This window comes from Kurthia sp. FSL E2-0154 (assembly GCF_038003625.1).
Lineage (GTDB): Bacteria > Bacillota > Bacilli > Bacillales_A > Planococcaceae > Kurthia > Kurthia gibsonii.
In genome coordinates, this window is sequence record NZ_JBBOPO010000001.1 from 1,905,515 (window position 1) to 1,963,185 (window position 57,671).

49 protein-coding genes and 1 tRNA gene (2 of these 50 running past the window's edge) are annotated in these 57,671 nt (G+C 37.5%); 4 read left to right on the forward strand and 46 right to left on the reverse strand.

Translation table 11 applies throughout. The annotated features are described in order from the left end of the window. The 10 genes from MHB75_RS09395 to MHB75_RS09440 all read right to left on the reverse strand — a co-directional run. Positions 1-522, reverse strand: partial view of an alpha/beta hydrolase gene (locus MHB75_RS09395; protein WP_340997330.1) — the 5' portion only. It extends 225 nt beyond the left edge of the window; the window shows 522 of its 747 coding nt (coding positions 1-522); it begins with the start codon at positions 520-522; its stop codon lies off the left edge, out of view. Between the two features lie 69 nt (positions 523-591). Continuing rightward, complete coding sequence (gene secG / locus MHB75_RS09400) at positions 592-819, reverse strand: preprotein translocase subunit SecG (RefSeq protein ID WP_068451255.1); 228 nt, start codon at positions 817-819, stop codon at positions 592-594. Positions 820-952: 133 nt separating this feature from the next. After that, complete coding sequence (gene glsA / locus MHB75_RS09405; RefSeq protein WP_340997333.1) at positions 953-1,888, reverse strand: glutaminase A; 936 nt, start codon at positions 1,886-1,888, stop codon at positions 953-955. Positions 1,889-2,333: 445 nt separating this feature from the next. Then, positions 2,334-3,629, reverse strand: a complete 1,296-nt coding sequence (gene eno, locus MHB75_RS09410) for a phosphopyruvate hydratase (RefSeq protein WP_068451249.1) — start codon at positions 3,627-3,629, stop codon at positions 2,334-2,336. A 22-nt stretch (positions 3,630-3,651) separates the two neighbouring features. Beyond that, positions 3,652-5,178: a 2,3-bisphosphoglycerate-independent phosphoglycerate mutase gene (gene gpmI, locus MHB75_RS09415; RefSeq protein WP_141275046.1), complete on the reverse strand. Its 1,527-nt coding sequence runs from the start codon at positions 5,176-5,178 to the stop codon at positions 3,652-3,654. Continuing rightward, complete coding sequence (tpiA, locus tag MHB75_RS09420) at positions 5,171-5,932, reverse strand: triose-phosphate isomerase (protein WP_340997337.1); 762 nt, start codon at positions 5,930-5,932, stop codon at positions 5,171-5,173. Before tpiA ends, gpmI begins: the two co-directional genes overlap by 8 nt. Positions 5,933-6,010: 78 nt before the next feature. After that, positions 6,011-7,195 (reverse strand): phosphoglycerate kinase, encoded by a 1,185-nt coding sequence (locus tag MHB75_RS09425; RefSeq protein WP_141275044.1) that lies wholly within the window; start codon positions 7,193-7,195, stop codon positions 6,011-6,013. Between the two features lie 128 nt (positions 7,196-7,323). Next, positions 7,324-8,328: a type I glyceraldehyde-3-phosphate dehydrogenase gene (gene gap, locus MHB75_RS09430; protein WP_141275043.1), complete on the reverse strand. Its 1,005-nt coding sequence runs from the start codon at positions 8,326-8,328 to the stop codon at positions 7,324-7,326. Positions 8,329-8,354: 26 nt separating this feature from the next. Beyond that, positions 8,355-9,386: a sugar-binding transcriptional regulator gene (locus MHB75_RS09435; protein ID WP_068451235.1), complete on the reverse strand. Its 1,032-nt coding sequence runs from the start codon at positions 9,384-9,386 to the stop codon at positions 8,355-8,357. 1,480 nt (positions 9,387-10,866) lie between these two features. Next, complete coding sequence (locus MHB75_RS09440; protein ID WP_340997346.1) at positions 10,867-12,522, reverse strand: DHA2 family efflux MFS transporter permease subunit; 1,656 nt, start codon at positions 12,520-12,522, stop codon at positions 10,867-10,869. A 170-nt stretch (positions 12,523-12,692) separates the two neighbouring features. Between MHB75_RS09440 and MHB75_RS09445 the strand changes: the two genes are divergently transcribed. Further along, complete coding sequence (locus MHB75_RS09445; protein WP_141272955.1) at positions 12,693-13,595, forward strand: TetR/AcrR family transcriptional regulator; 903 nt, start codon at positions 12,693-12,695, stop codon at positions 13,593-13,595. Between the two features lie 31 nt (positions 13,596-13,626). On the opposite strand, the gene MHB75_RS09450 is transcribed toward MHB75_RS09445, so the two are convergent. Together MHB75_RS09450 and MHB75_RS09455 are read right to left on the reverse strand one after the other, a co-directional pair. Further along, positions 13,627-15,006: a polysaccharide pyruvyl transferase family protein gene (locus tag MHB75_RS09450; protein ID WP_340997349.1), complete on the reverse strand. Its 1,380-nt coding sequence runs from the start codon at positions 15,004-15,006 to the stop codon at positions 13,627-13,629. A 228-nt stretch (positions 15,007-15,234) separates the two neighbouring features. Continuing rightward, positions 15,235-15,306: transfer RNA gene (locus MHB75_RS09455), tRNA-Arg, on the reverse strand. Between the two features lie 157 nt (positions 15,307-15,463). On the opposite strand from MHB75_RS09455, the gene clpP reads away from it, so the two are divergent. Further along, positions 15,464-16,054 carry an ATP-dependent Clp endopeptidase proteolytic subunit ClpP gene (gene clpP, locus MHB75_RS09460; RefSeq protein ID WP_141272951.1) on the forward strand — a complete coding sequence of 197 codons (591 nt, stop codon included), beginning with the start codon at positions 15,464-15,466 and terminating at the stop codon, positions 16,052-16,054. 55 nt (positions 16,055-16,109) lie between these two features. Here clpP and MHB75_RS09465 read toward each other — a convergent pair whose 3' ends face one another. From MHB75_RS09465 to MHB75_RS09590, 26 genes are all read right to left on the reverse strand, one after another. Beyond that, positions 16,110-16,433 carry a hypothetical protein gene (locus MHB75_RS09465; protein ID WP_340997350.1) on the reverse strand — a complete coding sequence of 108 codons (324 nt, stop codon included), beginning with the start codon at positions 16,431-16,433 and terminating at the stop codon, positions 16,110-16,112. Between the two features lie 207 nt (positions 16,434-16,640). Continuing rightward, a complete protein-coding gene (locus MHB75_RS09470) occupies positions 16,641-24,776 on the reverse strand; it encodes a collagen binding domain-containing protein (protein ID WP_340997351.1) in 8,136 nt (2,711 codons plus the stop codon). 492 nt (positions 24,777-25,268) lie between these two features. Then, positions 25,269-25,526 carry an HPr family phosphocarrier protein gene (locus MHB75_RS09475; protein WP_068451217.1) on the reverse strand — a complete coding sequence of 86 codons (258 nt, stop codon included), beginning with the start codon at positions 25,524-25,526 and terminating at the stop codon, positions 25,269-25,271. 64 nt (positions 25,527-25,590) lie between these two features. Further along, positions 25,591-26,538: a DNA-binding protein WhiA gene (gene whiA / locus MHB75_RS09480; protein WP_141272947.1), complete on the reverse strand. Its 948-nt coding sequence runs from the start codon at positions 26,536-26,538 to the stop codon at positions 25,591-25,593. Between the two features lie 20 nt (positions 26,539-26,558). Then, a complete protein-coding gene (locus MHB75_RS09485; RefSeq protein ID WP_340997354.1) occupies positions 26,559-27,518 on the reverse strand; it encodes a gluconeogenesis factor YvcK family protein in 960 nt (319 codons plus the stop codon). 4 nt (positions 27,519-27,522) lie between these two features. After that, positions 27,523-28,404 (reverse strand): RNase adapter RapZ, encoded by an 882-nt coding sequence (rapZ, locus tag MHB75_RS09490; protein ID WP_340997356.1) that lies wholly within the window; start codon positions 28,402-28,404, stop codon positions 27,523-27,525. A gap of 3 nt (positions 28,405-28,407) precedes the next feature. Next, a complete protein-coding gene (locus MHB75_RS09495; RefSeq protein WP_068451207.1) occupies positions 28,408-28,878 on the reverse strand; it encodes an NUDIX hydrolase in 471 nt (156 codons plus the stop codon). Positions 28,879-29,175: 297 nt separating this feature from the next. Further along, on the reverse strand, positions 29,176-30,117 hold the full coding sequence (trxB, locus tag MHB75_RS09500) for a thioredoxin-disulfide reductase (RefSeq protein WP_340997360.1): 942 nt from the start codon (positions 30,115-30,117) through the stop codon (positions 29,176-29,178). A gap of 80 nt (positions 30,118-30,197) precedes the next feature. Further along, a complete protein-coding gene (locus MHB75_RS09505; protein WP_340997361.1) occupies positions 30,198-31,718 on the reverse strand; it encodes a tetratricopeptide repeat protein in 1,521 nt (506 codons plus the stop codon). Between the two features lie 181 nt (positions 31,719-31,899). Next, a complete protein-coding gene (gene hisIE / locus MHB75_RS09510; protein WP_340997362.1) occupies positions 31,900-32,514 on the reverse strand; it encodes a bifunctional phosphoribosyl-AMP cyclohydrolase/phosphoribosyl-ATP diphosphatase HisIE in 615 nt (204 codons plus the stop codon). Continuing rightward, on the reverse strand, positions 32,511-33,269 hold the full coding sequence (hisF, locus tag MHB75_RS09515; RefSeq protein ID WP_340997364.1) for an imidazole glycerol phosphate synthase subunit HisF: 759 nt from the start codon (positions 33,267-33,269) through the stop codon (positions 32,511-32,513). The genes hisIE and hisF overlap by 4 nt, the downstream gene beginning before the upstream one ends. Further along, positions 33,269-34,006 (reverse strand): 1-(5-phosphoribosyl)-5-[(5-phosphoribosylamino)methylideneamino]imidazole-4-carboxamide isomerase, encoded by a 738-nt coding sequence (gene hisA / locus MHB75_RS09520; protein ID WP_141272935.1) that lies wholly within the window; start codon positions 34,004-34,006, stop codon positions 33,269-33,271. Before hisA ends, hisF begins: the two co-directional genes overlap by 1 nt. Further along, positions 34,003-34,629: an imidazole glycerol phosphate synthase subunit HisH gene (hisH, locus tag MHB75_RS09525; RefSeq protein ID WP_340997367.1), complete on the reverse strand. Its 627-nt coding sequence runs from the start codon at positions 34,627-34,629 to the stop codon at positions 34,003-34,005. Before hisH ends, hisA begins: the two co-directional genes overlap by 4 nt. Further along, positions 34,626-35,219, reverse strand: coding sequence for an imidazoleglycerol-phosphate dehydratase HisB (gene hisB, locus MHB75_RS09530; RefSeq protein WP_340997368.1), 594 nt, complete (start codon positions 35,217-35,219; stop codon positions 34,626-34,628). Before hisB ends, hisH begins: the two co-directional genes overlap by 4 nt. Before the next feature lie 6 nt (positions 35,220-35,225). Then, positions 35,226-36,500 carry a histidinol dehydrogenase gene (hisD, locus tag MHB75_RS09535; RefSeq protein ID WP_340997370.1) on the reverse strand — a complete coding sequence of 425 codons (1,275 nt, stop codon included), beginning with the start codon at positions 36,498-36,500 and terminating at the stop codon, positions 35,226-35,228. A 10-nt stretch (positions 36,501-36,510) separates the two neighbouring features. After that, entirely contained in the window at positions 36,511-37,137 is a 627-nt protein-coding gene (gene hisG / locus MHB75_RS09540; protein WP_141272927.1) for an ATP phosphoribosyltransferase, read from the reverse strand. After that, complete coding sequence (locus MHB75_RS09545; protein WP_141272924.1) at positions 37,130-38,299, reverse strand: ATP phosphoribosyltransferase regulatory subunit; 1,170 nt, start codon at positions 38,297-38,299, stop codon at positions 37,130-37,132. Before MHB75_RS09545 ends, hisG begins: the two co-directional genes overlap by 8 nt. Before the next feature lie 182 nt (positions 38,300-38,481). Continuing rightward, complete coding sequence (locus MHB75_RS09550) at positions 38,482-38,997, reverse strand: acyltransferase (protein ID WP_340997374.1); 516 nt, start codon at positions 38,995-38,997, stop codon at positions 38,482-38,484. Continuing rightward, positions 38,975-39,640, reverse strand: coding sequence for a pyrophosphatase PpaX (gene ppaX, locus MHB75_RS09555; protein WP_340997376.1), 666 nt, complete (start codon positions 39,638-39,640; stop codon positions 38,975-38,977). The genes MHB75_RS09550 and ppaX overlap by 23 nt, the downstream gene beginning before the upstream one ends. Positions 39,641-39,700: 60 nt before the next feature. Continuing rightward, positions 39,701-40,510: a prolipoprotein diacylglyceryl transferase gene (lgt, locus tag MHB75_RS09560; protein WP_121177061.1), complete on the reverse strand. Its 810-nt coding sequence runs from the start codon at positions 40,508-40,510 to the stop codon at positions 39,701-39,703. A 25-nt stretch (positions 40,511-40,535) separates the two neighbouring features. After that, positions 40,536-41,459 (reverse strand): HPr(Ser) kinase/phosphatase, encoded by a 924-nt coding sequence (gene hprK / locus MHB75_RS09565; RefSeq protein WP_068451166.1) that lies wholly within the window; start codon positions 41,457-41,459, stop codon positions 40,536-40,538. Between the two features lie 119 nt (positions 41,460-41,578). After that, complete coding sequence (gene cccB, locus MHB75_RS09570; protein WP_068451163.1) at positions 41,579-41,887, reverse strand: cytochrome c551; 309 nt, start codon at positions 41,885-41,887, stop codon at positions 41,579-41,581. 97 nt (positions 41,888-41,984) lie between these two features. Beyond that, entirely contained in the window at positions 41,985-43,223 is a 1,239-nt protein-coding gene (locus MHB75_RS09575) for an EAL and HDOD domain-containing protein (RefSeq protein WP_340997381.1), read from the reverse strand. A gap of 266 nt (positions 43,224-43,489) precedes the next feature. Next, a complete protein-coding gene (locus MHB75_RS09580; RefSeq protein ID WP_141272912.1) occupies positions 43,490-43,963 on the reverse strand; it encodes an S-ribosylhomocysteine lyase in 474 nt (157 codons plus the stop codon). Between the two features lie 97 nt (positions 43,964-44,060). Next, a complete protein-coding gene (locus tag MHB75_RS09585; RefSeq protein WP_285216432.1) occupies positions 44,061-44,708 on the reverse strand; it encodes a VTT domain-containing protein in 648 nt (215 codons plus the stop codon). Between the two features lie 120 nt (positions 44,709-44,828). Continuing rightward, entirely contained in the window at positions 44,829-46,787 is a 1,959-nt protein-coding gene (locus tag MHB75_RS09590) for a S9 family peptidase (RefSeq protein WP_340997383.1), read from the reverse strand. Between the two features lie 292 nt (positions 46,788-47,079). Here MHB75_RS09590 and MHB75_RS09595 point away from each other — a divergent pair, with 292 nt between their 5' ends. Continuing rightward, positions 47,080-48,456, forward strand: coding sequence for an amino acid permease (locus MHB75_RS09595; RefSeq protein ID WP_141272906.1), 1,377 nt, complete (start codon positions 47,080-47,082; stop codon positions 48,454-48,456). A gap of 46 nt (positions 48,457-48,502) precedes the next feature. On the opposite strand, the gene MHB75_RS09600 is transcribed toward MHB75_RS09595, so the two are convergent. From MHB75_RS09600 to MHB75_RS09630, 7 genes are all read right to left on the reverse strand, one after another. Next, entirely contained in the window at positions 48,503-48,748 is a 246-nt protein-coding gene (locus tag MHB75_RS09600) for a hypothetical protein (RefSeq protein WP_141272904.1), read from the reverse strand. Next, entirely contained in the window at positions 48,745-50,193 is a 1,449-nt protein-coding gene (locus tag MHB75_RS09605) for an AMP-binding protein (protein WP_340997387.1), read from the reverse strand. The genes MHB75_RS09600 and MHB75_RS09605 overlap by 4 nt, the downstream gene beginning before the upstream one ends. Positions 50,194-50,398: 205 nt before the next feature. Continuing rightward, on the reverse strand, positions 50,399-52,339 hold the full coding sequence (locus tag MHB75_RS09610; RefSeq protein WP_340997389.1) for an ABC transporter permease: 1,941 nt from the start codon (positions 52,337-52,339) through the stop codon (positions 50,399-50,401). Further along, positions 52,311-53,084 (reverse strand): ABC transporter ATP-binding protein, encoded by a 774-nt coding sequence (locus MHB75_RS09615; protein ID WP_068451145.1) that lies wholly within the window; start codon positions 53,082-53,084, stop codon positions 52,311-52,313. Before MHB75_RS09615 ends, MHB75_RS09610 begins: the two co-directional genes overlap by 29 nt. Positions 53,085-53,098: 14 nt before the next feature. Beyond that, on the reverse strand, positions 53,099-54,088 hold the full coding sequence (locus MHB75_RS09620) for a sensor histidine kinase (protein WP_340997391.1): 990 nt from the start codon (positions 54,086-54,088) through the stop codon (positions 53,099-53,101). Between the two features lies 1 nt (position 54,089). Then, the gene (locus tag MHB75_RS09625) at positions 54,090-54,794 is read right to left on the reverse strand and encodes a response regulator transcription factor (protein ID WP_340997392.1); all 705 of its coding nucleotides are present in this window, start codon (positions 54,792-54,794) and stop codon (positions 54,090-54,092) included. 19 nt (positions 54,795-54,813) lie between these two features. Further along, entirely contained in the window at positions 54,814-55,806 is a 993-nt protein-coding gene (locus MHB75_RS09630) for a lipoate--protein ligase (RefSeq protein ID WP_141272894.1), read from the reverse strand. Positions 55,807-55,948: 142 nt separating this feature from the next. On the opposite strand from MHB75_RS09630, the gene yhfH reads away from it, so the two are divergent. Continuing rightward, on the forward strand, positions 55,949-56,074 hold the full coding sequence (gene yhfH, locus MHB75_RS09635) for a protein YhfH (protein ID WP_082701353.1): 126 nt from the start codon (positions 55,949-55,951) through the stop codon (positions 56,072-56,074). A 224-nt stretch (positions 56,075-56,298) separates the two neighbouring features. Here yhfH and MHB75_RS09640 read toward each other — a convergent pair whose 3' ends face one another. Further along, positions 56,299-57,671, reverse strand: the 3' portion of a protein-coding gene (locus tag MHB75_RS09640; protein ID WP_340997397.1) for a YhgE/Pip domain-containing protein. It continues 1,108 nt past the right edge of the window; 1,373 of the gene's 2,481 nt are visible here — the last part of the coding sequence; its start codon lies off the right edge, out of view; it ends in the stop codon at positions 56,299-56,301.

Below are 57,671 nucleotides of genomic sequence, written 5' to 3' on the forward strand. Positions count from 1 at the left end.
ACGTACTTGCATAATCAATTGACGTAATTCTTGTAGTGACGGCATTCCCTGCTCTTTTAAATGCTGCTGTAATGCTTTTTGTTCGTCTTCTGTATAAGCATGTGCTCGCCCAAAATCATAGGCATATTTTAACACACCTTCAAACATTTTTTCAGTTGTACGCATCGACATTGGAGCACACATCGTGACGATTCCCTTTAATGGAGCTGTATAACCCAATTTTAGCGAAAATACGCCACCAAGTGACAGTCCAGCGACAGCAATTTCTTCATATCCCTGCTCTTGTAGTGATTGATAAGCATTCTGTACGTCCGCCCACCAATCTGCAGGCCCTGTATGAATTAATTCTTCTGGGGATGTCCCATGTCCTTTATAATGCGGAGCCATCGTTGTATAACCGTTCTTTTGTAAAAAGCGTCCTAACATATGCACATCGGCTGAACTCCCTGTAAACCCATGTAATAATAAGACTGCTCGTGGGCCTCCTTCAAAGAAAAATGGCTTCGGTAATGAAATTTTCATAGCACAAACCTCCAATATATAACAGAAAACGCCTAACCTCATGGTGGTTAGACGGTTATCATCTGTTCATTAAAATTTTGCGATAGCGATTGCTAAAACAAAGAAAATAACTGAAAGTACAATGGTGATACGGTGTAACACTAGGTCCATACCACGCGCTTTTTGTTTACCAAAAAGTTGTTCAGCACCACCTGAGATGGCTCCTGAAAGACCTGCACTTTTACTAGATTGTAATAAAACCACGATAATTAATGCGACTGATACAATTAATAATGCAACTAGAATTGCTGTATGCATACATTCCACCTCCTGAATCAAAAAACACGACAACATTGTTCAATTGACAATGTCCTACTATTTCACACGAATACAATGATACTTCTATTTTAACATGAACTTCGCTTTGTACATAGTGATAAATGTAAATTATTTAGAATATACTTAAATCATATTCAATCGAAATGCGTTTTAAAAATTCAATTCCCGCTACACTATTTCCGATTGGATCGATAGCTGGCCCAAATGTCGCAATCCCAATTTTTCCTTGTAAACCTTGTAAGTCTTCATGTTCTGCCACACTTAAAATACCACCTGACACACCACTTTTAGATGGTAAGCCGACGAATGTAGCGAACTTTCCTGATGCGTTATACATACCACATGTCAGCATCAATGCTTTTGCTACTTTCGAAATCTCTTTTGAGAAGAAGCGTTCATTCGTAATTGGGTCGACACCGTCATTCGACAAAATCAAACCGATACGTGCCAAGCTCTCCACTGTTACTTCAATTGCACAATGTCGGAAATAGACATCTAGCACACTCTCCACGTCGCCTTGTAAAATATGATTCGATTTTAAATAATACGCAATCGAACGGTTTCGGTCCGCTGTTTTAATTTCCGACTCATACACTTCTTGATTAATCTTTACCGGTTTGCCAATCATTTTCCCCATAAAGTCGCATAGATGTTGAAACTTCTCTTCGCGATTTTGTCCTGGAAGTAATGAGGTTATGGTAATCGCACCTGCATTGATCATCGGGTTGAATGGTTTACCAAACTCCGTATTTTCTAAACGAATAATCGAATTGAATGAATCACCCGTTGGTTCAACGTCTACATACTGTAAAACATAATCGAGCGTCATTTCTTCACACGCATAAATAAACGAGATTACTTTTGAAATACTTTGAAGGGTAAAAGATGTTGATGTGTCGCCTGCTAAAAATTGATTTCCATTTTCATCAATCAAGCACACAGCGAACTGGGAAGGATCCTGCTCATCAAGTGCAGGGATATAAGAAGCTGTTTCGCCTAACACAGATAAATTTTGACTTTCTTGTACATAATATTCTAATGATGCCATTCAGGTCATCTCCTTTCATTCTACTTATTCATACCATTTTTTGCTCTGTGAAGCTAGCTTTTATTGATTTTAAGACTTAAATTTGTTTGTTTCAGATAAAAATTCATTAGAGGATGGGGCAGAGTTTTTTTTATGAAAGGAACTGATTTACTTGCGAAAGGGAATCTACCACTTTGAAAGGGACTATTCCTCGCGCGAAAGGGAATCCACCACTTTGAAAGGGACTATTCCTCGCGCGAAAGGGAATCCATCACTTTGAAAGGGACTATTCTACTCGCGAAAGGGAATCCATCACTTTGAAAGGGACTATTCCTCGCGCGAAAGGGAATTCATCACTTTGAAAGGGACTATTCCTCGCGCGAAAGGGAATCCACCACCCCACCCCCACCTTCTATCCAACTAAAAGAGGAGTACGCATTTTGCGTACTCCTCTTATTTCATTCGATTATTTATCTAAATTGTAGAATGATTTTAGGCCTTGGTAAACAGCTGTTTTACCTAGTTCGTCCTCGATGCGTAGTAATTGGTTGTACTTCGCTACGCGGTCTGTACGAGATGGTGCACCTGTTTTGATTTGACCAGCATTTGTTGCAACTGCGATGTCAGCAATTGTCGTATCTTCTGATTCACCAGAACGGTGAGAGATGATTGCTGTATAGCCAGCGCGTTTTGCCATTTCGATCGCATCTAATGTTTCAGTTAATGTACCGATTTGGTTTACTTTGATTAAGATTGAGTTTCCAACGCCTTCTTCGATACCACGTGCTAATTTTTTCGTATTTGTTACGAATAAATCATCACCTACTAATTGTACACGATCGCCGATACGTTCTGTTAATAACTTGTGACCAGCCCAGTCGTTTTCGTCAAGACCATCTTCGATTGAGATGATTGGATATTTATTTGTTAACTCTTCGTACCAATCAACCATTTCCTCAGAAGTCTTCACAACACCTTCACCGTCTAAGTGGTACTTACCATCTTCATCTGAATATAACTCAGAAGATGCTACGTCCATCGCCAATTGGATTTCTTCGCCTGGTTTGTAACCTGCGCGCTCAATTGCCGTAATGATTGTAGATAATGCTTCTTCGTTTGATGTTAAGTTTGGTGCGAAACCACCTTCGTCACCTACAGCTGTGTTGTGCCCAGATTCTTTTAATACTGCTTTTAATGAATGGAAGATTTCAGTACCCATTTGTAATGCTTGTTTGAATGTTTTTGCACCAACAGGCATTACCATGAATTCTTGAATATCTACGTTGTTATCAGCGTGTTCGCCACCGTTTAAGATGTTCATCATTGGTACTGGTAATTGTTTACCATTTACACCACCAATGTATTTGTAAAGTGGTAGACCGTGTACTTCAGAAGCTGCACGTGCTACTGCTAAAGAAACACCTAGAATTGCGTTTGCGCCTAAGTTTCCTTTGTTTTCTGTACCGTCTAATTCAATCATTTTGTTATCGATTTCTACTTGTTCAGTTACTGCGTAGTTACCGATTAATGCTGGTGCGATAACATCGTTTACGTTTTGAACTGCTTTTGTTACACCTTTACCAAGGTAGCGACCTTTGTCACCGTCACGTAATTCAACTGCTTCGTATTCACCTGTTGAAGCACCTGATGGTACGATTGCGCGACCGAATGCGCCTGATTCTGTTAATACTTCTACTTCTACTGTTGGGTTACCACGTGAGTCTAATACTTCGCGAGCGTATACATCTGTAATAATTGGCATGTTTAATAATCTCCCTACTGTTTTAAAATAATGGTGTTCCTGTCATTTCTTCTGGTTGTTTTACATCTAGTAATTTCAACATCGTTGGTGCTAAGTCACTCAACTTACCTGTTTTATTCAATGTGATTCCCTCTTTTGTGACAATCACTGGAACTGGGTTGGTTGTGTGTGCGGTCATTGGATTCCCTTCAAGTGTTACCACTTCATCTGAATTTCCGTGGTCAGCTGTAATAATGGCAGCGCCACCTTTTGCAAGAATCGCATCAACGATTTCACCTAAACATTCATCCACTGCTTCAATCGCTTTAATTGTCGGTTCAAGCATTCCACTATGACCTACCATATCTGGATTCGCAAAGTTTAAAATGATGGCATCTGTATGATCGTTATTAATCTCAGCAAGCAATGCATCTTTCACTTCATAAGCGCTCATCTCAGGTTGTAAGTCATATGTTGCAACTTTTGGTGAGTTAATTAAAATACGGTTTTCACGGTCAAATTTTTCCTCACGTCCACCGCTCATAAAGAACGTAACATGTGGATATTTTTCCGTTTCTGCAATACGTAATTGACGTAAGCCCGCATCTGCAATTACTTCACCAATTGTATTTTTTAAGTTCTCATCGTCAAATGCGATGTGACCGATAACAGTTTCACTATACTTCTTAAAACATACAAATTCAATATTTTTTGGATGTTTCTTACTTAATTCAAATCCTTCGAAGTGCGGATTTGTAAATGCAGTCGATAACTGAATCGCACGGTCTGGACGGAAATTGAAGAAAATCACTGCATCATTCGAGTCAAGCGTCGCAACAGGTTGTCCGTCTTTTTCAATCACGAATGGTACAACGAATTCATCGTTTGTGCCTTGAGCATAAGATGCTTCAATGCCTTCTTTTGCTGATGTTGCAACAAGTCCTTCGCCGTCTACAATTGCATCGTAGGCTTTTTTCTCACGATCCCAACGCTTGTCGCGGTCCATCGCATAGTAACGACCGCTAATTGTTGCAAATTCACCCACGCCAATTTCGTCCATTTGACGCTCTGTTTCTTCCACATATTTTAGCGCTGTTTTTGGCCCTACATCACGACCATCTAAGAAACCATGTACATAGACATCGTTCACACCTTGCTCTTTTGCTAATTTTAAAAGGGCGAATAGATGCTCATAGTGACTGTGTACGCCACCATCTGATAATAAGCCCATTAAGTGTAGCTTCGAGTTGTTCTCTTTTACGTGTTGAATTGCTTTTAATAAGGCAACATTCGTAAAGAAATCACCATCTTTAATCGCTTTTCCAATACGTGTTAAACTTTGATACACGATGCGTCCTGCTCCAATATTTAAGTGTCCAACTTCCGAGTTCCCCATTTGACCGTCTGGTAAGCCAACTGCTTCACCCGAAGCAAGAATCTGTGTGTGTGGATATTTTTCATAGTAACGGTCAAAGTTCGGTTTATGTGCTTGTTTTACTGCGTTACCGAATTCTTCATCACGTAATCCAAAACCATCTAAGATAATGAGTGCCACTGGTCCTTTAGCCATTTGCGCCCGCCTCCAATAATTGTAGGTATGATGCTGGCTCTAAACTTGCGCCACCAACAAGAGCTCCGTCAATATGCTCCATTGATAATAATTCTGCAATGTTACCTGGTTTTACACTACCACCGTACTGAATGCGTACTTGGTCTGCCACATCTGCACCGAATGCTTCTGAAATAGCTGAGCGAATTTCGCCACATGTTTCGTTTGCTTCTTCTGCTGTAGCTGTTTTACCTGTACCGATTGCCCAAATTGGTTCGTATGCAATCACAGATTGAATTACTTGCTCTTTCGATAGACCTTTTAAAGCTTCTGTTACTTGTGTTGAAACTTTTGAAACCGTTTGACCTGCTTCACGTTCTTCTAATGTTTCACCACAGCAAATGATTGGTGTTAAGCCATTTTCAAATGCAGCATGTGCTTTTTTATTAACAGCTTCATCTGTTTCATTGAAGTATTCGCGACGTTCTGAATGTCCAAGTACAACATACTGAACATCTACATCTGCTAATTGTGTTGGACTTACTTCACCTGTAAATGCTCCTTCTAATTCGAAGTGCATATTTTGAGCACCAATTTTCAAATCTGTGCCTTTTGTTGCTTCAACAAGAGTTGGTAAAAATAAGAATGGTGCACAAATGACCGCATCTACTTTTGAAGCAGCTGGAACTTGACCTTTTACTTCATCAACGAATTGTACAGCCTCAGATAACTTTTTAAACATCTTCCAGTTACCTGCAATAATCGGTTTACGCATAGACAAAATCCTCCTAAGATAGTGATGTTGTTGAAAAGACAGACAAGCTAAAATTCTCGCTATGTCTGTCAAATTTTTTTATCGGTCGTTTAACGCAACGACACCTGGTAATTCCTTACCCTCCATAAATTCAAGTGAAGCACCGCCACCTGTTGAAATATGATCCATTTTATCTGCTACATGGAATTTTTCAACTGCTGCTGCTGAGTCACCGCCACCGATAATTGTGTAACCAGCTGTTTCAGCCATTGCCTCAGCTACACCTTTTGTACCGTCTGCGAATTTTTCCATTTCGAATACACCCATTGGTCCATTCCAAATGATTAATTTTGAATTTTTAATTGTGTCTGCATATAACGCAACTGTTTTTGGTCCAATATCTAAGCCCATCCAGTCTGCTGGAATCGCATCAATGTCGACTACTTTAGAGTCAGCATCTTTTGAAAATTCAGAAGCGACTACCGCATCAACAGGCATTAAGAAGTTGACGCCTTTATCTTTTGCTTTTTGCATAAATTCTTTTGCTAATTCAATCTTATCTTCTTCCACAAGTGAGTTACCAATTTCGTGACCTTGAGCCTTCACAAATGTATAAGCTAAGCCACCACCGATGATTAAATTATCTACTTTATCAAGTAAATGATCAATTACGCCGATTTTATCTTTTACTTTTGCGCCACCGATAATTGCTGTGAATGGACGTTCTGGATCTGATAATGCTTTACCTAATACATCTAATTCTTTTTGTAGTAAGAAACCTGATACAGCTGGTAAATATTCTGCAATTCCTGCTGTTGAAGCATGTGCACGGTGAGCCGCACCGAATGCATCATTCACATAAATTTCAGCTAATTCAGCAAATTGTTTTGCTAACTCTGCATCATTTTTTTCTTCACCTTTATGGAATCGTACGTTTTCAAGAAGTACCACATCGCCATCATTCATGTTGTGAACAGCTGTTTTTACTGTTTCACCAACTGATTCGTCTAGTTTGAGTACAGGCTTTCCTAGAAGTTCTGCAAGTCGATTACCTACTGCAGTTAAACGCATATCCTCAACTACTTCACCTTTTGGTCGTCCTAGGTGACTCGCTAAGATTACTTTTGCGTCTTCATCGACTAAATGCTTGATTGTTGGAAGTGCTGCTCGAATACGTGTGTCATCAGTAATTTTACCGTCTTCCATTGGCACATTAAAGTCAACACGGACAAATACGCGTTTCCCTTTCACTTCTACATCATTCATCGTTTTCTTCGGATTCATTTGAAGAAAGCCTCCTTAAAATTTTATATTCGTGTTTTTCATAAAAAAAGGAGAAGTTATTATTCACTTCTCCCCTTTTTCCAAAATACATTATATACAATCTACCACGTAATGGCTAATCTTTTTTATTACAAACCTTGTTTTGCGATATATTCCACTAGGTCAACAACACGTGTAGAGTAACCAGCTTCGTTATCATACCAAGCTAATACTTTTACAAGGTTGCCTTCTAAAATCATTGTTGATAATGAATCAACTGTTGAAGAAGAAGTCACACCATTATAGTCGATTGATACAAGAGGTACATCTGAATAATCTAAAATACCGTGTAATTCATTTTCAGATGCTTCTTTTAGTACCGCATTCAATTCTTCTACTGTTGTTTCTTGATTTAATTCTGCCACTAAGTCGACAAGTGATACATTTGGTGTTGGTACGCGGATTGCCATACCATCTAATTTACCTTTTAAGTTCGGTAATACTTTCGCTACCGCACTTGCTGCGCCTGTTGTTGTTGGAATCATTGATTGTCCAGCTGCACGTGCACGACGATAGTCAGAGTGTGGTAAGTCTAAGATTTTTTGGTCATTTGTGTATGAGTGAATTGTTGTCATCATACCACGTTTAACACCGAATTTTTCGTCTAATACTTTTGCTACAGGAGCTAAGCAGTTTGTTGTACAAGAAGCATTCGACATAACAAAGTCTTTTTTAGGGTCATAATCAGTATGGTTTACACCCATAACAAATGTTGACATGTTTTTACCAGGTGCAGATACGATTACTCTCTTAGCCCCAGCTTCTAAATGTTTACCTGCTGAATCTTGATCACGGAAAAGCCCTGTTGATTCAACTACGATATCTACACCTAAAGCTTCCCAAGGTAAGTTCACAGGATCTTTTTCTGCATAAACGCGTACTTTTTTACCATCTACCACGATACAGTCATCTTCAGATGTAACTTTATTCGGAAGTGTACCATGTACTGAATCATATTTTAATAAATGTGCAAGCATCGCTGCATCAGTTAAGTCATTTACTGCCACTAATTCAATATCATCACGCTCTAAAGCTGTGCGGAAAACTAAGCGTCCAATACGTCCAAAACCGTTAATTGCTAATTTGATTGTCATAATCTGTTCCTCCTGGAAATACATTGTTATTTTTGAATAATTTTAAACATTTGTTGTGCTGCTGCCATATCCGTAATAAAGATTGTCTGCTTCGCTGCATTTTTGAAATAAGATAAAATCGCTTTTGCTTTTTTTGTACCACCCGCTATTGCAAGTATAGTGGGACAGTTTTTGACCTGTTCTAATTGCAAACCAACTGTCCTTATTCTCTGTACTGCTTTACCCTTTTCATCGAAATAATAACCAAAAGCTTCACCAACAGCACCCGATTTTTGAAGCGCTTGTCTCTCTGCTTCTGATGATTTCCGACGACCAGACATTTCATCTGCAGAACCAATTCCATGAATCACAATCGATGTTTTTTCGTAAAGTCCAAGCATCTCTTGTACCATCGGTTCTTCCTTCATCGCATTATAAGCAGCTTCACTTAAATGCTCCGGTAGATAAAGCGTGCGATAATCATTCCCCGAATTCGTTGCAAAGTTCGAAGCGATTGTATTCGCCTGCATTTGTACTTCGACACCCATACCTCCACGTGCAGCAATGAAAGTTAAATCCTTTAAACGATTTGATTTTTGAACAGCATTTGATACTGCAGCTACCGTACTTCCTCCCGTAACTGCCACAATATCTTGTGGTTTCGCATATTGCTCAAGTTGCGTAACCGCTTCGACACCCATCAATGTCTTAACAGATGGCTCTAAATCAAGGTTTCCATCAACAATAATTACTTTTTTGATACCGAGTAATTTTTGAAGCTGTGTTTCGAGATCTGAAATCCCTGACCACTCATAAACAAGTGGCTTCAACTTCTCTAATACTTGTACCCCTAATTCCGTAATTGTCATACCTGAACGACTAACATCCATTAATGTTTGTTCTCTGAGTAGATCTGTTTCTTTTCGAACTTCTCGTTCTGGCAATGATAGACTCTCTGCTAAAGAACGACGTCCAATCGGCCCAAGCATCTGAACCATTTGCAAAATACGATAACGAATTTGCAGCGACTCGGCCATTTCAGGCAACATTTTTAATTGTGCCTCCGTGAGTGACAACATAGCTAACTCTCCTATCAGTAGGTCAAAATAAGTCCCATATACTTATTTTTCGTCCCACCTAATGTAAAAAAATATTTCTACAGATATTATATCAATGTCTGACATCTTTTGCAACAATGGGCACTATTTTATCCCACTTCATATCCTGAACAACATTTAAATAGAAGAAACTCCGATTTTTTTTCGAGAGTTAGAATACATTTGTATCTAAAGCGAGTAGCCTGTTTCGTACTTTTATTTGAATGGTTTGTCCCTTTCGATGGTGGTGATTCCCTTTCGCGCGATGATTTGTCCCTTTCGGCAAGCCGGATTCCCTTTCGCGCAACTATTTGTCCCTTTCGACGAGCCAGATTCCCTTTCGTGCGACTATTTGTCCCTTTCGACGAGCCAGATTCCCTTTCACGCGAGGAATAGTCCCTTTCAAAGTGATGGATTCCCTTTCGCGCAACTATTTGTCCCTTTCGACGAGCCAGATTCCCTTTCGCGCAACTATTTGTCCCTTTCGGCAAGCCGGATTCCCTTTCGCGCAACTATTTGTCCCTTTCGACGAGCCAGATTCCCTTTCGCGCAATGATTTGTCCCTTTCGACGAGTCAGATTCCCTTTCGTGCAACTATTTGTCCCTTTCGACGAGCCAGATTCCCTTTCGCGCGAGGAATAGTCCCTTTCAAAGTGGTGGATTCCCTTTCGCGCAACTATTTGTCCCTTTCGGCAAGCCGGATTCCCTTTCGCGCGAGGAATAGTCCCTTTCAGAGTGGTGGATTCCCTTTCGTGCAATGATTTGTCCCTTTCGACGAGCCGGATTCCCTTTCGTGCAACTATTTGTCCCTTTCGGCAAGCCGGATTCCCTTTCGCGCAATGATTTGTCCCTTTCGACGAGCCGGATTCCCTTTCGTGCAACTATTTGTCCCTTTCGGCGAGTCAGATTCCCTTTCGTGCAACTATTTGTCCCTTTCGACGAGTCGGATTCCCTTTCGCGCAACTATTTGTCCCTTTCGGCGAGCCAGATTCCCTTTCGTGCGAGGAATAGTCCCTTTCGACGAGCCGGATTCCCTTTCGCGCAATGATTTGTCCCTTTCGACGAGCCGGATTCCCTTTCGCGCAACTATTTGTCCCTTTCGGCGAGTCAGATTCCCTTTCGCGCAAGGAATAGTCCCTTTCAAAGTGGTGGATTCCCTTTCGCGCGAGGAATAGTCCCTTTCAAAGTGGTGGATTCCCTTTCACGCGAGGAATAGTCCCTTTCAAAGTGATGGATTCCCTTTCGCGCGAGGAATAGTCCCTTTCAAAGTGGTGGATTCCCTTTCGCGCGAGGAATAGTCCCTTTCGACGAGCCAGATTCCCTTTCGTGCAACTATTTGTCCCTTTCGGCAAGCCGGATTCCCTTTCGCGCGAGGAATAGTCCCTTTCGACGAGCCAGATTCCCTTTCAACAGCTGATTCAATCAAAAAAGGAATCGTCCGAATAGACGATTCCTTTACATTTTATGGTTCTGTTATTTCTTTTTCTACTTCTTTCATCGCTTTTTTCGATACCTTTTGACCTGATACTTGGACGCGTTTTAAGAAGAACGCTAGAATTAATGCCGCAATTGTAATAAACATTGCGATTAAGAATGAGAAGTTAATCCCTTCAACCATTGCTTTATCCACAAGTGGTTTTGATAATGATTGCCCTAATTCTTTTGCATATTTTAAGGTACTTGGATCTTCAGCTAGTTGCTTACCGTAAGCTGCTAATTCTGATTTAGACATTGGCGTACCTGCTTGTGCTGCTTCTGTTGCTTTTTGTGTAACTTGTTCTGAAATACGTTCTTTCACTTTTTCAGCTACTTGACCTTTTACTTCATCTTCGACACTTGAAGCTTCACTCTTTGTACGAGTTGTCATGATTGTAATCATAACTGCTGAACCAATCGCGCCTGAAATTTGTTGTAGTGTATTGTTCATCGCTGTACCGTGCGGATTTAATTGCATTGGCAATTGGTTTAAACCGTTTGTCATAATTGGCATCATTACCATCGACATACCAAACATACGCACTGTATAAGCAAGCATTAAATATGTGTACGTTGTTTCTGTTGTTAATTGTGATAAGAAGTGTGTTGAGATTGTCACGATTGTTAAACCGGTAATCGCTAAAATTTTCGGACCAAACTTATCGAATAGCTTACCTGTAATTGGTGACATCAAACCCATGATAACCGCACCAGGTAACATTAATAGACCTGAATCAAGTGGTGTAAAGCCACGAATATTTTGTAAATAAATTGGTGTTAAAATCATACCGGAGAACATCGCCATTGATACGACGATTGAAATGATTGAAGCTAATGCGAACATTGGGTATTTATAAACACCGAAGTTTAACATTGGATCTTTCATTTTTAATTGCATAATGACAAAGATAATTAATGCGATTGCACCAATTGTAATTGTACCCCATACATCTATTGCTCCCCAGCCATCTTCGCCTGAAGCTGAACTGAAACCGTATAATAGGCCACCAAAACCAATTGTTGATAATACCAGTGATGTATAACTTAATTTGACTTTGCGTGTATCCATAATATTACGGAACTTAAAGATCGCGATAATTAGAATCGTGATTGATAACGGTAAAATCATTTCGAATAATACATGCCATGTCCAAGTTTCAACAATCCAACCTGATAATGTTGGGCCGATTGCTGGCGCTGTAATCATAACAAGACCAAAAATCCCCATAACTGCACCACGTTTGGCAATTGGGAATGATACAAGCATGATATTCATTAATAGTGGACCTAATACGGCAGCACCTGCTGCTTGAACCATACGTGCTGTTAATAGGACACTAAATGTTGGTGCGTATGCTGCTAAAGCTGTACCGATTGTAAAAATTGATAATGCTGTAATAAATAACGTTCTGTTTTTAATACGTGTAATAAAGAAGGCGCTTGCTGGTACTAAAACTCCTGATACCAACATATAACCCGTTGTTAGCCACTGCACCGTTGAAGCATCTACATCGAAGTCCTTCATAATAGAAGGTAATGCTACATTCAATAATGTATTGTTAAGTAATGCTACAAAAGCACCGATGAACATTAATACAATCATTGCATATGGTGGCTTTTTCTGTAACTGTTCCATATCCATTTATTAATCCCTCTTCTGCTTTATATTTCGTGTATAAAAGTTTACTTTCACTATAATATACTCATAGTCCAATTTTGGCAACAAGAAAATTAAGTTTTTGCAAAAAACATTGCTATTAAAGCGTTTTACAGTTAGAATGACAGTATAATATAAAGATTAAAGGTGGACATATGAATAATCGAAAACGCCAAGTTATCTTGGCTTCCCTTAAACTATTTGCTCAAAAAGGCTTCCACAGTACATCGATTCAAGACATCTTAGATGAAGCACATATCTCAAAAGGCACATTTTATAATTACTTTTCGTCCAAAAAAGATTGCTTAGTGGCGATTTTAGAAATTGGACGTTCAGATGCAACACTTCGAAAGGCTGAATTATTAATCGGAAAGAACCTATCCGATAAAAGTGTACTCGCAGCCCAAATTTCGACCATCATGCAAGTGAATCGTGAACGCGACTTACTACCAATCTTTGAATCAATTCTGCATTCAGGCGATCAAGAACTCAAAAAAATCGTCAAAGAATACCATTTAAAAGAGATGGAATGGTTATCTAGAAGGTTAGTAGATGTATATGGTGAACGCATTGTACCGTATCGCTATGATGCCACGATTCTTTTGTTTGGGATGATTCATCAGATGCTTCATATTGGAAGCATGACAGCTGGTGAGGCAATTGATCCTGTTGTGACATCAAAGTATGCATTACGTCAACTAGACTTAATCGTGCCTTCACTAATCGAAAATAACGACTATTATTTGGGACCTGACTTACAAAATTATATTTTCGAGAATACGAAGTATGAAGTACCTACACGCGATGAGATTTTAGATCAGTTAAAAGGATTTAGAAGTTGTTTAGAATCCGATATACCCGAATCTTGCATTGAGTACACGGACTGTCTAATAGAAGAATTCTCGATGGAAAAACCGCGTTACTATATTATTGGAACGATTGCGTATCAATTTTACAATAGCTTCCGCGATTCAAAGCACGCACTTGAAACAATTGAAATCGCCAATGAGATTTGGAAAGTCACACGCGCGAATAAAGGTAGTATCCTTAAAAAATAAGAGGCTTGGGAGCAATTCCCAATCCTCTTTTTTATGAATTCTTTTTTGAAAATAAATTCGCTGTTTTTAGGGCGATCCGAACCGCCTTACGATTCAATGTACCTTCTAAATGTTTTGTGCGTACTTGATGGCTTTTCACCTGATTTTTCAACTTTATAATGCGTTCATTTTTTTGTTCTAGTACATTTCTCATAACCGCCTCAAAACGCTCTCCCATCTCTGCTGCCGAGCAATGAATAAAGCTTTTTACTGGTGGAAGTAATTGAATTCCTTGTAACTGTCTATCAAGTGGTGCTTCCACTAAATCAAGGTCTTGTTCATAAATATGCGGAATTCCATTATGGTTTAAGAAATGAATAAAACGATTAAAATTTTCTTCATGTACATGCTCACAACGATGGAAGTCACTCTTTTCAATTAAGTCCATAATCTGTGTTTGCTCTGTTAATTCGTTCCCAGCCACATCATTTAAAGCATGGTAATCTGTTAACTCACGCATACGCCCATCTTTTGGAATAATTAAGCTCGGTGTCCCAGCAATTGTCGCTGTAATGTTCCCATGCAGTCGAGCGCCAAAACTAAAGTCCACTTCACCTATAAAATCAATCCATGATTTAGCATTCAAGAAATAACGCACACGGTCTTGGACATATAGTTCATCTGTTGTCTTCCCTTGATAATATGGCTTTGGCTTTTCGAGATTGGGACCGCCTAAATAAATCATTTTCAACTCTTTATACCACTGCGGAATAAAATAATGATGTTTGAATTCATTTTTGCTTCGATCGATAAATTCTAAAACATGATTTGGAGAAAGTTTAGATGAGTTGATGGTAACAATAGAATTTTCATTAATTTCTGTATCGCGTATACGTAAATGACGTCCATTTGCATACATTGATGGACAACCAATAATGACATGGTCAACCCCCTCTTTAAATCCTAAATGTGTTAAGTAACGTGATGTGAATTCTCCACGTACGCCAATCATAGATGAACGTTTTAATACTGCTTTAACAAAATCGACAACTGCTGGATCATATGGATTCTTTTTTGTGAAGTCTGGCTCGAAGTCAATGCGTACACCAACACCAATGACGTAAACAGGTATTGTCAAACGATTAATTAATTTCGTATAGGATTTTAATGTATTTTCAAAATCTGGTCGGAAGGCATCTGCTAATGGAATGAAATATGCATCATAATTCTCGTTAATATAAGGCGCATCTGATGGATTTACACGATAGTAGTCAGGCACAAATTCAACATCTTCTGTCATCAATGTGCGATAAATGCTATATGCATAGATTAAGTTTCCTACATTTCCCCCAATTGAATTGTTGGCAATGATTTTAGCAGCATCAAACACATCTGTCGGTAACATACCGCTACGAATTAAATATTTTTTCATCAACCATTAAACTCCCTTCTATGTATCTATTTTGATATTCTCTTACTTATATTACCTTTTTCAAGGAATATTTGCTTCTTTTAACTCTTTTTTCGTAAATTGTAATTTAGCTGTTATAAAATTTATAGAATTGTTACTTATTTTTTGTTTATATATCACTTTAAAGGGAATTTGTACAAAAGAAAAAGCTGTATGTTGTCATGTTTATGACTTCATACAACTTGTATATGCCCCAGGAGGGAATCGAACCCCCAGCCTAAGAACCGGAATCTTATGTTTTATCCATTAAACTACTGAGGCGTATGACTATTATTATACAAATATAAAGTGCAATTGACAACTTGATTTAGACTTTTCAATATTTAACACAATATATTTGACCTTTTTTGACTATGCAATGTACAATAAGAGTACAGCTGATTCTAATCAGTAACTAGATTGAACGGAGGAGAATTAAATGAACTTAATTCCTACAGTAATCGAAACAACAAATCGCGGAGAGCGTGCATACGATATTTATTCTCGTCTTTTAAAAGACCGTATTATCATGCTTGGTAGCGCAATTGATGATAACGTTGCAAACGCAATCGTATCGCAATTATTATTCTTAGAAGCAGAAGATCCAGAGAAGGATATCTTCTTATACATCAACTCACCAGGTGGTTCAGTAACAGCTGGTATGGCAATCTACGATACAATGCAATTCATCAAACCAGATGTACAAACAATCTGTATCGGTATGGCTGCTTCAATGGGTTCATTCCTACTAACAGCTGGTGCAAAAGGTAAGCGTTTCGCATTACCAAACGCTGAAATCATGATTCACCAACCATTAGGTGGCGCACAAGGTCAAGCGACTGAAATCGAAATCGCTGCTCGCCACATCTTAAAAACACGTGAAAAACTAAACAAAATTCTTTCAGAGCGTACAGGTCAACCTGTCGAAGTGATTGAAAAAGATACAGATCGTGATAACTTCATGTCTGCTGAAGAAGCATTAAACTACGGTTTAATCGATAAAATCATGACAAACAACGAAACAAAATAATGTATAAAAAAGAGGTGAAGGGTTTTAAACCCCTCACCTCTTTTTTGTTTATAAATTAAGCGTGTACAACATTGCGTAATTCATTCAACTCATAAAAAGATACACCTGATTTTGAGCCGACATTACCCGCTTTTAACGCTTTACCGAATAAAATTTTTGGTTGAACTGCTTGTCCATTTAATTGTGCGTTCGCTTTAAATACATCTACATCTTCTGTTGGTAATGGTTGAATATCTGTATAACCTAATTGACCCAGAATATTTTTTACTTGGAAATCGCGTGCAAGTTCAAAGTCGATTAACTCTGAAATGCCTAAGTCTACTATTTGTTCTGGTTGACCTTCTGTTTGTACATGTGCAACGATTGTTATTTCCATCATGAATGCCTCCTAAATTGCTTCATATACACTTATTTTAGCACTGACATTTTATTTATCAAGGTAAACAAAAAGCGGATTGTAGCTTATTTTGAAACAATTCAACATGAAATAGCACACACTTACGAAAAATAAGTTAAATAATGCACACTATTTTTCACCATATAAAAACAGGAATCGCCATCATGACGATTCCTGTCTATTTAAGCTCTACGCACTCTTTTTACGTCCACGCGCAAATACAACAAGACTTGCTCCAAGTAATGCAATACCCGCTAATGTGTATAATAAGAAGTCGCTTGAACCTGTTTGTGGTAGTTTACCATCTTTACCAACTTCAGCTGTTACATGCTCACCTTTTGATACGAAATCGTATTCACCTGGTGGTAAGTCTGCGCTAATGTTACCGTCTTTATCAACTGTTACATCACTCGCCACTAAGTTACCATCTTTATCATATACATCATAATGGTCGCCTGGTTTAACACCTGGTTTTGACGGTTTCGAAGAATTTGTATTCTCCTCCGTATCGCCACCTGTGACTACTCCTGGTTTCGATGGTTTTTCTGGCGTTGTTGGTTTATTTGGTTTTCCTGGTTCTGTTGGTTCTTCTGTTTCACCATCTGTAACTGGCGCTTTAAAATCAATCGTTACATTACAACTTGTCATTGTTACAGTTTTTGTTTCTTTTCCAACTGTCACTTTGACTTGATACTCTTTTGTTGCATATTTCGGATCAATTTTCGCATTTCCTTTTGCATCTGTTGTTACGGTTTGAACTACTTTACCTTTTGAATCTACTACACTTACTTTAACGCCTTTTTGCGCTTTTCCGTCTAATGTCACAACCACTGCCGCTTCATCACAAGCAAGTGTTTTTACATTCACCGTTACAGCACAATTTTCATTCACATTCACTGGAGTTGTAACCGTTGTTTTACCGATTGTTACATTCACTGTGTACGCTGCATCCGCATATTTTGCTGGGAACTTAGCTGTTCCATTTGCAGATACTTTTTCTGTCGCTACTGTTTTGCCATCGGCGTCAACGATTGATACAGTACCTGTTGTCGCCTTCTTACCATTCTCCGTTACATTCACTGTAAATGCGTCACATGCATTTTGAATCACAATTGTGTAATCACATGTTTCGCTATACTTTGGAATTGTCACAAAGCCTTGCTCGCCACCTTTAGTTGTGACAGTAATTGTTGTATCCTCTTTCGGATTGATTAAATCTTTCGAGATCACAAGCTTACCATTCTCAACTTTTGGTGTTACTTCTTTGTCGCCTACTGTTACTTTCACAATTTTATCTGCTGGTACATCTTTACCATTCGCATCCTTAATTGTGATTGTTTTATCTTGTTCACATACTTTTAGAACTGGTACAACTGCATTTGCTGTACAATCAACACGATTAGCTGGTAATACAACAGTCGTTGTACGTCCATCTTCTAGTGTGATGATGACTGTTTGTTCTTTTGAAGAATCAAGTGCTGTTTTCGGAATTGTTACTTGGCTATTTGAACCTGTAACGGACGTTTCTTTTCCGTCTACTGTCACTTTTGCATTCTCTGTTGACACTGCTTTACCTTCTGTATCTTTTACAGTTACAACAACATCATCTGTACAAGCTGGTGGTGGAACTACTGTATTTGTAACTGTTAATTCAGCCACACACTCACCCATCTTCACTTCGAATGGAATATCATTACTATTATAGTAACCTGATGTTCCTTTTGTTTGAACCAATTCATAGCTACCTGGTTCAAATGATTTGGTTGTTGTATTTAATGTAGACACTTTCATATCCGCATCTGTTACAACTTTAATACCTGTTTCGATATCTTCTTTTGTTACTTTACCATCCGCATCTGTCGTTACTTTCACAATTTTGAACTCAGCTGTTGAATTAGCCGGTCCTTTATATGTGACTTTGAAGTCTGGACAAGATACACCTGGGTTTGTAGGTTCTGTTGTTTTATTAAAGTTGATTGTCACAAGACCTGAACAATTATCTAAATCTTGTACTACTGCATCTTGCATTGTTTGATAACCTGGTGCAGTTTTTGTTTGTACTAGTGTATAAGTGTCCGTTGTATAATTCTTCAATTCATCTTTGTTGATGATTTTATCTTTACTATCTACTAACTGACCATTCTTATTAATCTTAACATCTGTCGCAACTATATCTCCATTTTGATTCTTAATTGTAAATACAGAACCATTCAAGAATCCTTCTGCTGCGATTTTATCGCCTTTTTCGTCCACTACATTAATTGCATAATCAGGACAAGCATTCGGTGTTAAATTCACTTCCGCCTTACAATCTTCATCAGATAATGTAAATGTAGTCGCTGTGTTATAACCTTTGGCATATACCTTTACAGTGACATCTTTTAATGCAATATATTCTTTAGTTGTAATTTGTCCTTTTGAATCTGTTACACCATTGAATAATTCAGCACCATCTTGATCTGTAATGACAACACGTGCATTTTCAACTAGTTTAGTACCATCTTTGACTGTGATGGTTGTGTTCTCACATGCCCCACCTGGTGTACCTGGTGTAATATCTGAATTGATAATGATTGTTTGTTCACATTTTATAGTATCGATTTTTGTACTAATCGACTTCTTACCATCTTGTACTAAGATGACTTGATGATTCCCTTGCGCATATTGAACATCAATTGTCGCAGTTCCTTCTGTAGATAATGTTGTTTCATATTGAACAACACCCTCTGCATCCACAACTCGAATTTTATTTCCTGCATACGGTTCATCTTTTTCATTTTTAAACGTTAAGTTAATATCTGCACACGCATTCGTCAGTGATTGATCAATCGCTACTGTACAGTCATAAGCAAATACATTTTGAATCGTAATTGTTTGTTCACCTGTTTGCTCAATGATTACTGTATAAGCATCTGGACTTGTTAACAATTGATTCGTTTTGAATGATTTAGCCGCCGCTTCTTCTGTTGTTAACGTGTGTTTGACAACTTCTTCATCCTTGTTATTTTTCACACTAATAATCGCGCCTGATTTAATCACTTCTTTGAATGTGAATGTTGTATCGTCACAGGCTGTTGGTGATGGTATATCCACTTGAATCGCACAGTTATAAATATGTTTCTCTGTTGAAATTGTTTGTACTTTATAACCTGGTTTATACACTTTTAATGTTGTATCTTTTGGAATTGCCACATCGAATGTTGCTTGACCATTTGTATTCGTTGTCTTTGTGGCAATGACATCACCTTTTGAATCAACTACTTCTACACGTGCATTCGCAAGGTTTTGATTTTCAGACCTTACTGTTACAACGGTATTACCACAATTATCTGTATTCCCTACATTAATTGTCAATTCGCAACCATAAAATTTCTGACCTGTTTTAGTAATTGTCTGCTTCCCTGGTTGTTCGATTATGACCGTGTAACCTGCTTGTTTTGTGAATTTTTCTGGTTCCTCTGTACTCAGTACAATTTTGCCTTCTGCATCCGTCGTACCTGTCGCAACAACTGTGTTACCGTCTTTAATCGTCACACGTGCATCAGCAATTTTAGTTGCACCATTTGTAATCGTAACTGTCACTTCATCACATGCTTTTAAATCAGCTACTGTGATTTCTAATGCACAGTTATAGACATAATCACTAACAGCTACTTCTTTTACAAGATAACCTGATTTATACACTTTTATAGTATCTTCTTTTGATACTACTTTATCTTTTAAGTCCACTGTACCTTGACTACCTGTTGTGCCTGATGCGATTACAGCCCCTGCTCGAACAACTTCTACGCGTGCATTCGCAAGACCTGTTGTTCCTTCTTTTACTGTAACAATTGTATTTTTACATGCTGTTAGTTTCAATGTGATTGGTACAGTACAGTCATAAATTCGAATATTATCGAATTCTTTTGTTCGTTGTCCTGGTTTTTCAATCTTAATTTTATAAGCCGACTCACTTGTTAATGGCTTAGTTGTTGTATAAGAATCTGTAGCTGTAACTAACTTCGTACTATCAACTACTGACGCATCTTTCTTGTCAATAATCGTAATTTTTGTTCCTACTGGTAATGTTTCATTAAAATTAATTGTTGTTGATGCACACGCCGTTGCTGGTGCTTCTACTTTAATCTCCATTTGAAGGTGACAATCGTAGATTTTTGCATTATCATCGATTGTTACTTCTTTTTTCCAATCATAACCTGATTTTTCAATCACTAATTTCGTTGTGCCAGGCGTTATACTGCCAGAAGGGAATGTTACTTCACCATTAGAATTCGTTAACGCTTGTCCTTCTACGCTATTCTCTCCTGTTACAGCTTTCACACGTGCATTTTGAATTGGCTTTCCAGCCGTATCTAAAATTGCTACTGTAACATTCGTACAGGCATTTCCCCCTTCGACTGTATATGTTCCTGCACAACCACCTTGACCAACACCATCTTTATATGTTTTGTAATCCCATTTGAAATTAGCTTTTGTGATTTCTTTCGCACTTTCACCATTATAAAATACTTTGACTTTATAATTTTCTCCTAATAATTTTTTTGGGATTGAGAATGGTTTATTCTGTCCAATAGCAATAGAAGAATCTGTAAACTCCTGTACTTTTGTACCATCTGCTTTATAAAGAACTACTTTTTCAATCGCTTTATCTGTACGACCATTTGTAATCGTAATATCTTGTGTCGTACATGATTTATCATCTATTGCATTTAATTCATTCGCAATTACTGCTGTAACAGGTCTTGTCGTTTCATTATAGCCTGTATCACCCGTTGTAGTAATATTCGTTAAAATATACTTATTTTTACCTGTTATTGGCTTGTAATTAAGAGAACTTGCAACTTCTTCTACTAAATACTCTTTAAATTTATACGTACTTTGGGTTTTAGCAATACCATCTATACCTGTAGTAATCCTTTCTAATTCATTACCTTTTAAATCATAAATAATAAATTGAATGCCTTGAATCGGTTGATTTGTCGGACTTACTTTTTTAACTTTTAGTGTACCGCTTCCTTTGATGGCTGCACTTGCGCCTGCTGCTGCCCAACTCACCGAAACTTCTGAATCGTTAAAACCTGCACCTACGCTATGTTCATCTTTATAATAAAACGTTGCTTTGTTAGAAACCTGTCCACCATTATCTACTAATAGTAATGTATCGTACTCTAATACATACGTTTGATTTAAACCATTCGGGAAGTTAAATGCTAATATAGATGTCGTATCGTTGGTTGTAATAGCAAAATCTGCAATACCATTTTCACCATTTGTAATCGGTGTTGTCGCAGTTGCATGATCTAAATAGTTCCCATCTGTCTCACTTGCTGTAACAGGTGATAATTTAACTGAACCTTCTACAAAACGATGTTTCGTCACATCAATCGTATCTTGGAAGATGTATTTACCTGTATGATCGTTTTGTGCTGGGTTAATTAAGACGCGCCAATGTGCGTATTCCCCGTCTTGTTTACCTGTTTTAATTAAATCTGCATTCTTCCCTGGCTCTGGTACTGTTGCATAATTCGGTTTAACACTATCTGTTAGTTCATATGTTTTTACATCATCTGTATATGAAATTGTATTCGTATAAGTTTGACCTGTAACTTTGTCGCCAACTTTTGTTTTATATGTGACTTTGTAGGCTTTGTTATTTTTTGGTAAATCAAATGTCAAACCTTCAGCTGTAAGTGTAGGTTTAAGTTCCTTAAATTCACCTTCTGTAAAGCTATTTTGTGCTGCACCTAATTCTAATTCAGAGATTTTCATTGAACCGTCCACATATGTCTGGTTGTTTGACCAATCGTCTGTAATCGTTAAGCCATTTAACGTTCTTAAATTGTAGTTAATAATCGCTGTCCATGTAATCTCTTTTGTTTTTGGATTATAAACACCGCGTTTTTCACCGTTATTTAATGTTAAATCTTTTGGTGTAATCGTGATGCGGTCATTTGTCTCTGCGGCTGTTGTGTCTTGTTTTCCTACAATAATCGCGTTATCTAATGCCGTATTATTACCCGCTAATTTAGACGTATCAAAATTCGTTTCATATGTGAAAGATACTTTTTTTGTAATATCTTTACCTAATTTAATTTCAAAACCTTTATTTTCAGGTGATTGACGTGAGAATGTTGCTCCATCATCGCCTGTTGCTTTTTTATAAGCAGTTTGTAATTCATTAAATTGTTCTTTTGTCATTACAAGTGCTTCATTAATACCAAATATATCTTGAATGACTGTACCTGCTTTAATGCCATTTAAATCACTGTTTAAGGTAATCGTCCACTTAACCGTCTTTTGTGCATAATCTACTTTACCTGATTTAACACCGACACCTTGTTGTCCTTTAATTTCGATATCACCCGTGTTCACTACATTATTATTACCGCGATCAAATGAAGCACTGTTACCTAATTTATCATTACTTGATAAACGCTGTACTGGCTTTGTTGTATATTCAAAAATGTATTGGTCTGTTCCATCAGGCATGTTAAATGTAACACCTGTTGAGCCTTTAGAATCAGCAGTAATACCACTTCCGCTTGGAAGAACGTCTATTTTTGTTCCATTTTTATCGACTTTTGTAACTTTGGTAATTCTAACAAATTCATGCGCTGCAAAACCTGTTCCTGTTTTGAAGGTATCTTGCACTGTACCACTCTTTACATCCTTATGGTTACCGTTATAAGCAATGCGCCACGTAGCTAGTTGTTCCGCTGTATTATATCCAACGCCTTCTTTTACAAGTGGTTTTCCAAAATCAATCGTAACAGTGGCTTGATCCGTTAAATCTTGTGATAATCCTGTTGCTTTTACGCTATTCGTAAATGTCTTTGTTCCTTCTTGTTGGGCATCAGGTATATCTGTATAGTACGTCACGCGATAGGGCGCGCTAATTTCGCCTAACGGCAGTGTATTGCCACTTACTGTAATATTTTTTTCTGTACCTGCAACTGGTGTTGTAAATACACCTTTTGATGTCGTTTCATATTGTTGCATCGTCGCTTTTGTAATCGTTAACCCTTCTGGTAATGTATCTGTTAATACGACTGTTTTATTCGCTTCTTTCGTATTGTTTACATCGACAGTCCATTTAATTTGAACATTCCCATTAGTATCAATTACTTTTTCACCGCTTTTTACAATTTTCGGCGCTAAAGGTTCTTGCTTTTGTTTGACGATGATCGAAGCGATTATTTCGCTACCTTTTTTATAGTCTACAGTTACTTCGTCTTTTTCTAATTCTGCTGCAGATAATGTGAAATCATGTCCAACCCAGAATTGTCCGAGTAAATCTTCATCTTCTAGAGCATTTAATAAACCTTTTTGCGTATCTGTGAAGGTAAATGACAAGGTAACGGTACGACCTGAAACTTTATATGTACCAATCTTGTCACCATCTACAGTTGTTAGCACTTTCGTTCCTGTTTGGATTGCTTTAAATTGACTTGGCGTTTCAAACACAAGCTCGTATGTTTTTCCTTCTTCATACGTTCCTTTTGGTAACACCCAGTCATATAGGGCGAAGAAACCAGCATCCGTATTTACAGCAGTAGTTGATAAGTTATCACCCTTTGGTGTAAATAAATCATGTCCATCTTTTGCGTTGTTATTCGCTTCTGGTTGAGCTGTCCAAAGAGAGATTTTTTTAATCTTTGGTTCACTTGCTGCTTCTTTTGTTTGTAATGTTGCTTTCTTTTTAGAAGTAACTTTTTCTTCTTTCGATTCTGTCTTCGTTGTTTCTTCTTTTGTTTCTGTTTTCGTTACTTCTTCTTTTTCAGCTTGTGTAGCACTTTTTTCAAGTTGTTCACTCGCTAATTTAATTTTTTCTTCAAGTGCATTTTTACTTTCAGCCGATGCACCTTGTAAATTTTGAATTTGTGCTGTAGTTGCATCAACTGTCGTCTTTTGTAAACCATCTACAATTGTTTTTCGATCTTCTTTGAATAGAGCGTTCACCGTAACAAATGTTTGCGCTAAATCCAAATCATGTTGAAGGGCTTCTCGTTCCTTACCTTCTTCAACATCTTTTAAGAAATCTCGATTAAATGTATAGATTGTCACATAGGACGTAATTTCTGTCTTTGTTGCATCTGTAAAGAGTTCTGCAACATTTGCCTTTGCTTCCTCCAGCGCTTTCTTCTGCGTGGCTTCAGCTTCTGCTTGTTGTTCAGCGGTTTGCTCTGGTGCTTGTGTGTCCGTTGTTTCGTTCGTTGAAACGGGTTCATTTGCAAATGCTGCCATTGGGGCTAAGTAGCCACTTGACATCACTTGAAATACAAGCAAGACGGCTAATAGTGATGCGCTTATTTTCTTCTTCACATAATCTCCCCTTTTCTCTATTTTCACATATGTATAAAAGTAAAATTACGCATATGTCATGTTCATACAATTCTATTATCGGGTATACGTGTGACTATTTTACAGTGTTATTTTTTTCAAAAAATGTCCATCGGTACTTTAGTCCTTTTTAAAAGCTATTTTTTTGATTTTTTTGGTTTAAATATGCATTTAATAGTCTTACCCCTTTCCCTATATACCTAAAGTCCCTATTTATTTTATATATGATTTTTATTCAATTTTTACGGTATATATGCTAAAAACCGTTCGTTTTTTCTAAAAAAATGCATACTATATTCTGTTAATTACTTATTTTACTTATATTTTTAGATTTTTTTGTTAACAAATTAAATAAAGTATCCGTTTAACTGATACTTTCGAATTATTTTTTAAAATATTTTTCCATTTAATGCATAACATACATCTTTAAAGCAAAAAAATACGAGATAGCATCGCTGCTACCTCGTATTTTTACTAGTCTTCTGATTCAATCATTGCACGTAAACCGGCGATTGCCTCTTGCTCGTCTTTTCCATCTGCAAACAGCGTAATCTCTGTTCCATGTGCAACAGCTAAACTCATAATCCCCATGATACTCTTCGCATTTACTTTACGCGTACCTTTTTGTAAAAATACATCCGCATGGTAGCGGTTTGCTTCTTGTACAAAAAGAGCGGCTTGTCTTGCTTGAAGACCAGATTTGAGTTTAACCTCTACCTGCTGCTCTACCATTGCTTACTTCCTCCTTATGTTATGGCAATTGCCGTCAAATTTATCTTATTTCTTCTATTATACATCATTTTATGTTCAGCTTCTCACCAGCTCGTAAAGAATCTGCAATTTCGTCAATTTTTCTTAGGCGATGATTAATCCCTGATTTAGAAACAGATGTTGACATCATCTCACCAAGCTCTTTTAATGTCACATCTTGATACGCTACACGCAATCTAGCAATCTCTTGCAACTTCTCTGGTAGCTGCTCAATGCCAATTTGCTTGTCGATGTACTTAATATTTTCGACCTGACGAATCGCTGCACCAATCGTTTTATTCAAGTTCGCTGTTTCACAGTTCACTAAACGATTCACACTATTTCGCATGTCACGTACTATGCGCACATCTTCAAACTTCATCATCGCTTGATGTGCTCCTACTAAGTTTAAGAAATCAGAAATTTTTTCCGCCTCTTTTAAGTACGTCACGAAACCTTTTTTACGTTCAATCGTTTTTGCGTTCAGATCAAAGTAATTCATCAAGTTCATTAAATCCGTACCATGTTCTTCGTATAATGAATAGATTTCTAAATGATACGCTGACGTTTCTGGATTATTCACTGAGCCACCTGCTAGGAACGCACCACGTAAATACGCACGCTTGGATAAATCCGTCTTAATCAAATCTGGTGAGATATGATGATTCATTAAAAAGTTACCTGATAGAATTTCTAAACTCTCAAGTAACTCTCTCGTACCTTCTCGCACACGGCAAATGTACACATTATTCTTTTTTAAACGCATCTTTTTACGAACGAGTAGTTCAATTTTGTAGTCGTATAACTGCTTCATAATCGTATACATACGTCTTGCAATCGCTGCGTTTTCAGTTTGTACATCTAAACTGAATTGACGATTGGTCAGTGATAGTGAACCATTCATACGAATCATTGCGGAAAGTTCCGCTTTTAAATTAATTTCATTCGACTCAATTTGCGTTAATTCTTTTTTCATTTCTGAAGCGAAAGACATCGTCGTCCCTCCTTTCTCAGTTAATAGGTCATTAACCACTCCGCTACATTCGTTGCTTCGTGTCGGACACTTCCTTTTTCACTTAAAGTGGCAATCGCACCTTTTTCAACACGAAGTCCCATTCCTTCTAATAATCGGACATCGAAGCGTACAGGTTCGGCATTTTCTTCTTCATATGCTTTTTGCACTTCTTCTGGTACATCTGCATCATCATTAATTAAGATAGTTTCGATAAAAGGTTCTCCTACATGTGTATGAATCGCACGCACATGATCACTTGCTGTATAGCCTGATGTTTCACCGCGTTGTGTCATGAGGTTACAAATATACACCTTTCTGGCAGATGAACGAAGTACTGCTTTTCGTATATCTTCTATTAATAGATTCGGAATAATGCTCGTATATAAACTCCCTGGACCAATAACAATGACATCTGCTTGCTCAATCGCTTCTACTGCTTCTGGTAGTGCATGGACATGATGTGGCTTTGAAAATACTCGCTTAATCGGTTGACCATATGAAGGGATTTTTGATTCCCCCTCGATGATTTTTCCGTCCTCAAATTCAGCGAATAGTGTTAGACGCTGATTCGCTGCTGGAAGCACACGACCATTAACATTTAGTACACGACTCATCTGTCGAATAGCATGAGAAAAATCACCGGTAATTTCCGTGAGTGCTGTTAGCATTAAATTCCCGAGTGAATGACCATTTAGATGTTCTTTTCCTTGTCCTTTAAAACGATATTGAAACATCTCCTCAACGAGAGGCTCTACTTCTGAAAGTGCGGCAATGACATTTCGAATATCGCCTGGCGGTGGCACATGATAGTCATCGCGTAAGCGTCCCGAACTACCACCGTCATCCGCTACCGTCACAATCGCTGTTAAATCCGTATTGAATTTTTTTAGTCCTCTCAATAATGTTGAAAGACCTGTTCCACCACCAATCACGACAATACGTTTTTTCTGTTTTTTCATCGCATTAGCCCTCTTTTTTCGCAAGATCACGATGGAACACAACAGTTGAAGAAATCTTCGCTAATTCATGTCCAAAGTATTCGGCTAATGTAACAGAACGGTGTTGTCCACCTGTACAACCGAATGCGATAACTAATTGTGCTTTACCTTCGTCTTTATAGCGCGGAACCATAAATTCAAAAAGGTCTGTCAGCTTCTCAATTAATGCTTTTGCGTCCTGTTGCTTTAATACGTAAGAAGAAACTTCATCATCTAGACCTGTTTTCGGACGTAAATCTTCAATATAGTAAGGGTTTGGTAAAAAACGCACATCAAAAACTAAATCGGCATCGATTGGCATGCCATGTTTAAAACCAAAAGACATCACGTTAATCGAGAATGTATTTTTTGTTTCGTTTGAAAACTGCTCTAGTAATAAATTGCGCAATTCTTTTGGCTTCATAATCGACGTATTATAAATCTGCTTTGCACGCCCTTTAATATCTGCCAGTAATTCACGCTCTTTTTTAATCCCATCAAGCGGTAATGATTTAGAAGCAAGGGGATGTGCACGTCTTGTTTCTTTATAACGTCGCACAAGAGTTTCGTTATCTGCATCTAAAAATAGAATGTACGGTTTAATTTCATCTTCACGTTCTATTTCATCTAGTGCATCCATTAAAGTAGAGAAGAAATCACCACCACGTAAATCCATTACGACCACTGTGTGTGTAATTTCTTTATTCGATTCTTGCATCAAACGAATAAACGTAGGAAGAAGTGCAGGTGGTAAATTATCGATACAATAATAGCCTAAATCTTCAAAAGAGCGTACAGCTACTGATTTACCTGCGCCCGACATTCCTGTAATGATGATTAATTCTTTTGATTCATCTGTTTGTGGCATGATCTATTTCTCCTCTGTTGATTGCTGTATTTTTTCGGCTAGTAGTTCGAAATCTTTCGTGTATGTGAATGTACCGTACTGCATACCACTTTGTTCTACAGCGAACAATAAATTTGTACGGTCTCCTTCAGCCATTGGTAATGTTTTTAAATCTTCAATTGGATGCCACTCTAAAATACCTTCTCGTGTTTCGGTATAAGGTTCTCCAATTAAATCATTTGCTACAAAAGTATAAAGCATCCACTCGTCAACAAATTCACCGTCTTCTTGAATGACCATTGTATAAATTCCTTTTAAATGTGGTTTGACAGCACGCGTCCCTGTCTCTTCAAAAAACTCTCTAGCCGCTGCTTCGTAAATGGATTCACCACTTTCAATTTTCCCACCGGGTGCCACATACCATCCACGTCTAGGTTTTTTCAAAAGAAGTACTTCATCACCTTTACGCACAATTAAATTTGCAATTCGTTGCATACGCGCCACCTCATCTCTATTTTCATATTCTTAGTATTAAAAAAATCCTATTTTCTATTATACACTGTTCCGGGTGTTTCTTACAAAATTTAAAAATTTACACCCTTTTTATTTACCACGAAAAAGAGGAAACGCTCGCCAGCGCTTCCTCTCATTCTGATTTCATCTACTTGAATAGAATCATCTTCACCAATAGTATTTCAAAAAGGGTTATTACACTTTATACTATACAGTTTGAATGTTTCATTCGGGTTACAGAATGATTAAGAACAAGTATCATCTGTATCTTATGGTTATTTATGCTAATGTTTCTTTTAATTCTTCAACATAATGTTGCACAGCTTGAGCTGCGATACTACCATCACCTGTAGCAGTTACGATTTGGCGTAATGTTTTATCACGTACGTCACCTGCTGCGTAGATTCCTGGAATTTTCGTTTCCATTTGTTCGTTCGTTGGAATGTAACCAGCTTCATTAGTAATACCTAATGATTCAAATGGTTTTGTTAGAGGGTTCATACCGATATAAATGAATACACCGTCTGCATCGACAGTTGATTCTGAACCATCAACTGTATTTACTAATGTAACACTACCTACTTTACCATCTTTTTCATTGATTTCTTTTACAGTATTATTCCAAATAAAATCAATTTTTTCGTTCGCAAATGCGCGATCTTGTAAGATTTTTTGTGCGCGTAATTTATCGCGACGGTGAACAATTGTTACTTTTTCAGCAAAACGAGTTAAGTACATACCTTCCTCAACTGCTGAGTCTCCACCACCAACAACGATTAAATTTTTGTTTTTAAAGAATGCACCGTCACATACAGCACAGTAACTTACACCACGACCGCCTAATTCATTCTCACCAGGTACACCCATTTTTTTGTATTCTGCACCTGTTGTAACAATAATCGCGCGTGTTTTATATTCTTTAGAACCTGCTTTAATTGTTTTATATTCTTTACCATCGATGACTTCTGAAACGTCACCGTATGCATATTCTGCACCGAATTTTTTTGCATGTTCAAACATTTTAGTAGAAAGCTCTGGTCCTAAAATCGTATCGAAACCTGGGTAGTTTTCTACTTCTTCTGTATTCGCCATTTGACCACCTGGAATACCACGTTCAAGCATTAATGTAGCTAAGTTTGCGCGTGAAGCATAAACCGCTGCAGTCATACCTGCTGGACCTGCACCAATAATGACAACATCATAAATTTTTTCTTCTGACATGTTTAACTCCTCCTACTAAAAAAAACTTCTATATCCCCTATTATGGTATAGCATTTTCTATACCTACTCAAGTTATTTGCTCATGGACGAAACATCGGTAAAAACGGAATAAGTTCGTTCACATATTTCGTCAACGTTTGCGGTGAAATATGATATTCTTCCGCAATCAATTTCTTCGTTACTTTCGCACGCGATGATCGATACATATATTCAACTGCTGCAGCTAATGCAACCGTATTTTTAAATGCATAACCTTGATCTAGCGCATTTTCACAGATGATGAACCACATTTGGAATGGGAAGGTATCTTCAATTTGCATCGGCTCTACTCGTTGATACAAAATTTCAGCTACTTCGACCATGTGAAATAAAGGTTTTAAGACTGCTTCATCTTCTAAATCGCGCCCTAATACAAAAGCGAGAAATACTTTTTCAATCGCTGTATATTCCTCTACCTTTATAATCGTCGGGTTCGCTAAAATTTCATGTTTATGAGGTGATTTTTCTAATAAAAATAAGCCAAATAAGCGTTCCGAGCGTTCATCATGTTGTAATAAACTTTGAATATACTCCACATCACGAAGTAAATCATCTTCTTGTACAATTGCATGTACCCATGGTTCGAAACCTTCTTTTGATGGGTCAACTTCTAATAACTGTGTCCACACTTTACGAGATAGCGCTTCATCTCCTGCAAAATAAGCAGAATGTGATAACCAGAAGTAGAAACTGCCATCACCTGAGAAACCATTCTTATATAAACTTTTCAACCACTTATAAGCTAACTCATACTGTCCAATCAGTGCAAGTGTCGCGCCTAACTTGAAGCGATGTTCAAATTTATACGGATGTAATTTAATAAGTAAACTCTCTAAATAGACGAGTTCTTCATCTTCTTTTGCATAATATGCCATAACCGTTAAGTTACATAGCGCATGTAAATTCCCATAATTCCCATGTAATACTTCACGCAACAAGGCACGTGCCTGTTCTTCCTCTCCCTGATAAAAATAAGCGAGTGCTAAATTATTATAGGCAGACCAGAAGAATGGGTTTTCTGCGATAATCTGTTCAAAAATCTCAACCGCTTGTTCGTGATGTCCTTCTTCCATCAGTTGACGCGCTCGCTCTTGTTCATGTATATAGACGCGATTCACATTCGGTTCTTCTGACGGAATCTTCTCAAGTGTGGCATGTGCAAAATCTAAAATATCTTTTGCCTCTGCTGTAAATTCGCCGCCTTCATCAAAATCTAAATATAAATTAGCATAATAAAGTGCATCTTCTAAAAAGCCTAGTCCTGCTGAGGTCTCTGCTAAAAAGATAACTGTCTCAGGGTTTCTCGGCTCTAATCGATCTGCTTCTAATAGTAATTCGCGTGCCTTCTCAACATTCCCTTGCTCTAACTCAACAACAGCATACTGCAAATAAATCATCGCATCTGTTGGGCTCAGCTCAATCGCTCTTTGTAAATAGATCGCTGCCTTCCCTAAATCGCCACGTCCCATAACATCCTGCGCTTTTTGATAGTAGAAATCTCCCGATGGCAAGAAATATACGATATTCGGTTTTGGCTTTTGTTTGTCGTTAAATTCTTCCAAGAAATATTCCTCCGAAAAGAAAAGCTTGGGGCAGAAGGTTCGCAACAAAAAGGAAAAACCGCGTCAATACGCGATTTTTCGTTTTTCATGCGTCATACACATAAGACCAACCTTAAGCCAATCCCAAGCTTTTGCATAATACCGTATATTATAACATAGTTAAAATAAAGTACACTGTGAATTAATGTTTTTCATGACGATTTTGTAAGACACTTAATACATCATATAAATCTAATTTTTGCTCTTGTAATAAGACGAGTAAGTGATACAACAAGTCGGCTGCTTCCCACTTCAATTCTTCTGCATCACGATTCTTCGCAGCGATGACAACCTCCGTTGCTTCTTCGCCCACTTTTTTACCGATTTTATCGACACCTTGTTCGAATAAATACGTTGTGTACGCATTCGCTGGCATTTCGTGTTCGCGCGTTTGAATGACATTCTTCAATGTTTCTAAAATATCGAGTGAACCAATCGCAAGTGATTTTTCAATCACATCTTCATGGAAGCAAGATGTTGCACCTGTATGACAAGCAGGTCCATTCGGTAATACTTCCACAACGAGTGCATCTTGATCGCAGTCTGTACGCATCGCAACGACTTTTTGTGTATGTCCACTTGTAGCTCCTTTATGCCAAAGCTCTTGACGTGAACGCGAGTACAGCCAAGTCTCTTTTGTTTCGAGTGTTTTTTTATACGATTCTTCGTTCATATAGGCTAAAGTTAATACTTCTTTTGTACGTGCATGTTGAATGATGACCGGTACTAAATCATCTGCTCCAAATTGAATTTTCATCGAATCGACACTCCTTTATTTTTTAAATAACTTTTCACTTCTTCTACACTTGTCTCTTTATAGTGGAAGATGGAAGCAGCAAGTGCTGCATCGGCATCCGCATTTTCAAGCACTGTATAAAAATGTTCGGCATTCCCCGCACCGCCACTTGCAATAATCGGTACATTGACTTCTTTTCGGATGGCTTTCATCAATTGTAGATCGAATCCTTTTTTCTCACCGTCTGAGTCCATCGACGTGATAAGTAATTCACCAGCACCTAATGTAACTGCTTGTTTCGCCCATGCAACTGCTTCAACATCAAGTCGGTTACGTCCGCCATGTGTGAATACCATCCATGTGTTGTCTTGTTCACTCCACTTCGCATCAATTGCTACAACGATACATTGCGAGCCAAAATAGCGCGCACCTTCTTCAATGATTTCTGGATTTTGTAGTGCAGCTGAATTAAGCGATACTTTATCAGCTCCCGCTCGTAGCATGCGCTTCATATCTTCTAGCGTTCGAATACCACCGCCTACTGTGAATGGAATGGATAATGTAGCGGCTGTTTGTCGCACGACATCTTCCATCGTCTCTCTTCCTTCGTGTGTTGCAGATATATCTAAAAACACTAATTCATCCGCACCCTGTTCATTATAAAAAGTAGCGAGTTCTACAGGATCTCCTGCATCACGTAGCGATACAAATTGAACCCCCTTTACGACACGACCATCTTTTACATCGAGGCATGGAATAATTCGTTTAGTTAGCATTATTCTGCCTCCTTCAGCGCTTCTTCTAATGTGAATTGTCCTGTGTATAAAGCTTTACCAATAATCACACCCGCAATCGTTGTTGATTTCGCAGCTTCTTTCACTGCTTGAATGTCAGCTAAACTACTCATTCCACCCGATACAATAATATTTGCACTTGTTGCACGCGCTAATGCTTCATTTGCTTCAATATTTGGTCCTTGAAGTGTTCCGTCCGTTGCGATATCTGTAAAAACAAAGTGCTTTGCGCCTTTACTTGCAAAATACTTTCCAACTTCAATCGCTGTTTGATTCGATGTTTCAAGCCAGCCATGCGTTGCGACCATACCATCTTTTGCGTCCAATCCAATGACAATACGCTCTGCACCGTATTTTTCAATAAAGGAAGCAACAAGTTCAGGTTCACGAATTGCGAGACTTCCAATAATGACACGTTCTACACCTTGATCTAAATAAAATGAAACATCTTCTTCTGTTCGGATACCGCCACCAATTTGTACGCGCAGAGGTAATTCCTTTGCAACACGGACAACATCTTTTGCATGTACACGTTCACCGTCTTTTGCACCATCTAAGTCAACCATATGTATGAACGTCGCACCTGCATCTGCAAAACTTTTTGCCATATCAAATGGTGAATCACCGTAAACAGTTTCTTGCGCATAATCTCCTTTAAATAAACGGACACATTTACCACCGCGCATATCAATCGCTGGGAAAATTTGAATTGCTGTCATGATTGCGTCTCCCCTTCTACTTGTTGTAACCAATTTTTTAATAGTGTCATACCGCAAGTGCCTGATTTTTCAGGGTGAAATTGCATACCTGTTACATTGCCTTTTTGTACAATTCCCGGAACACGAATTCCTTCATATTCTGCGTAGGCAACTAATTGTTCGGGTGCTAAATCTACACCGTAATACGAGTGAACAAAGTAAACATAATAATCTACTAATTCCTTTGGTTCTTGCCAATTAGGTGTGAATGTAAGGTTATTCCATCCCATATGCGGTACACGTACTTTTTCGTCATCAAAGCGACGAATTGTCCCTTTAAAAATACCTAAACCTTTAAAGAAACCATTTTCTTCACTATCTTCAAATAGTAATTGCATACCTAAACAAATACCGAGTAGTGGTTTTTGTTGTTCCGCTATTTCATAAACAAAGTGATTCAATCCTGTCTTTTCTAAACAACCAATCGCATCTGCAAATGCACCAACACCAGGTAAAATGAACGTATCTGCTTGTTTTAGCTGCTCTATCTCTGAAGACACAATTACTTCATAGCCTAATCTTTTAACTGCTTGCTCCACACTAAACAAGTTTCCCATACCATAATCAATGATTCCTACTTTCATCCAAGTAACCCCTTTGTTGACGGTACGCCTTGTACACGTGGATCAATTTGAACAGCATCATCAACGGCACGCGCAAGTGCTTTGAAAATCGCTTCAATAATGTGATGTGTATTATGACCATATGGCACAATAACATGTACATTCATACGAGCTTCTAGTGCAAACTTCCATAAAAATTCATGTACGAGTTCTGTATCGAATGTGCCGACTTTTTGAGCTGGTAAAGTGGCACGGAATTCTAAATGTGGGCGGTCTGAACAATCCACATAGACTTGTGCTAGCGCATCATCCATTGGTACAAAAGCATGTCCATATCGTTTAATACCTTTTTTATCGCCAAGTGCTTGTCGAACCGCTTGACCTAAAACAATACCTAAATCTTCTGTTGTGTGGTGGTCATCAATTTCAACATCGCCATTCGCTTCAATTTTCCCGTCATATAAACCATGCTTCATAAATAAATCAAGCATGTGATTCATGAAAGGTACACCTGTATTGACCGTTACTTGTCCCGTACCATCTAAATCAAAATCAATCGCAATTTGTGTTTCATTCGTTTTACGTGTAATACTCGCTGTACGTGTTCCCATCACTATTCACTCCTTCTCCCAACCTCTTGATTCAACTGCTCTCGCATGTCCTTCCAATCCTTCTAAACGTGCGAGACGTGCAATTTTCGGTGCGTTTTGTTCCCATGTTTTTTCGGTATAATAGACAACACTTGTTTTCTTAATAAAATCATCGACATTTAACCCCGAAGCAAATCGTGCTGTACTATTTGTCGGTAGGACGTGATTTGTTCCTGCAAAATAGTCACCTACAGGCTCTGAACTGTAACGCCCTAAAAAGATGGCACCTGCATGGCGAATTTGTTCACTTACTGCTTCTGCATTTTTCGTTACAATTTCTAAATGTTCGGGTGCTAACTGATTAATAGCTTCTACTGCTTCCGCCATCGAACTTGCTATATAAATACGACCAAAGCGTTCAACTGATTGACGAGCGATTGATTCTCTTGGTAATGTCTGCAATTGTTTTTCCACTTGTGTTGCAACAGCTTGAGCGAGTTGTTCACTCGTTGTAATTAAGATGGAACATGCAAGGGCGTCGTGTTCTGCTTGAGATAGTAAATCGGCTGCTACTTCATCAGCATAGGCAGTTTCATCTGCTAAAATAGCGATTTCGCTGGGCCCCGCGATCATGTCAATTGCGACATCACCAAACACTTCCCTTTTTGCAAGTGCTACAAAAATATTTCCTGGACCTGTAATTTTGTCGACGGGTTGAATCGTTTCTGTACCATATGCGAGTGCTGCAATTGCCTGCGCACCGCCCATTTTATAAATTTCTGTAATGCCTAAAATCGAAGCTGCTGCAAGTACTGCATCGGGTAATTTCCCTGTTGCATCACATGGCGTTGCAATGACTACGCGTTCTACACCCGCAACTTGTGCTGGAATCACATTCATCAATACAGAAGAAGGATAGGCTGCTGAACCACCTGGTACATATAATCCAACTGATGTTAGCGGTAAAATACGCTGCGCTAAATATGAACCATCTTGTAATGGTAGTTTGAATCCTTGACGACTTTGTTGTTCGTGATAACGACGAATATTGGCTGCTGCTTCACGCAAGTCTTGTAAGATGACTTCATCCATCGCCTGAACAGCTGCAGCGATTTCTTCCTGTGTAACAAGTAGTTTTTCTAAACGAAAATCATCCCATTTTTCTGTATACGCTTTTACTGCTTCATCACCTTGCTGCTTTACATCTTCAATAACTGCACGAACTGTTTGCAGTTGCATCTCATTCCCTGTTTCAAGTTGACGCTTTAAAGAAATACCTGCTGTTAATATTTGAATATCCATCTACTCACCCCTATTTTACACACGCTTTTAGACGTTTTACTAAATCTATAATACGTTCATTCTTCATACGGTAACTTGCTGGATTGGCAACTAATCGTGACGACACATTCGTAATATATTCATATTCTACAAGTCCATTCTCTTTCAATGTTTGACCTGTTGAGACAATATCGACAATGCGATCTGCTAAACCAATCATCGGTGCTAACTCAATCGAGCCATTCAGTCCGATAATTTCTACTTGTTCGCCGCGCTCACGATAGTAGGCTGACGCAATATTCGGATATTTTGTCGCAATACGTGGAGCAATCTCATCTAGTACGGTATTCGGTAAACCAGCTGATGCAATATGACATGTACTAATCTTCAAATCAAGTAATTCATGCACATGGCGTTGTTGCTCAAGTAATGTATCTTTCCCCGCGATTCCAATGTCTGCTACACCATGCTCAACATATGTAGGTACATCCATCGGTTTTGCTAAAATGAAGCGAATATTTTCAGAAGGTACTTCCAACATGAGTTTACGTGATAAATCAATTGTTTCAGGTAAGTCGAAATTCGCTTGAATTAGTAGCTCATATGCTTCTTCAAAAATACGTCCTTTTGGCATCGCAATTGTTAATGGCTCATTCATAACTTGTACCCCCTTGTCCAACACGTACTACTTTCGTAAACTGCTTTTCATATTGTGCGAAATTTTCGATTCCTTCTAAAGATTGCATCGTCGTACGATAACCCTGTTCGCGCAATTGCTGTGTTTGTTCAAGTGCCTGTGCCAATTGTGTCGATACAAATAGAATAAGAACACTCTCTTTTTCATCTTCTATTTTCGGCATTGCTTCTAATAAATAATCAATTCGCAGTGCGAAACCTACTGCACTCATATCTGCACCGAAATTTTCAAGCAATCCATTATAGCGTCCGCCATTCCCAATTGGATAACCTGTATTCGCCGCAAATACTTCAAACATCATGCCTGTGTAATAATTCATATGACTTGCGATTGTAAAATCAAATGCCACGTATTCTTGTACGCCAGCAATTTCCAAAATCGAAGCGAGTTGTTCCATATAAATGAGCGCTTCTTTTTCATAAAGATATTTTGAAATTTGTCGCATATTGGTAAGGGATGTTGCTTCCTCGATAAATGATTTTAATGTGCTAGCCTGTTCAGTCGTTAATACAAAACAATCCACTGCTTCTTCAAAACCAACATAGTTACGATTCACGAGTAGTTGATGTAATTCAGTAAACTGTTCTTCTGTTTGAACATTTTTTCGAATGATCGCTTCTAAAATTCCCGCATGACCAATCGTAATCTTGAATGATTCAATACCTAAGCGCTTCATTAAATCAATCGTCGTTAGAATGACTTCTGTATCTGCGTAAATTGAATCATCACCAATTACTTCAATCCCCATTTGTTCGAATTCTGCCGGCTTTCCACCTTCCAATTCTTGCGCGCGGAAAACATTTGAAAAATAAGCTAATCGCTGTGGTACTTTTTCTTTTAATAGTTTTGTTGAGGCAATACGTGCGATGGGCGTTGTCATATCTGGACGTAACACGAGTGTGTTTCCTTGTGAATCAACTAATTTAAACAAGTTCGACTCTAAAATTGCTGAAAAACGACCAACTGTTTCGTAATATTCCAATGTGGGTGTCTTAATAAAGTCAAATCCTCTTAAAGAGAAAAATTCACGTCCGACTTGGCGTATCCATTCTTTCTTTTCAAAAATCCCTGGTAATGTGTCACGCATACCTAATGGCTTTTCGAATGGGCGAATCATAGACATACTTCCACTTCCTATCTTTTACTTTAGTTCACTAGAGTACTAATGTGATGATGTATAGTATTCTAACGCAATTCTAGATAACCGTCAAATTTCATATATATAAAAAGACATGCTCACGTAAAATAATTCGTCTTTCAACTACTCTATTTCCTCAAACATGCCTTTTTTTCTTTTATTTCGTATTAAGATTTTTCAGATAATTTCTTTTCTCGTTGTTCCTTTGTATAAATAATTTGCATAGGATTTCCACCAACCATCGCGCCTGCTGGTACATCTCGGTTCACAAGTGTCATTGCCGATACTACTGCATCATCGCCAATTGTAACACCTGGTAGAATCGTCGAGTTTGCACCAACCATGACACGACTCCCAATTTTCACATCGCCTAAGCGATACTCATCAATTAAATATTCATGCGCTAAAATTGTCGTGTTATAGCCAATAATCGTATCGTCGCCCACTGATATTCGTTCAGGAAACATCGTATCCGGAACAACTTTTAAAGCGAAAGCTGTTCGCTCACCGACTTTCATATGTAGTAGATGGCGATAGAGCCAATTTTTCATCGCGAGAAATGGTGTGACGCGTGAGATCTCAATGACGATAAAACATTTCGCCACTTTCCAAAAAGAAACCGTCTTGTAAATTTGCCATAAAGAAGAGGCTCCCTCTACTTTATAGCGTGTCGTTTTGCGCATAGGCTTCCACTCCTGTAATTTGATATAAATCACGCATATGGTAAAGCATATAAGTTGGGTGTAGTGCTTCTAAAAATGCTGCTCCCTTCAACGACCAAGCGACACCTGCTGTATGAACACCTGCATTTTGTCCACCTTCAATATCATGGTAGTTATCACCAATCATAATGACTTCATGCTTTTGTAAACCAAGTTCTTGTAGAGCGAGTAAGACAGGTTCTGGATGTGGTTTAGTATGTTCAACCTCATCGTTACTAATAATTACATCGAATAGTTCTTCTACACCTAATACATGTAAACCAGTTAAAATAGCCTCACGTCTTTTTGTTGAGACAATGGCCAATTTTAAACCTGCTCGCTTCAATTGTGTTAGTACTTCGACTACACCATCAAATTCTGAGACCAATTCGTCATGGTGCGTACGATTCCACGTAATATATTCTTCGATTAAATTTTCAGCATTTTGTGGATCAATTGCTGTAAACGTTTCTTTTAAAGAAGGTCCGATAAATTGAGCCATATCTTCTTTTTTATATTTCCCAGGAAATTTTGGTGATAAGACATGATAAAAAGTTTCCATAATTAATTCGTTTGTATCTAATAACGTACCGTCAAAATCAAATAATAATCCTTTATAATACATAGCTAGCACTCCTTTTATATAAAACAACCCGGGCTACATGATGTAGTTCCGGGCGTTCTACTATTTATCTTTATAACGTACAACTGGATTCATCTTCTTACGACGATAAATCATCACAATTGCCGCAATAACTAATGCAATTAATGATACCATCTGCGCTGTACGAAGTGGGCCAATGTACAAACTATCTGTACGAAGTCCTTCTACGAAATAACGTCCGAATGAATACCACATCACATAGATTAAGAAAATTTCCCCACGTAATAGATTCACTTTTCTAAGTAGTAATAAAACAATCAATCCGACAATATTCCACATTGATTCGTAAAGGAATGTCGGGTGATGATAAAATCCTTGAACATTCATCTGTTCAATGATCCAATTTGGTAAATATAGGCTTTCTAAAAATGAACGCTCTACGACACTACCGTAAGCTTCTTGGTTCATAAAGTTGCCCCAGCGCCCGATAATTTGACCGATTAAAATCGATGGAGCTAGAATATCGGCTACTTTCCAGAAGTTGACGCCACGCTTTTTACAGAAGATTAATACAGTAATGGCACCACCAATCAGTGCACCATGAATGGCAATACCACCTTGCCATATTTGAACAATCTGTCCTGGATGTTCTTTATAGTAACTCCATTCAAATAATACATAATAAATTCGGGCACAGATGATTGCAATTGGAACCGTCCAAATTAATAAATCTGTTAAAAAGTCGTCTTTAAAACCTCTTTTGGTCATTTCACGCTGCGCAACTACATAGGCAATGATAATACCTGTTGCGATTAAAATTCCATACCATCGAACCGCTACAGGTCCTAAATTAAAGGCTACCGGATCAATTTGCATTAATAAAAAATCCATCTCTTTCTCCTTCCACGTACAGGACTTACCCCTGTCCTTGAATTACATCTTCTAGTCTCTTTGTAAATTCTTCCGCAGAATTAACACCAAGATTTTTTAGACGGTGATTCATTGCCGCTACTTCTATAATAACCGATAAGTTTCGTCCCGGCCTTACAGGAATTGTCAGCTTCGTTAAATCGGTATCTAAAATACGCATTGTATCTGTCTCGATTCCTAGTCTATCATATGTTTTTTCGGAATCCCAAACCTCAAGGTCGATGACAAGAGAAATTCTTTTATGGCGACGAACAGCTGAAGCACCGAACATTGTCATAATATCGATAATTCCAATACCACGAATTTCTAACATATGTGCAATAAGCGGTGGTGCATTCCCAATCAGTGTATTCTCACTCTCTTGGTAAATTTCCACACAGTCATCTGCGACAAGGCGATGGCCTTTCTTTACAAGCTCTAGTGCTGTCTCACTTTTACCGACACCACTATTTCCTGTAATGAGTACGCCTATTCCATAAATATCAACCAATACACCATGTACAGCTGTTGAAGGTGCTAAACGACTCTCTAAATACGTTGTCAGCTTACTTGAAAAACGTGTTGTTGATAGATTCGTTGTTAGTACTGGTACATGATTTTCTTCCGAAGCCATACGTAATTCTTCAGGTACTTCCATATTATGCGAAATAATAATAGCAGGAGTATCTTCTGCACATAACTTTTGCATGCGCTCAATTCTTTCCGCCTTTGGTAACATTAAAAAGAATGATAACTCTGTCTTGCCGAGTAACTGTACACGCTCTGCTGGATAGTGCGTGAAATAACCAGCCATCTCTAAACCCGGTCTCGAAATATCACTTGTTAAAATGTGACGACCAATTCCTTCTTCCCCACAAATGAGATTCAAATTAAATACTTCCATTATATCTCTCGTACATACTTGTTCCAACTTGTTCACGTCCTCTCAATCGTACGTTTATTTTATCATGTAGCGTGCGGAATTTCTTCCTTAAAACGATACAAAAAAACAGCTCGATTGTCATTTCTACAATCAAACTGCTTTTTAAATTACTTTTGAGTTGAAAGCCACTCTGCAACTGCTTTTGCTTCGTCGCCTTTGACAATACCACCAGGCATGCCACCTTGACCATTTTCAATAATGTCTAAAATCTCTTTTTCAGATTTCTTTGCACCGATATCTTTAATTGAAGGTGCATTCCCATTATTTAATTCATTCCCATGACAGCTAATACATTTCTGTTTTGCAATCTTTTCACCATCTACTTTTGTTGAATCACCTGATCCTGATTCACTTGAACCACAAGCACCTAAAAGTAATGCCGAACCAAGAATGGTTGCAAAAAATACTTTTTTCATGTCTTCCCCTCCAGTACAAGCTTCTTCATTCTAACTTATTATACAATAACAGGATTCATACATAGATTTCAATTATCACGAAAAAAGGAACTTTCTATTAAACTAATTGGAAGTTTGTTACCCATTGATTGGCTTTTTCCACAAATTCAAATAGTTCGTCTGTTTTTAGTTGAAGCTTACCTTCTAAACGTGTTACTTCTTCCCAATCTAAACGTTCTAGTGCAATTGCCATATCTAAAACAGGAGATAATGCTGTTTCACTTCCTGAAATCGTTTCAACAATTTCATCTGACAAAGGTAACTGCGCCAAAATAATGTTCATTGGTTTTTCTAATAAAGCATCAATTAATGAGAACATACCCACTAAAAAATACTCTGAGTGATTACGATAACCAATTCTTTTCGCCATGAGCTCACATAATTTGGCACGACAAAGTGATGTCTTCATTAATTCTTCATACATATCCGCTTTAGGCTTTTTACTCCACTCACGATAAATTAAAATTTGCACCCATCTTTGTAAATCCGTTAATCCAAGTAGTAAAATTGCTTGTTTAATCGAACGGATTTTTCGTTTTGTTCGTTTAGAAGAATTATTAATGAGCTTTAATAATTTGAAAGAAAGCGCAACGTCATGTTCAATATGATCAACTAACCCATCAACATCTGGTTCTTCATTATTTAACAAAGCAATTACTTTATAATATTGCAGCATATTTGCTGGAATTTCATTACCTTTAATAATTTGAGGCTGTTTAAAATAGTACCCTTGAAACAACTTATACCCAATTGTTCTAGCTTCTAAATATTGTGCTCTCGTCTCTACTTTTTCCGCAAGCAATGTGATATGTGGATAATGTCTTAATACTTTCTCTTCAATTTCATGTCGTTCTACTTCTGTCGATAGCAAAAAATCCACTTTTATGTAATCAACATATTGAAAGAGCTGGTCATATAAACTCACATGATTTTGAAGAACAAAATCATCTAAAGCAATGCGAAATCCCCTATTATGAACCTCTTTGACACGCTCCACTAACTCAGCTGTAATTGGCACATCTTCTAATACTTCTACTACCACTTCTCGCGGTGATAAACTTTCAAAAATATCACTTTTTAATAGTGCATCCGTAAAATTAATAAAGCATGGCTTACCACTCGCTAATTCATCAAAACCAATTGAAAAGAATGAGTTTATAATGACCTCTACCGTTGCTAAATCGGAGTCTACAGCCATATATTCATTCTGTTCTTGGTCATTTCTATATAAGAGCTCATAAGCAAATAATTTTTCATTTTCATCGAAAATCGGTTGTCTACCGATAAAAATCTCCATTTTCCTACTCCCTCACTATTTCGTCCATTTTATTATAGCAATATTTATGACTTTAGTCTTTACCTTCTATATAAAATATATAATTTTTGTACCATACATACAGTTATTCTAACCTAATAAATAGAAAATATTTCACATTTAATTATTTTTATGATAATATCCTTTGGATTATTTGGTAAATATTATAAATTTATTCTATCATAAAAAAAGGGAAATCGGCTATTTTAGCGATTTCCCTTTCATTTTTATTTTAATATAACAATTAGTTACTTAGTCTCATTAAAGATAATTGACCATTCTGCTTTCTTATCTAACATCTCTTTCGCTAACTGTTTTGCGCCTTCTAAACTATGGCTTGCTGCCCAGCCACACTGAACTTCGTTACATGCTGGGACTTCTGTTGCGTCTACAACATCTTGTAATGTATTTTCTAAAATTGTTAATACTTCATCATAGTCTGTATGATTAATCATCGATAAATAAAAACCTGTTTGACATCCCATCGGACTTAAGTCTACTACGTAATCTGTATGGTTACGAATATTTTCAGCCATTAAATGTTCAATTGAGTGAAGTGCAGGCATCTCCATATGCTCTTTATTCGGTTGTTTAAAACGAATATCGTATTTATATACCTCATCTCCGTGCTGACCTTTTTTAATTCCTGCTAGGCGAACAAATGGTGCCTGTACTTTTGTATGATCTAAATTAAAACTTTCTACATTCATTTTTTCTGTCATCATGAAAACTCCTTTTAAATTCATTATTAAGAATATTCTAACATATATTTATTTAAAAAAAGACCTTTGCTATTTTTTAAGCAAAAGTCTTTTTATTTTACGATATAGTTGATTTTCTCGATTTGATAAAGCCAACGAATGCTGGAATAACCGAAAGGAAAATAATCACAATTAATACGGTAGAGAAATTCTCTTTTACAATTGGGATATTACCAAAGAAATAACCAAGTAATGTACAGCTTCCCACCCATAACGCCGCGCCTACGATGTTATACATTAAGAAGTAGCTATACTTCATTCGACTTGCACCTGCAACGAATGGAATAAATGTACGAATAAAGGGCATAAATCGTGCGATGACGATTGTTTTACCGCCGTGCTTATTAAAGAACGCCTCTGCTTTATTCATCTTTTCTTGATTAATCATTTTTCCCATAAGTGTACCTGGACGAATCGTCGTCCCTACTTTTTTACCGATTTCATAATTTAATGAATCACCAATTACAGCAGCAAAGAAGAACACAAGAAGCAATGTTGGTAAGCTTAATGAACCAATTGCGGCAAATGTTCCTGCGGCAAATAATAGCGAGTCCCCTGGTAAGAATGGAAAAATAACAAGACCTGTTTCAACAAAAACGATTGCGAATAAAATACCGTATGTCCAGTTGCCAAAGTCTCGAATGATTTCTACAAGATGTTGATCGATGTGTACGATAAAACTAATAATATATTCAATCATGCTAATCATCTTTTTTCATCCACAATCCTTTTCTATGATTTCTTTGTCTATCATACCTTTTTGTATATAAACTGTCATGTGAAATTGAACGTCACCATCATGGAAAAGTTGCTATTTTAAAGAAATTTACAATTTCTTAACAAACCAATTTTGAATGGCTTCTAATCGCTGTAAACGCAAATTCGGTAAACCAGTTCGTGATAAATCATGATTTGCCTGTTCAAAACGAATAAACTCTACCTCTTTCCCCATTGACTTCATTGTTACATACAGCTGTTCTGCTTGTTCAATCGGACAACGATCATCTAATTCTCCATGTAAAATCATCAGTGGTGTTGTACTATTTTTGACATATTTTAATGGCGAATGCTCCCAAAGTTTGTCTACATCATGCATATCCCCTTCAATTTGCCATGGTGTGAAATAGTAACCGATATCGGATACGCCAAAGAAGCTCACCCAATTTGAAATAGAACGTTGCGTCAATGCAGCTTTAAATCGGTCTGTATGTCCAATAATCCAGTTTGTCATAAATCCACCATAACTACCACCTGTTACACCTAGACGACTTGAATCAACCCATGCGTATTCTGAGGTTGCTAAATCCACTGCTGCCATTAAATCTCGGTAATCACCGCCACCATAGTCACCACGACAACCATTTACGAACTCTTGGCTATAACCATGACTACCACGAGGATTCATGTATAGGACACCATAACCTTCTGCAGCGAGTAACTGCATTTCATGCATGAATGTATTCGCATACATCATATGTGGACCACCATGAATCGCTAACATCAATGGATATTTCTGTCCTTCTTGGTATTGAGCTGGTTTCATCAACCATCCCCATACAAGTTGTCCCTCATTCTCCACTTGAATAATTTCTGGCTTAACTAGATGATGTGTTTGTTCATAGTTTTCATTGAATTGTGTCAGTTGATGACGTTCGCCTGTTGTAACTTCATGTAAATAGAGGTTACTAACGGTTGTCGGTGACGAACAAGCAATCAATGCATATTGTCCGTCCTTTGTGATGTCATACCCGTAAATATGTTCTTCTTCAGGTGTAGCAGGATAGATTGCCCCACTCAATGTTGCGTAGTACAGGCGTACATCGCCCATTGATGACATTTGGAAGTAGAGATCATTTCCTTCCGTCCAAACAACAGAAGGTGCTTGAACACTCTGTTGTACATCGCCAATTGCATAGTCTCCAACAGGTAAGTCCATCATCGCGGTTAATGACCAAGCGGATTGCTGTGTTACATCGTATACATACACTTCATTATGTGTGGCATTACGATAGGGTTCGTTTGGCGACACCTCAAAAGCAATGTAAGCTCCGTCATGTGAGTACGTTGCTCCACCTAACGAACCATCCATATCAAAGATTTTTTCCATTGTTTTTTCTTCTATTGAATATTGTAAGAGTTGCATCGAAAAATCGTCATCTTTTGCTGTAGACCAATTCGTTAATAATACTGTCTGACCATCAGGCGAAACATGCTGTACATTATAATTCGTTTCATCTTTTATAAGCGGTGTTATTTCTTCAGTTGTTACATCCAACTTCGCAAAAGCAGCGTATTGTTTCGTATTGAGTAAACCTGTACCATTCAATTTATAGCGCATACGATCGACATGATAGGCTTCTGGTCGTTTCTTTTCTCTCTTTTCTTCGAAAAAATCTTGCTCTATTTTTGCTGTAAAATAAATTGTCGCACTATCTATGTACCATTGATAAGAAGTAATGTGACGTAATTCTTTTACAACCGCTCGTGCTTCTCCGCCATCAATCGGTAAAATATATAAAGTTGCCTCTTTCTCCCTTGTTGAAATAAAGGAAACCACCTTGCTATTTGGAGACCATTGAACCGAAGAAATACGTTCTTTTCCAAAAGTAAGCTGTTGTATCTGTCGTGTTTGTAAATTTAATTGATACAAATAGTTATAGTACGTATTTTCTTTTTCGTCTATTACTGTTTTCAGAAAAACAGCCTGTAACTGATTCGGTGCGATAATAGGTGTCGCAACTGATACCAATTCAAATAAATCTTCTTTTTCTACATATTTTTTCATCTAATTCACACTCCTCTACTACCATTATAAACCTGTTATAGAAAATATCACAAATCTAATTAATACACATTATTTCTCGTTATACTTTAAAAGTAAATCAAAAATACATAAATTTTCTATCTTGCCTATTTTTTCATATCAGTGTACACTTTTTAAGTATCATAAGTGCTTGAAACCACTTGTATTTTCTGAATTTTTAAGAGATATAATCTATTTATATCATGTGAATTGGAAAACATTATGCTATCATGTTATGGAAACACAAAAAATGCACTAAGGAGAGTTGTTTTTTATGAGTAATAAGCAACCAGAACTCAAGCGAGGTCTCGAATCAAGACATATTGCATTGATGTCGCTCGGCGCTGCCATCGGAGTAGGTTTATTCCTCGGTTCAGCTGGCGCTATCAAAATTGCGGGTCCAGCAGTCTTACTGACATACGCAATGGGCGGTCTTGTTATTTTCTTTGTTATGCGTGCTTTAGGTGAAATTGCAGTTGAAATTCCTGTAGCAGGATCATTCAGTCGTTATGCACAACAGTTTTTAGGACCACTAGCTGGATTTATTACGGGGTGGAATTATTGGTTCTTATGGATTGTAACGTGTATGGCAGAAATTACAGCAGTCGGTATTTATATGACATTATGGTTCCCGGATTCACCAAAATGGGCTTGGGCACTTGCAGCACTTGTTGCGATGACATTAGTCAACTTAATTGCCGCAAAAGTATTTGGTGAATTCGAATTCTGGTTCGCCTTTATTAAAGTATTTGCGATTATCGCAATGATTGTAATTGGTTTAGCCGTTATTCTATTTGGAATTGGCAACGGTGGTGTTGCAACCGGTTTCTCTAATTTATGGTCACATGGTGGATTCATGCCAAATGGATTCTCAGGCGTAATCGGCGCATTACCAATTGTTATGTTCGCATATCTAGGGGTGGAGATGATTGGCGTAACAGCTGGTGAAGCCAATAATCCAAAAAAGACATTACCAAAAGCAATTAATACGGTATTATGGCGTGTGTTGATTTTCTACATAGGTGCATTAACCGTTATTCTGTCGATTTATCCTTGGAGTGATATGGACGGTCAAAGTAGTCCATTCGTTATGATGTTTGATCAAGTAGGTATTCGCTACGCTGCTGGTATTATTAACTTTGTTGTACTAACAGCTGCTTTATCAAGCTGTAACAGTGGTATTTTCAGTACAGGTCGTATGTTATTCAACCTGGCTGGTCAAAAACAAGCACCGAAAATTTTCCACAACGTTGGAAAAACAGGTGTACCAACTGTCGCAATTCTATTCTCAGCTATTGTTTTATTAATCGGTGTTGTTTTAAACTACTTCGTAGATGAAAAAGTATTTATCTACTTAACAAGTGTGTCGACATTCGGTGCCATTTGGACGTGGCTCATTATATTATTTGCGCAAATTAAATTCCGTAAAACGCTGACAGGCACTCAAGTAAATAAGTTGTCATTTAAAAATATTTTCTATCCATTAGGTTCTTACTTTGCAATCGCTTTCTTATTCATGGTTGTTGTGCTTATGTATTTCAACGTGGATACTCGTATTGCACTCATCGTAGGCCCTATCTGGATTGCCTTACTCATTTTCTTCTACTTTGTTGTTTACAAAAAGCAAAAGAATCAAGGCGATTCATTCTAAATTTCAATACGAAACAGACTGAAGCATATATGCTCCAGCCTGTTTTTTATTTTGAATCCGTATTTTTTTGTTCAGTCTGTTCATTGTATTTTTGCTCTTGTTGCACTTTTTCACGCGTTTGTGAAATTGGATTACGCCCATCTATATCAGGTCTTGTACCGGAAGTCGCCTCATCAAATGGTGCATATATGTGATCTGCTTTATTGTGTCGGAATAAATATCTGAAAATCACATAAATCACAAGAATAACGAGTATTAGACTAATCGCTCCCCAAACAATTGTTGCAATCATCTCAGTTCCTCCTCTGCTAATTGTCTTTTCAATACCTTACCTGTAGAATTCTTTGGCAATTGCTCGACAATTCGTATTTCTGTAGGACACTTATACTCTACTAAATGCCCTTCACAATACATTTTCAAACGTTCTGGATGAATTTCTTCTTTCAACGTAATATATGCACATACCTTTTCACCGTATTCTACATCATTTAATCCAACAACAGCTGCTTCTAATACCGCTTCGTGTTGATATAAAACTTCCTCAACCTCTCGTGGATAAACATTATATCCACCTACAATGATTAAATCTCTTTTACGGTCAACAATAAATACATAACCCTCTTCGTCCATATAGGCTAAATCACCTGTGTATAGCCAGCCATCTTTTAAGACATTAGCGGTTTCTTCAGACATTTTATAATAACCTTTCATCACATTCTTACCACGTACTGTTAATTCACCAATCTTCATACGCGGCACTTCGAATCCTTTTTCATCTACAATACGATTTTCTACATGAACGATACTCTGCCCAATTGAACCCACTTTTTGTTTACCTAAAGGATTAAAACATGTAACTGGAGAAGCTTCGGATAAGCCATATCCTTCTGAAATACGAAGCTGGAATCGTTCTTCAAATTGTTCAATCACTGCTCTTGGTAAAGATGAACCGCCTGAAATAGCTAAACGAATTGAACCGAGTGGCTTTTCATAACTAGATTCTGTATGTAGTAAAAAATTATACATAGTAGGAACGCCTGCCATAACAGTGGCTCCTTGTTCATTTGCTGCTTCGAAAATTCGAACAGGGCTAAAATGTGATTGAAGAAGTAGTGTTGCGCCTTGTAAAAGTGGCGCATTGACAGCTACGGTCAATGCAAATACATGAAATACAGGTAATACTGTAATCATACGATCATCATGATAAATACCTAGAAATTCTGCTACATCTCGAGCATTTTCAAATAGATTTTCATGCGTTAACATAGCTCCTTTGGGATGACCTGTCGTACCTGATGTATATAAAATAACAGCCACATCTGCCATAGAATGTATATGAGTATCTTGTAAACAGTTGTTTATAGAGAATAATCCAACCATTTCCACAGGACATACTATTGCCTCTAATGCTTGATATTGTTGTGTGACCAGTACAGTCTTTGCATCACTTTGTTCTAGAATGTATTGAATTTCATGTTTAGTATAACTTGGGTTAATCGGAATAGCTGTTGCACCCATTGCCCAAATGGCATAGAGTGAAAAAATAAATGTTGGTTCATTGCCCATCATAATCGCAATATGGTCCCTTGCTTTGTACCCTTTCTCCTTTAAATCTCGTTGAATTCCTTCGATTACACGACTCATTTCTTCGTATGTATAAGATTCACGTTCTGCTTGAATCGCTAATTTAGTTGGGTTTTTTCGCACATTTTCAATAAAGCTGTTCAAAAGACTCATATCATCACGCTCCTATTACGTTACATTGTATGTTAATTTTTTGCATTTCACAATGTTAAGAGAAAAACAGACTGGGACAAAACAGTTCATCTTCTTTTTTAGCATTCGCAACGAAAAACTGGAACCGCACCATAGCGCGATTCCAGTTCTTCTTATGCTCATGTAGGGTCATGTTTTTACACTTATACCCTAATTTATCTTTTAGTTAAATATTTATTTTTAAATGCGCTAAATAACGCCAGCGAATGAGATAAAAATAGAGCAATTGTAAGAGTGATACGCCAACCATCACTAAAATAATCTCCCTCATAATTGATAAATCTGCAATACCTCGCCAAAATACTTGTAAAGAGATGAAGGCAAATAAGCTATTCACCATCGCAATTGCCCATGGTAAAAAGAACTGTGGAATGAGTTGTCGATTGACGAGTTTACGAATTTCTTTCTTCGTTACACCCATTCGATATAATGTTTCGTATTGTTTTTTCTCTTGTTCTAGATTCGTATAAAGCTTAAAGTAAATAAAGCTTCCTGCTGCTAAGAAAAAGACCGCTGCAGCTAATAATCCAATGAATAATAACAGTGCGAATGTCGAACGAATAAACGAATAATCTAAACCTGTATTTTCAAAATAAAAAGGTAATGATGCTTCAGTTCCCATTGCATAGGCAGTATTAATCATCATTTCTAAGTCATGCCCTACGTATTTAGTATCTTGCCATTTTGGGACATTAAAAATATAAATATGACTTGAAGAATGTGTCCCATTCATCCCCATCATAGGTGCATAAATACGTTTAAAATCTTCATCACTGACAATAATTTGATTCGTCCCTAACTTATCTGCTGGGAATATAATTTTCGGGTAGGCAGAATCAATATGTAGTTTCACATTTGATTCTTGTAGCGTTGTATAAACATTTTCTTTTGATAGCATTTTTAATGATTCTTCCGAATACGCTAAGAAAAGTGCATGTCCTTTTTCTAGTGAGACAAGTGGATAACCTAACGAAACAGCTAAATTATTCAAATCTTTTTCGCTAATAATCTTAACAGGTGCATGCGTTTTAGAAGAAGTCTGCCTTTTTACGACGACACGATCTAATCGATAACTTAACCCCTCTTCTTGTAGTTCATGTTGAAGGTTCGTAATATGGCGATGTTCATACGGGTTGTCAGCCGAACTTGTGTACACGAGACTAAGAGGATTCAGTTGATGATATTTATGCGAAAATGTTGATAGCGAACTCAATGTGCCAATCGCTAAAAAAGCGAGCGTTGATACCATCGACGAAATGAAGAACATGCGTGCATTTTCTTTTAACATGGCTGCTACTTCTGAAACAGATAGTAAACGATATTTACGCCAGTAAACATGTTTATTTTTCCGAATGAGCTTTAAAAAGACTTGTACTGTATCTGTAAAGAATAAATACGTACCGAATGTCACGATTGGTGGTAATAATCCTGCTAATGTCACTAAGTTACTCTTCGTCGCATTGGCAGCTAAAATATACCCTGTAATTAGTAATACCATACCAAAGATTGCGCGCGCCCATGAGAATGTGACATCTTCTGGTTTTCGCTGTGTTCCTTTAATTAGTTGAATGACATGATCGTCTTTAATCGTAAAAATACTCACATAGGAGATGACGATAAATAGTGTCATAAACGTACCAATCGTAAGTGCAAAAGGCTTCCATGAAAAATAAAGTGCAAGCGATTTAATCTCTAAAATTTCACGTACAACCATGAAAAAGAACTTTGAAAAAACAAAACCAAATAGAATCCCTAAAATGACTGAAGTCATACCAATAATTAGAATTTCTAAAAGAACTAAACGATTCAACTGTTTTTTTTCCATTCCTAATTGCATTAAAATACCGAACTCTTTTGAACGCGCTTCTAAAAAGGCACGTACGGAATAGAATAAAAAGAACAGCATAAATAACACTAAAATAATTTCCGCAATAAACATCCCACGAAATGCAATCTCTGTTACAAATTCATTCTCAACACGCGGATGATACATGAGCATGGAATAAATGAAAAATACCATGACCGATGAAATACTTGCCATAAAAAAGGCCGCATATACACGGCTATTTCGAATGACATTACGGAAGGCGAACTGACGTAAAGTCACCAACATTCCCCCCTAGTAAGCTCAAGACATTCAAAATCCCTTGGAAGAATGTTTGTCGCTGATTGTCTTTATAAATTTCATTGAAAAACTCCCCGTCTTTAATGAACAGTACGCGGTCACAATAACTTGCTGCAATCGGGTCATGTGTTACCATAACAATTGTGGCGTTTTCTCGTTGATTAATCCGTCCTAATAACTCTAGTACGTCCTTTGTTGATTTAGAATCTAAATTCCCTGTTGGTTCATCAGCTAAAATCAGCGTTGGACGGTGAATTAATGCACGACCAATGGCTGTCTTTTGCGCCTGACCACCTGAAATTTCGTTCGGTCTTTTTTCTAAAATTTTCGTTAAGTCCAGTTCTTGTGCTAATACATCAATACGGCGTTGCATCTCTTCTACATTCATACCATCGAGTGTTAGAGGTAGCACCATATTTTCTTCGACATTGAGCATGGGAAGTAAGTTGAAATCTTGAAAGATAAAGCCGAGTTCTTTTCTTCTAAAATAAGCAAGCTCTGTTTTATTTAAGTCATGTGGATTCACACCGTCTAATTCAATCACGCCAGAAGTCGGGCGATCAATCGTGGAGATAAGATTGAGAAGTGTCGTCTTACCACTACCCGATGGTCCCATAATCGCTAGAAACTCACCCTTCTCTACTTCAAAGCTAAATTGATTCAAAGCACGATGCGTCACTTTACCTTCGTATACCTTCGTCACGTCTTCAATTTTCAATAAAGCCATTTTCATCCCTCATTCTAAGCGTATTTAAAACAAACGGTAATCGTTGTTCCCTCTCCAACTGTTGATTCAATCGCCAACTTATGTCCTAATTTTGTACAGATTTCCTGTGCTAAATAAAGCCCCATTCCTGTCGATTCTCCCGTTTTACGACCATTCTCTCCTGTAAAGAAAGCTTTCGTAACACGTTTTAAATCCATCGCTGGAATGCCAATTCCTTCATCACGAATTTGAAGTGCAATCCCTTCTTCATGTTGAATCGCTGAAATATATACTTTTTTGCCATCTTCAAACGTATATTTCACCGCATTCGTTAAAAACTGCCCTATCATGAACTTGAGCCATTTTGGATCAGTTGGTACTTCAATATCATCTGATACATCAATACTCGGAAAGACATGATTCGAGATAAAAAGGCGTTTGTGTTGATTGACGACTTCTGTCACGATTTGTTTCAAATGTGTTTGCTCAATTTTTAAATCTTCTTCAAATGTATCCAATCGTGCATTCATTAATACCATTTCTAAACCATGTTTTAGGCGTTCCATCTCTTCACGTGTACTTTTTTTGTCGAGTGGCTCATCTTCTTGCAACATCAATTCCATCACTGCAATTGGTGTTTTCATCTGGTGTACCCATTGATTCATAAATTGAAGATGGCGATTTTGCTTTGCATATAATTCTTGCGCTTCTAACTGATAAATACGATATAACTCATGCATGTACTCCTCGACTTGTACTTCTTCTGCTGTTTTCGCATTTTTTTGAAGTGCATCATCCATCGTCGTTGGTAAATGCACAATTTTTTTATAGAATGCTTGGCGCATCATATAACGTAAAGCTAAAAAAGTCAGCGTAAACACAATCGTTACGATGATGGAGTAAATAGCTGTACTTGTATTACGAAAGCCATCTAACCAATAAAGTAGCAGAATAAACCCTACAAGAAACAATTCGAATACGAAGAAAATAGCGTGGTCACGAATGAAAAGCTTAAGTGCTGCCATGCTACGCCTCCTCCTCATGCAATAAAAAACGATAACCTGCTCCTCGTACAGTTTCGATGGTTGACTGTACGTCATAATCCGCTAGCTTTTTTCGAACGCGCGTCATATTTACATTTAGCGTATTTTCATCAACGAAAGCTTGGTCGTCCCATAATTCTTCTAATAAATGTTCACGAGAGACAACTTTTGGTGCTTCACTCATAAGTAACCCTAGAATGACACATTCTTTTTTCTGTAAAGGAATCATCTCATCCCTCACTTGTAATTCCATACGTTCTAAAAATAATTGTAATTGCCCTTGTTGTACGGTTCTCTCCTCTTGTTTTGAAGCATATTCACCATACGTTCTTCTTAAATGACTTTTAATTTTTGCAAGTACGATTTCATAGTGAAATGGTTTCGTAATAAAATCATCGCCGCCATTTTCAAGTGCAAAAATTTGATCCATTTCGCCCGAACGAGCAGATATATAAATGATGGGTACTGTTGTGAATTGTCGTAATTGTCGACACCAATAGTAACCATCATAAGAAGGTAAGTTGATGTCTAACAAAACAAGATGAGGAGAGAAAGCCTTAAACTCTTCTACAATCTGATCAAAGGCCTGTACAGTTTGGACTTCATAATGGTATTTTCGCAATGTATCCGCAAGCATAGAAGCAATTTTCAAATCATCTTCTACAATTAAAATACGGTGCTTGTCCATTTTGTTCCCTCCTTCTCTATTAATACATTAATTGTACAAATTCTTCTTCTGTCACGCCACCAAAGTAAGTTGGTAAATCAAATGGTTGAAGTGCCTTTCGTATAGCGCTTGCTTCATATCGAACACCTTTTAAAGCTTGTTCTAAATCTACCATATCGCCAACACCGAAGAAATCGCCAAAGATTTGAATATCTTCAATCATACCTTTTTTCACTTCAATGTGTAAGTCGATAAAGCCCGATGCAAACTTTTTTGAACGCTGTGTATTGAATTTCGGCGATTTACCGTAATTCCACTCCCACTTTTGATAGCGTTCTTCTGAAATTTTATGAATCGCTTTCCAATCTTCTTCTGTTAGTTCATAGTAGCGAATTTGATCCTCTCCACCAAAAATAGCCTGTAAAATTTCTAAACGGAAATCTTCGATTGTAACCGTTTGGTCATCTAATAAATCAATAATATTCGTAACGCGTGAACGAACTGATTTAATCCCTTTTGACTCCATTTTTTCCTTTTTAGGGCGTAAAGCGCGTACAACTTCTTCAATGTTTGCATTGAACATCAGTGTACCATGACTGAACATGCGGCCATTTGTTGAAAACATCGCATTCCCTGAGAATTTCTTTCCTTCAGCTAAAATATCATTTCGCCCTGATAATTCTGCTTTTACACCCATGTGATTTAGTGCGTCCACTACAGGTTGCGTGAATTTCTTAAAATTTTGGAAATTATCTCCTTCATCTTTTGTTAAAAAGCTAAAGTTTAAATTACCTAAATCATGATATACAGCACCACCACCTGAAAGACGGCGAACGACAATAATATCATTTTCTTCGACATAGTCCGTATTGATTTCTTCGATTGTATTTTGGTTACGACCGATAATAATCGACGGTTGATTTATGTAAAACAGTAATAAGCCCTCTTCTACATCTAAATTTGTCAGTGCATATTCCTCAATTGCTAAATTTATACGTGGGTCTGTAATCCCTTTATTATCAATGAATAACATAGATTCGTTAGCTCCTTTTTTAAGTTCTCACATCTATTTTACTTTATTTTTTATGTTTTGTATTGACTTTTCACTCTGTATTATAATACAATGTTAAATAACAAAACAGTAATATAACAGATTGCTTAGGAGGCGAATTCAAATGTTAGAAAACGTTGTAGAATTTTTCAAGAACCTGCCGGACAAACACTGTGCCAAATGTGGAGAGAAAATCGAAGAACAAAGTGAGTGTTACTCAAACACTTGTCATCATTGTGAATCACTGTAATCAATACTGTTATGTGCTGAGCTAGAAATTCCCCAAAATATTTCTAGTTCAATCACTACCGTTTATATTCTAGACTGAACCATAGAATATGAACCTATATAAAGTCGCTTAATTTTATGGAGTAAATCCAAAAACGCTTAGAGATTCTGAACCAATCTCTAAGCGTTTTTTCATATGTAAAAAGCGCTTCTACCTCCTATATAAAGGCAGAAACGCTTTTATTTTTATGCTTTTGTTTCTTCAGTTGGTGTACTTGAATAGCGTTTTTTGAATAGTAATTGGAAGTAACCGAATGTTACAAGTAAACATACGACGATAATTGAACCGAGTACGGCGATGTTTTCCCAATAGAAGTCAAAGTCACCTGTTGAAATGGCTGCTTTGAACGCTTGGATTGTATAGGTCATCGGCATGAATTTATTCAATTCTTGTAGCGGTTCTGGAATTAATTCAAGTGGGAATGTACCAGCACTTGATGTTAATTGCAGAACCATTAGAATAAGTACGATGTAACGACCGACATCGTTGAATAATGTTACAAACATTTGAATGATTGCCATGAACGTGTAACTTGCGACCAACGCAAGTAAGAACACAGCACCTAAGTTTTGAACTTCAATACCTAAGAATAACTTCACAAGACTTACAACAATGACAGATTGTAATAAACCAATTACAGCTAATACACTTGTTTTACTTAAGAACCAAGATGTTCCATTCGTTGGACGAATAGCTGGGTGAACAATTGAAAAGATGACTGTTACAACAATACCACCAACAAGTAATCCCATTGAGATGAAGTATGGTGCAAAACCTGTACCATAGTTTTCAACATGGTTGATTGGTTTTTTATCCACTTCTACTGGGTTACTTACCATGTCGTATGTTTCATTTGTCGCATGGATCTCTGCTACATCTGATGAAGCATCACCCAATTTTTTTTGTAATGTTTTCGCGCCATTTTGAAGCTCTTGTGTACCATCAGCTAGTTGACCTGAACCATCTTCTAACTTCAGTGTACCACTTAGTAATGACGTTGTTCCATTTGATAATTTACCTAGACCCGCTACTAAACTTGTCGAACCTGTTTGTAATTGTCCCATACCATCTGTTAATTTAAATGCACCGTTTGATAGTTCACCTAAACCAGATACAAGACTATTAGAACCTGTTTGTAATTTTGATAGACCGTTATTTAGAGATGAGATTCCTGTATTTAATGAACCTGCACCTTCGTCTAATTTTTTAGCACCTGCAACCGAGCTACTCCAATTCTGTTCAAGTTTTTCTGTACCAGCTGCTAGTTCCGTTGTACCTGGTTTTAATTTATTTTTCACTTGATTACTTGCTGTAGCTGCACCTTCTGCTACCTGTGCTGCCCCAGATTTTAACTTACTTAAATCGCCAGCTTCAGGCACTTGTATTTTTGATACTTCTGAATTTAATACCGCTGTATTAGAGCTTAAACTTGCCGCTCCGTCACTTGTAGCTTTTGCACCTGCGCTCACTTGTTTCGCTGTTGCAAGTAATACAGCCTTCTGTTCTTCTGGAATTTCTAAAGCCGCAATTTGTTGTTCAAGTGCTGCTGTTCCATCTG

Bases quoted from the DNA above. Each gene is read 5' to 3' on its own strand.
- MHB75_RS09435 (WP_068451235.1), bottom strand. From the start codon at position 9,386: ATGTTGTCACTCACGGAGGCACAATTAAAAATGTTGCCTGAAATGGCC.
- gpmI (WP_141275046.1), bottom strand. From the start codon at position 5,178: ATGGCTAAAGGACCAGTGGCACTCATTATCTTAGATGGTTTTGGATTA.
- MHB75_RS09600 (WP_141272904.1), bottom strand. From the start codon at position 48,748: ATGATTGCAACAATTGTTTGGGGAGCGATTAGTCTAATACTCGTTATT.
- hisF (WP_340997364.1), bottom strand. From the start codon at position 33,269: ATGCTAACTAAACGAATTATTCCATGCCTCGATGTAAAAGATGGTCGT.
- trxB (WP_340997360.1), bottom strand. From the start codon at position 30,117: ATGTCAGAAGAAAAAATTTATGATGTTGTCATTATTGGTGCAGGTCCA.
- MHB75_RS09605 (WP_340997387.1), bottom strand. From the start codon at position 50,193: ATGAGTCTTTTGAACAGCTTTATTGAAAATGTGCGAAAAAACCCAACT.
- cccB (WP_068451163.1), bottom strand. From the start codon at position 41,887: ATGAAAAAAGTATTTTTTGCAACCATTCTTGGTTCGGCATTACTTTTA.
- lgt (WP_121177061.1), bottom strand. From the start codon at position 40,510: ATGGATTTTTTATTAATGCAAATTGATCCGGTAGCCTTTAATTTAGGA.
- MHB75_RS09550 (WP_340997374.1), bottom strand. From the start codon at position 38,997: ATGCGCAAAACGACACGCTATAAAGTAGAGGGAGCCTCTTCTTTATGG.
- MHB75_RS09445 (WP_141272955.1), top strand. From the start codon at position 12,693: ATGAATAATCGAAAACGCCAAGTTATCTTGGCTTCCCTTAAACTATTT.
- MHB75_RS09620 (WP_340997391.1), bottom strand. From the start codon at position 54,088: ATGGCAGCACTTAAGCTTTTCATTCGTGACCACGCTATTTTCTTCGTA.
- MHB75_RS09630 (WP_141272894.1), bottom strand. From the start codon at position 55,806: ATGTTATTCATTGATAATAAAGGGATTACAGACCCACGTATAAATTTA.
- whiA (WP_141272947.1), bottom strand. From the start codon at position 26,538: ATGTCTTTCGCTTCAGAAATGAAAAAAGAATTAACGCAAATTGAGTCG.
- gap (WP_141275043.1), bottom strand. From the start codon at position 8,328: ATGACAATCAAATTAGCAATTAACGGTTTTGGACGTATTGGACGCTTA.
- eno (WP_068451249.1), bottom strand. From the start codon at position 3,629: ATGCCAATTATTACAGATGTATACGCTCGCGAAGTATTAGACTCACGT.
- hisB (WP_340997368.1), bottom strand. From the start codon at position 35,219: ATGGGAACACGTACAGCGAGTATTACACGTAAAACGAATGAAACACAA.
- secG (WP_068451255.1), bottom strand. From the start codon at position 819: ATGCATACAGCAATTCTAGTTGCATTATTAATTGTATCAGTCGCATTA.
- rapZ (WP_340997356.1), bottom strand. From the start codon at position 28,404: ATGCCACAAACAGATGAATCAAAAGAATTAATCATCATTACAGGAATG.
- glsA (WP_340997333.1), bottom strand. From the start codon at position 1,888: ATGGCATCATTAGAATATTATGTACAAGAAAGTCAAAATTTATCTGTG.
- clpP (WP_141272951.1), top strand. From the start codon at position 15,464: ATGAACTTAATTCCTACAGTAATCGAAACAACAAATCGCGGAGAGCGT.
- MHB75_RS09495 (WP_068451207.1), bottom strand. From the start codon at position 28,878: ATGCAACGAATTGCAAATTTAATTGTGCGTAAAGGTGATGAAGTACTT.
- yhfH (WP_082701353.1), top strand. From the start codon at position 55,949: ATGTTAGAAAACGTTGTAGAATTTTTCAAGAACCTGCCGGACAAACAC.
- MHB75_RS09580 (WP_141272912.1), bottom strand. From the start codon at position 43,963: ATGACAGAAAAAATGAATGTAGAAAGTTTTAATTTAGATCATACAAAA.
- hisH (WP_340997367.1), bottom strand. From the start codon at position 34,629: ATGAAAGTAGGAATCATTGATTATGGTATGGGAAACTTGTTTAGTGTG.
- tpiA (WP_340997337.1), bottom strand. From the start codon at position 5,932: ATGCGTAAACCGATTATTGCAGGTAACTGGAAGATGTTTAAAAAGTTA.
- hisD (WP_340997370.1), bottom strand. From the start codon at position 36,500: ATGGATATTCAAATATTAACAGCAGGTATTTCTTTAAAGCGTCAACTT.
- MHB75_RS09545 (WP_141272924.1), bottom strand. From the start codon at position 38,299: ATGTCTATGATTCGCCCATTCGAAAAGCCATTAGGTATGCGTGACACA.
- MHB75_RS09625 (WP_340997392.1), bottom strand. From the start codon at position 54,794: ATGGACAAGCACCGTATTTTAATTGTAGAAGATGATTTGAAAATTGCT.
- MHB75_RS09595 (WP_141272906.1), top strand. From the start codon at position 47,080: ATGAGTAATAAGCAACCAGAACTCAAGCGAGGTCTCGAATCAAGACAT.
- MHB75_RS09485 (WP_340997354.1), bottom strand. From the start codon at position 27,518: ATGAAAAAACAGAAAAAACGTATTGTCGTGATTGGTGGTGGAACAGGT.
- hisG (WP_141272927.1), bottom strand. From the start codon at position 37,137: ATGAATGAGCCATTAACAATTGCGATGCCAAAAGGACGTATTTTTGAA.
- MHB75_RS09440 (WP_340997346.1), bottom strand. From the start codon at position 12,522: ATGGATATGGAACAGTTACAGAAAAAGCCACCATATGCAATGATTGTA.
- MHB75_RS09575 (WP_340997381.1), bottom strand. From the start codon at position 43,223: ATGGAGATTTTTATCGGTAGACAACCGATTTTCGATGAAAATGAAAAA.
- MHB75_RS09465 (WP_340997350.1), bottom strand. From the start codon at position 16,433: ATGATGGAAATAACAATCGTTGCACATGTACAAACAGAAGGTCAACCA.
- MHB75_RS09590 (WP_340997383.1), bottom strand. From the start codon at position 46,787: ATGAAAAAATATGTAGAAAAAGAAGATTTATTTGAATTGGTATCAGTT.
- MHB75_RS09615 (WP_068451145.1), bottom strand. From the start codon at position 53,084: ATGGCTTTATTGAAAATTGAAGACGTGACGAAGGTATACGAAGGTAAA.
- MHB75_RS09450 (WP_340997349.1), bottom strand. From the start codon at position 15,006: ATGAAAAAATATTTAATTCGTAGCGGTATGTTACCGACAGATGTGTTT.
- MHB75_RS09475 (WP_068451217.1), bottom strand. From the start codon at position 25,526: ATGGTAGAGCAGCAGGTAGAGGTTAAACTCAAATCTGGTCTTCAAGCA.
- hisA (WP_141272935.1), bottom strand. From the start codon at position 34,006: ATGACAGCAATTCAAATTTTCCCAGCGATTGATATGCGCGGTGGTAAA.
- hisIE (WP_340997362.1), bottom strand. From the start codon at position 32,514: ATGAAAATTCAATTTGGAGCAGATGATTTAGTACCGGTCATCATTCAA.
- MHB75_RS09425 (WP_141275044.1), bottom strand. From the start codon at position 7,195: ATGAATCCGAAGAAAACGATGAATGATGTAGAAGTGAAAGGGAAACGC.
- ppaX (WP_340997376.1), bottom strand. From the start codon at position 39,640: ATGTATTATAAAGGATTATTATTTGATTTTGACGGTACGTTATTAGAT.